This is a genomic window from Lentzea sp. NPDC020367 (assembly GCF_044387305.1).
Taxonomy (GTDB): domain Bacteria; phylum Actinomycetota; class Actinomycetes; order Mycobacteriales; family Pseudonocardiaceae; genus Lentzea.
The window spans coordinates 490367-547146 of sequence record NZ_JBIRVV010000003.1 but is presented as its reverse complement, the minus strand read 5'-3'; the positions used below and the strand labels follow the sequence as shown (position 1 = coordinate 547146).

Below are 56780 nucleotides of genomic sequence, written 5' to 3'. Positions count from 1 at the left end.
GCGTGCCGTCGGAGTTGAAGACCGTCACCTGCAACTGCAGGCCCTGCTTGGCTTCCAGGCCCATGTTCACCACGGCGAGCGACTTGTCGTCGTAGGAGTACTGGGCGTGCAACGCCTTGTTCGCCGTCTTGGCACCGAAGTACGACCCCGCGGTCGCGAGGTTGTAGTTGTAGAGGTGCCAGAACAGCTTGGGCCACGGGTCGTTCTGCATCCAGTAGATGACGCCCTGCGCCTGGTTCGCGCCGGTGTCGGAGAAGTCGCGGCCGAACGCCTCGAACTGCGCGCGGTTCGTCTCGTACTGCTGCAGCTGGGACTTCTTGACGAAGTCGTCCACGTTGGACGGCTTGCCGTAGCGGTTGTCGAGCGCCGTGCCCCAGAAGCCGATCTTGCTGAAGTTGCCGGACGGCGACAGGTGGTACTGCGAGGCGTTGTAGTCGGTCAACTTGTTGATCTCGGCCTGCGACAGGAACTTCTTGAGCTCGTCCATCTCCGGGATCGCGAGGCCCGGGCCGATCTCGGACGCGAAGCCCGCGCTGCCACCCTTCTGGTTGTTGTACCAGTAGACCGGCGGCTCCCACCAGTACGGCCCGTCCATCTTCATGCCCGAGTCACCGAGCTGCGGTGAGCTGCGGCGGGCGGCGGCCGTGACGATCGGCGTCTGCCAGTCGGCGCGCTTCAACGCGTCCAGGTAGATCGTCTCGACGGCGGCCACCGGGGCCTCGTCCGAGCCGATCAGGAACGTGAACACGCTGGGGTGGTTGCGGATCCGCTTGGCCTCGCCCTCGGCGGACGCGCCGGCGACCCGCTTGTCCTCCGCCGTGTAGCTGCCGGTGGTCTGCCACTTCGAGCAGCACTCCCAGCCGGTCATCAGCAGGATGCCCGCGCGGTCGGCCAGGTCGTAGATCTCGTCGTTCTCCGGCTTGCCCTCGAGCCGGATCGTGTTGAGGCCCATGGACTTCGTCAGCTGGATCTCGTCGGCGATCTTCTGCACGTTGGTGCGCAGGAACAGGTCCGACGCCCAGCCGCCGCCGCGGATCAGGATCGGCTTGCCGTTGATCTGGTACTGGAGGTTGCCGCTGATCATCTTCGAGGTGACCTCGCGGATGCCGAACGTCGTCTTCTGCTGGTCCGACGCCGCACCGGCCACCGTCGCGTTCGCCGTCGCCTCGTACAGCGGCTGCGCGCCCATCTGGTACGGCCACCAGATCTGCGGGTTGGTCACGGTGAGCGGGAACGTGACGGTCTTCGTCTCGTTCGCGGCCAGGCTCACGTTCTGGCTGTAGTTCTGGCCCGCCGCGCTGCCGGCGACGGTCGTGGTGACCGCGCTGCCGGTGTTGTTGCGCGCGTCGACCTTCACGGTGACCGTGGCGCTGTTCAGGTTCGGCAGCGGCAGGTCGCTCAGCACGTGCAGGCCGCGCAACGAGACCGCGCCGCTCTGCGCGATGTCGACGTCGCGGAAGAGGCCCTGGTTGCGGTCGGGCGGGAGCTGGGACCAGTCGATGAAGTGGATCACCAGGTCCTTGGCGGGGTCGGACGGCGACGCCTTGATGGCGAGCGCGTTGTCGCCCTTGCGCAGCAGGCTGGTGACGTTGAACTCGAACGTCGGGTACGCGCCGATGACGGTGTCGGTGCCGGCGACCTTCGTGCCGTTCAGCCACACCTCACCGCGGGAGATCACGCCGCCGTTGAGCTTGAGGAACGTGTTCACGCCCGGCTGCGGGTCGGCCTGGAAGACCTTGCGGTACCACCACGGGACCTTGAAGTCGTTGGCGTTGGCCTTCTTCAGGTTCTCCGAGTAGTTGACGTCCCCGTACTTGTTGTTCGCGATGAGCCCGGCCATGACGGTCGACCGCGCGGGCACGGTCAGCCAGCCGGTGTCGGTGTAGGCCGGGCCGGAGATCACGCTGCCGGACTGCGTGGCGGTGGCGCTGGACTGCATGCGCCAGTCGGGGATGGTGGAGGTCTGTCCTGGGGCGGCGGCCACCTTGAGCGCCGCTCCGGTGCCGGGCACGGGGCCCGCGTTGGCTGAGGTACCTGGCACCAGCAGGGCCAGACCCACCGCCGCCACGACCAGAGTCGGTAGTGGTCGGTTGCGCAGCATGTCGCTCCTCGACGCATCGGGGCGGCGGCGCTTCGGGGTATCGTAAAGAAGGTTTCCTTTTTGTGAGGTTACCGGCAATGCGTCGAACGGGTGACGCGGGACACGTCGTTGCGCACCCTCCGTGCCCGGTGATCCGATATTTTGGCCGTCATGCGTCGACTTGCCGTCCCGTTCCTGCTGGCAGCGGTCCTGACCGGGTGTTCATCGACCGAGCCGGGCACGCCGTCCGCGGGGGATCAGAGCAGCTCCGCTCCGACGACCGGAACTTCTGCCGGTACTCCGGTGAACAGGCCCAAGGCCGTCGACCTCAAGACCGTCGACCCGTGCTCGCTGATCGCGCAGGACCAGCGGGCCGCTCTGGGTTTGAGCAAGGTCGAACCGGGTAATCCGCTCCCCGATTACGGGGAGGGGAGCAAGCGGTGCAACCAGACGTACGCCTCCGTCAAGTTCGTGTCGAGCATCCACACGCTTCTGAACGGCGGAGTGGACAGGCTGAAGCAGACGACGGGTGAGGCGAAGCTCACCGCCCTCCAGGTCGCGGGGTATCCCGCGTACCTGACGCAGCGGGAGGCACCGGGCGGTGCCCCGGTCTGCGAGATCTACCTCGACGCCCACGACGGCCAGTTGTTGCTGGTGGACGCGGGTGGGGTGTTCGGCGAGAAGGGCAACACGCCGGAGGCCGCCTGCACGCACGCCAAGGCGCTCGCGGAGGCCGTCGGCACCGCGTTGGCGACCAAATGACAGTTGAGTAGAAGTACGCACCTTGTACCGGGAACCGGTCACTCGCGTAATGCATCAGAGCTAAAGTCGTCCCAAAAGCACACACGGCCCGATTTTCTGGGGGGCCGTATCTGAGGAGGGTGTGCCGTGTTTCTCGCGGATGGTGGTGGAGGCGCCTCGTCGCCGCCTGAGTTCGGGCAGCGCAAGCTCAAGGTGGACCCGTCCGCCATTCCCCAGGCGAGGAAGGCCTTCGAGCAGGCGCTGGCGGAGTTCGAAAGCAAGATCACGCACGCGGTGAACGACCTGCCCACCAGGCCGTGGGCGGGCGACCCGATCAGCAGCGAGACCTCGAAGGCGTTCAACGACCAGACGTCCGACAAGGCGCTCGCCGCGCTCGACTTCTACAAGAAGCAGCTCATCGGCGTGATCGACCAGCTCAAGAAGATCGAAGAGCAGTACCGCATGACCGAGGGCGACAACGCGGCCATGTGGGGCAAGCACCTGCGGGACCAGGACTGAGAGGGGGACTGACCGATGACTGACCACCGCTTCCAGGGGTATGGACACCCCGAGCTGTACAAGATGATCAACTCCGGTCCCGGCGTCTCCGCCTCCATCCCGGTGGAGCAGGGCTGGAAGACCATCGCCGCGACGCTCGCGCAGATCGACGCCGACCTGCACACCGGCCTGGCGAAGATGGGTGCGGACTGGGAGTCCGACGCCTCCGACGCCGCCCAGGGCGCGCTGTCGCCGCTGGCCGAGTGGGCCGGTTTCGCCGAGTCCGGCGCCACGACCATGGAGAGCTCCGCGCGCCTGCAGGGCGAGTACATCGCCGACGCGCGCAAGAAGATGCCCGAGGTCGTCCCGATCACGACCGAGAAGCCCGGCCTGCTCGACATCGCGGCCGGCGCGCTGACCGGTCCCGTCGGCATGGCCCACGTCGTCGGCCAGCAGGTGGACCACGAGCGGCAGGAAGCCGCGGCGGACAACGCCGCCGCCAAGGCCGTCCAGGTCATGGAGGACTACCAGTCGGACAGCCGCTGGAACTCCTCGACGCTCGGTGACTTCCCGACGCCGCCGCAGGTCGTGATCGACACGCCGCCTCCGGCAGACACGGGTACCGGCAGCACGCGCGTCGGTTACTCGTCGACGGGCCCCAGCGGGCCTTCCGGCACGAACACCGGCACGACCAACCCGTCGTGGACGCAGCCCCCGACGACGACGCAGCAGCAGGTCTCGACCGGCTGGACGCCGCCGCCCACCGACACCACGCACACGTCGTGGACGCAGCCTCCGACGACGCCGCCTCCCACGACCACCCCGCCGCCCACGAACCTGCCGCACCCGACGCCCACTCCGACCCCGACGCCGACCCCTGGCGGTCCGGTGTTCACCAGGCCCGGCACGGGCGGCCCCGGTGGCCCCGGTGTCCGTGGCGGTGGCCCTGGCGGCTCCGGCGGCGTTCGCGGTGGTCAGCTCGGTGGCGGCAAGGCGTTCGGGCCGATGTCCGGCTCGCTCGGCGCGTCCGGCCAGCAGGGCGCCATGAAGCCCGGCGGCATGCCGGGTGGCATGTCCGGCATGGGCTCCGGCCCTGAGGGCATGCGCGGCGGAGCCATGGGCTCCGGTGCGGGCGCTGGTGCCGGCAAGGCCGGTGCTGCCGGTGCCGGCGGCGGTGGCGCTCACGGCCAGAAGGGCGAGGGCGAGGACGACATCGAGCACAAGGCGGCCGACTACCTGGTCGAGACCGACGACGTGTTCGGCGACGAGCGCATGGTCGCGCCGCCGGTCATCGGCGGCCTGTCAGAGTGAGCCTGTTCGGCGCTCCGGCGGAGAGAGAGCCGATCACTCTCTCCGCCGAGGAGTTCGACGTGCTGTGGGAACGCATGAACGTCGGCCCCATGCCGCTCGTGCTCAAAGTTCCCACCCCGGGTAAGACTCGGGACGAGCGCATTCAGCTCGAGAACCGCGTCTACCAGCAGTTGGACCACCGGCGCCTGGGCAACTCGCGTGGCCTCTCGTCCCAGTTGGACGGGTTGCTGCGGATGTTCGTGAAGCCCGAGCGGGAGGCGGACGGCCGCCTCTGGCTCGGCCACAGCCTGCGCGTCCTCGCCGTGGCGAACGGCGACTGGGGCGCGCTCGCGACGCTGCGGGACGACCAGCTGACGTTCCAGCCGTGGGAGGGCTCCGGGCTCGCCTCCGCGGTGCTGTCCCTGCTGCCCGCGCACCCCGCTGGAACTGGGCTCTCGGTGACGCTGCCGAGCGCGGACATCGAGAAAGCGATCGCGCAGACCGACGGCTCGCCGAAGTCGACGGAGGTCGCGTTCCGGAACATCGGGCTGCGCGAGGACGACGCGAAGGCGCTGGTGAAGATGTTCACCGGCATCGTGCACACCGGGAACTTCGGCGCGGCGGCCCGCGACAAGTACGGCAAGCGCTGGCGGCCCGAGCGAGTGGTCGCTTTCTTCGACACCGAAGAGGGCCGCTACCTGCAGCAACGCCGTTCCTCGAACGGTCAGCCGCCGTGGAGCACGTTCACGCCGACCGACGGCCGCCGGATGCTGCACCAGGTGGACGAGCTGATCTCCGAGGCGGTTCGTTCCGCGGGGGCCTGATGTCTGGTTTGATCTGACCACCGCCGCCGTGGCCAAGACCCCTTGGAGACGGCGAAATGAGCATCGACAGACGGCAATTCCTGCTGGCTACAGGGGTTGCGGTGGTCGGGTCGTCAGCGATGACGGGGACTGCCTCCGCGCAGTCCTCCGCTTCGCTGTGGCAGGAGTTCGTTGCCAACCCGTACAACCACCCGCAGATCCCGAACATCTCGTTCGCCGGCTACCGCGCCGGTGAGAAGCCCGCCCGTCGCCCCGTCCTCGCGAACGTCCTCTTCTTCGGCGCGCGCCGCGACGGTTCGGCCGACGCGTCCGCGGCGATCAACAAGGCGATCGAGTTCGTCGGCAGGCTGGGCGGCGGCACCGTCCACGTGCCACCGGGCCGCTACCGGATCGACGACATCATCCGCATCGGCTACGACAACGTGGTGTTGCGCGGCGCGGGCAGTGCGAAGACGACGTTCTACGCGACCCGGTCGCTGGAGGAGATCGTCGGCATCAACCGCAGCCGCTACGGCTCGGAGAATTCGGCGTGGAGCTGGTCGGGTGGCCTGGTGTGGGTCTGCCACCGCGACCGCTACCAGCCGCTGGTCGACGCGATCAAGGCGAAGAAGTGGCCCTTCGAGGGCTGGACGGGCAACGAGCTGGAGCAGGGCTCGACGTTGACGGCCGTGACCGGTTCGGCGGCACGGGGTTCGTTCGTCGTGACCGTCGAGAACGGACGGAAGCTGCGTGCGGGCCAACGGGTTCTGCTGCGGCTGGACGACTCCGAGTACTCGCTGCCCAAGCACATGTGCGGCGACATCCCCGGCACCCAGTCCTACAAGTGGGACGACAAGGACAAGCTCCTGTCGTACTTCCCGTTCCTGTGGCCGGTGCGCGTGGAGTGGGTGCGCGGCAACAGGGTGAAGCTCGCGCAGCCGTTGCCGCTGGAGATCCGCCCCGAGTGGAAGGCGCGCCTGACCACGATGGCGCCGGTCGTCACGGGTGCGGGCGTCGAGGGCATCAAGATCGAGATGTTCAAGGTGCCGACGCCGAAGCACTTGCTGGACAAGGGGTACAACGGTCTCGCGTTCCAGTGCGCGTGGGACTGCTGGGCCGACGACGTGCACGTCCAGGACGTCGACAACGGCTTCCTCCTGGTGTCCTCCAAGGGAATCTCGCTGCTGAACACGCACGTGTCCGGCCGCGGCCACCACCACGCCTACGCGGTGCGCGAGCAGTCCCACGACAACTTGACCGATGGGTTCGTGATCGAGGCGCCGTCCGAACCCTCGCAGGCGGGCGCCGGCAACCACGGCCTGAACGTCGAAGGCCTGTCCTGCGGCAACGTCTGGACCCGCGGCCGCATGGACCACGACGTCTTCGACACCCACCGCGGCCTGCCGTTCGCCAACGTCCGCACCGAGATCACCATCAACAACGTCGGCGCGCACGGCGGCAGCGCCAACGCGGGTCCGTTGTACGGCGCCCGTTTCGCGCACTGGAACGTCACCGTCACCAACCAGCGCGCCGGCAACGTCCGCATCGACCAGGTGGCGCCGTGCAGCGCCACCGTCGCGATCTCCGAGGTCCGCGACTTCGGCCAGATCGACAAGCCGGACTTCACCGGCGAGCTGAACTCCCGCCTGGAGCTCTACGGCACGACCTCCGTGACACCGCGCAACCTCTATGACGCACAACGGAAGTTGCGCCGTTCATGAGCTAGCCATCGCCACGGGCAGCGACCACGCCACGTCGTGCAGGTCGGTGGGGAGCACCAGCTTCTCCACCGACCTGCCGATCCGTCGCGTCCAGCCCTCATCGGTGAGCTCCAGCCGGTACGACGCGTGCTCGCCAGGGGTCGTGTCGGACAGCAGCAGGTGCTGACCGTAGGTGCGTCCCGCCGTGGCCAGGGTCTGCAGGACCTCCCGGAACTCCGGGCGTTCCTCCAGCAGAGCGTGCACGCCGTCGACGCAGATCAGCAGCTCCGGCAGGACGAGCCCGGCGGCGCGGTAGTCCCAGATGGTGCGAAAGTTGTTGTGCGCCAACGTCCGGGCTCGTTGCTCGTGGTCCTCCAGCAGATCCACGATGCCGTGCCGGACGTGCGGTGCGCCGTCGATTCCCGCGAACACCCCGTTGCCGTGGAAGTCGATGAGGACGACCTCCAGCTCGTCCGGTGAATGCCGTGCCATCTGGCCGAGAACCACCGCGCGAACGCCTTCCGCCCGTCGCTCGTCCGGCGCCACGACCTCGCCGTGCGGGCCCATGCCGTCTTGCAGGTGCTTGGACTTCAGGTCTATCTCGACCGGTTGCCCGAACTCGTCCACCCCCACCGGAGCCCGGTACTGCAACCTGACCGGGCGTGGCCTCCATGCGTGCCTGTTCGGCATCTCGTGCAGAGCGAAGAAGTCCGGTGCCGGTTCCTCCGCGCGCATCAGCAGTGGCAACGACCTCGCCATCTCGCCGAGGTTCGCGGGCGCCGCGCAGTCGTCGACCAGCAGGTCCGTCAGCTCGCTCGGACCGTCGAACAGGAGCTGCATCCCGGACTTGCCGACGTCCGCCGAGATGGCGGCGAACGCGGGCTCTCCGATGTCCGCGAACCCGCTGACGCACACCAGGAGCTGCGGCAGCACCTGGTCGAAGCCGCGGTGGTCGAAGATCGTCCAGGCGTTGCCGACGACTTCCAGCCGGCGTTCCGACTCGGCGACGAGCAGGTCCGCGATCCCCTGCGGATCCCTTGCCGCGTGCCGATGATGAGCCGCGACGTGCGGAGCCTGGTCGAGCCCCTCGAACACACCCGAGTCGTGCGCGTCGACGAAGACCGCCCGGAACAACTTGGGCGAGTGCGTGGTCATCAGCCCGAGCACCAGACTCCGGAACGCCTCCGGTGCCGTGACGCTCAGATGCGATCCCGTGCGCCACTTCCCGTCGGCGAAGTGCGTCAGCTCCGCGACCACCGGCCTGCCGTCCGAGCCGACGCCGACCGGAACCTTCCACCACCGGCCCTTCCACGCGAGCGCCTTGGTGAAGCGCCTCAACCCGTGCAGCGAGAGGAAGTCCAGCACCTCGATCCGCAACGGCATCCGCTCCGGCAGCTCGTCCACGGACCGCGCGGTGACGATCACCCGGACGTTCCACACCCTCGCCGCGATCCACCGGACGGTGTCGGCGAGCCCGGGATCGCTTTCGCTGCAGTACTTCCAGTCGTCGACCAACAGGGTGGCGCCGGGTTCGGCCCCGCGCTCGAACCACGCCAGCAGGTTCTGCCGCCGCCGTTCGTCGCCGGGGTCGAAGCTCACCGCGACGCCCGCCACGTCACCCTTGCCGATGCGGTAGACCCCTTGTATCGCCCCGATTCGGGACGTGACGGCGTCGGGCGGGCCGATGAGCGCGAGGTGGTTCACGGCAGCGCGATCTGCGCGTGCAGGCGGTGGGGCAGGCAGAGACCGAACCCGGGCCGATCCGGTACCTGGGCCGCCTGCCGGGCGTCGACGAGGGACGTGCCGGGGTCGTCCAGGCGGAACTCGACGGCGAAGGCCAGGCTGTTCCTGATGAACGGCGGCACCTGGTCCCAGCTGCGGGCCGTCACGACGATGTGGCGTCGCGGGTCGAGCGGTTCGCCGGGACCGTCGAGGAGCTGGTAGCGGCTCGGATCGCCGAGGAGGGAGCCGAGGGTGCGCAGCGTGGTGCTCTTGCCGGTGCCCGGCTTGCCGACGATGGCGCCGTGGCGGAGCTCCTCGGTGAACACCGGGACCAGGACGTCCCGGCCCTGCTCGGACGGTGTGTCCACCAGGCCGATCGCGCCGGGCGGCAGCACGTCCAGCGTCAAGTCCACAGTGGATCTGAGCGGTGGCTTCGGCATGGCCACCGTGGCTTCCGCAGTGGACCTGCGCGGTGGCGGCAGCGCGAGTTCGTGAGCGGGCGGGCCGGATCCGGCCAGCGCCGGCGGCAGGACCTCGGCCCACTCCTCGAGGTCGTACGGCGTCACCGCGGACGGCCAGGCGGGGACCGGGAACGGCATGGTGAGCGGCACGTCACCGGAGCAGAGCAGGTGGACGCCGAGCTCGCGGCCGGCACGGGTGAAGGACTCCAGGACGCGCTTGTAGCCGGGGATCCGTTCGACGAGCACCTCGGCGCCGTCCACGCAGAGCAGCAGGGCCGGGAACGGTTCGCCTGACCTGGCGAGCCGCTCCCTGCGGTCGAGTTCGCCGGCCAGGCCGTCGTGGAACCGCTCCAGCGTCCCGTCCCCGGTCTCTCCGGTGAGCGTGAACGCCACGTGCGGCGCCGCGTCCAGGCCGTCGAACACGCCGACGTTCTTCATGTCGAAGAAGCCGAAGTTCAGGTCCTTCGACGAGTGCGTGACCATGAGGCCCAGCAACGCGCTCAGGAGCTGCTGCTCGCGTTGCGCGGCCGGGCCGACGCAGGTGCCGACGGGGCCGCTGAGGTCCAGGTGCACCGGCCAGCCGCGGGCGTCCGACCCGATGGCGGCCTTCAGGTCGCGGCGCCCGTACTTGTTGCTCAGGTCGGGTTCGATGCCGTGCAGCGCGAGGAAGTCCGCGGCTTCACCGTGCAGGTGTCGCCGCAGCCGGTCCGGTACGGCCGCCCACTTCCGTGCCGTGACGACCGTCTGGACACCGCGTGCCGGACCGAACGCGGCGATCCACTCGACGGTCCTGTCCAGCCCGGGGTCGAGGTCGGCGCACAGCTCCCAGTCGTCCACCAGCAGCACCGCACCCGCCGGCGCGCCGCGTTCGAACCAGTCCAGCAGGCTGCGGCAACCCGGCTGGTCCGCCGGGTCGAAGGTGGCCGAGACCGGCAACGGGTCCGCGCCCCGCCCGATCCGGTACACCGAGATGTCCGGCGCCGCGCCTAGAGCCGCCGTCAGCCGTTCCCTGGTCGCCTGCCCAGGACCGACGACGGCGAAGTTCCTGATCACGCCCCAGATATACCAACAGTCCCGGGAGGGCCGCTGCCCCTTCGCTAATGTGGGCGACGTGCCAGCCAAAGCCGTCGACCCCGCCGAGATGCGAGCCGCGGTCGAGGCGGTGCTCCCCTGGCTGCGCGGTGAGGCTGACCAGCCAGAACGTCCCGTGCTCGCCGCCGCCGTCCGGCTGAGCCTGCGGACCCTCGAACGGATCGCGCCCGGCCGCAGCGTCGAGGTGCGCGTTCCGCCGTTCGCCGCCGTGCAGTGCGTCGAGGGGCCGCGCCACACCCGCGGCACGCCCCCGAACGTCGTGGAGACCGACCCGCGGACGTGGCTCGAACTGGCCACCGGCGGCCTGGAGTGGGCCGACGCGCTGGACGGCGCCCGGGTCACCGCGTCGGGGACCCGAGCCGACCTCTCACACCTGCTGCCGGTCGTGAGGTTCTAGAACCACGACCCGATCGTCTTGATCGCGCCGCCGACACCGTCGACGACGTCCTTGCCGAGCTCCACCGCGTTGCCCACGGTGTCGACCACGACGTCACCGGCATCGCTCGCGAGCTCGCCGACCGTGTCCACCGCGTGCCCGGCCGCGTCGCCCCAGCGGCCGTTCGAGACGTCGTCCACGACCTGACTGCCACCGCGCCAGACGTCCTCGCCCATGTCGACGACCTCCTTGCCGGTGTTGACGCCCCAGTCGATGACCGGCCCGACACCGGGCAGGTCCGAACCGGGCACCTCACGCGGCGTGGGCGCGTCCTGCCAGCGCTGCTCGGTGACGCCGTCGCCGTCGCCGTTGGCGATCTTGGCGAGGTTGCCGAGCGACTCGGAGTCCTTGTCGTAGTACGACGAGTGGGCGTGCCCGATCCAGGACTCGCCGGACGTGCCGAACGTCTTCGCGCCGAACGAGGAGTCGTACGGCCCGGTCGACGACCCGTCCTTGGTGAACCAGTCCCCACTCGTCGCCTGGATGACCGGGTCGTGCTCCGTGCCACCGACGTAGACGTGCCCGCCGCCGGCCGACAGCTGGTCGACGTTGGACGCGCCGACACCCGGCGAGCCGACGAACACGATGTCGTCCGCCTTCAGACCGTTGTCCATCGCGGAGTAGCCGACGACCGTGCTGCCGTAGCTGTGGCCGATCACCGTGACGTGCGCGTTGGGGTTGGCGGTGCGGTAGCCCTCGACGTCCTTCGCCAGGATCTGCCCACCCTCGATCGCCTGCTGGGGGTCGTTCACCTGACCGGGCAGGAACTCCGGTGCGTCGTAGCCGAGCCACTGGATCGCGGCGCCGTCCGGGCCCATCTTCGCGCTGAGGTTCGAGGCCTGGTCCAGGCCGAAGCTGCTGAGCGTGGACGTGGTGCCGGGCACGCACACCGCGACGTTCTTGGCGGTGTCCGGGTTGCCGAACGCGACGGCGATGGCGCCCTCCTTGGCACCGGCGCCGTCGGGGCTCCATGCGAGGACGAACGCCGGCTTGCCGGTCTCGTCGCCCAGTTCGTCGGCCTGCTTCACAGCGCCGACTGCATCGTCCGCGTTCTTCGCACGACGAGCTGCCTCGTCGTACTGCGACATGAGCTGCGAACCCTGGGCGTCGTTGCGCAGAGCGCGCTGGCCCTCTGACGAGTTCGGATCGACGCCGAGCTCGCGTGCACGGTCGGCGAGCTGCTGCTTGAGCTGGTCCTTCTCCGCGTTGAACCGGGCCGCGTCCTCCGGGATCCGCTTGCGGTTCGCGTAGTCCAGCACGTCGGCGGGCAGGCCGCGGAGCTGGCCGAGTTCCTGGTACTTGGTGTTCTTGAGCGCTTCCTGCTGTTCCTTGCTGAGCGACTTCCACCAGTCCGCGACGGCCTTCGGGTCGGAACCCGGCGGCGGCACCGGCGGCAGCGCGCCGCCCGCACCACCGCGCTGGGCGGCGCGGTCCCAGCCGCAGTCGGTGCGCGCGGACTCCTCGAAGCCCGGCGGGATCTTGGTCAGCGCACTCGCGTAGGAGCGCAGAACGTTGTTGTAGCCCGACTTCACCTTGTCCAGGTGCTCGTTGACCTGGTTGGCGAGCTGGCGGGTCTGCTGTTCGTCCATGCCGGGCGGACGGCCGCGCCACACGCCGATCGCCTGGTCGGCCGCGCCACGCATCTGGCCGTAGGCACGCGAGGCGGCCTGCACGATGTCGACACCCGCGCCGAGTCGTTCGGCAGCGGCCTTGGCGGCGGTCGCGGAGAGCTGGGCACGCGCGGTGAACTTCGTGGCGGCCTCGCCGGTCCAGTTGCTGACGGCGGTCTTGCCACCGTTGGCGACGGATTCTCCAGCGCGACCAACCGCGCTGATCGCACCCGTGATCGGGTCAGCGGCGGCGGCGATCCGGCCGACATCACCGGACGCGAGCCTGCCGTACAGGCTCTCGGGATCCGTGTAGCTCACTGACCGCCCCCAAGTCCCGCCATGAGCTTCTTCAGCGCGGACGTGTGGTCCTCGTCAGTGCGCCGGTAGGCCTCGGCGTTCGACACGAGACCCTCCGCCGCGTCGGTGAACCAGGAGGAACCGCGCTGCAGGTCCTGGGAGTGCGTGCCGACGAACTTCGACAGCGCGTCCGCGAACTCCGCGGCGGCGTCGACCTCCCCGAACGCGCCCGCGTCGAGCTGGAGCATCGAGATCATCTCCGCTGCCTCGCGCACCGCGTCGGAGCCGTTGCCGAACTCCTTGGACGCGTTGCGCAGCAGCTCTGGCTCAACGCCGAACATCGCCACCCCCTGTTGGTCACCGATCAATGCGACGCAGATACATGATGGCCGGTTCCCCACTCATCGATGGGCGGTTTCGGGCACGATGTCGTTCATGGTGCAGACAGGGTGGACGGCCCAGCGGTGGACCGCTGTGTTCATCGAGCAGGCCGAGTTGTTCCGCAAGGCAGTGGCAGACGCGGACCCGGCCGCCCAGGTGCCGACGCGTCCCGGCTGGACCGTCCAGGACCTGGTCATCCACCTCGGACGCTTCCTGGAGACCTCCACCGAGTACCTGCGCACCGGCAGCCGCACCGCGTTGCGGCCGCCGCCCCCGCAGGCGGGACTGACGCCGCTGCAGTACCTCGACCTGCAGATCTCCGCGGCCGCCGAGATCCTGACGGCCGTGCCGGGAAACCGCCCCGTCTGGACGTTCTCGCCCGCAGCGCCCGATCTGGCCTGGGTGTGGCACCGCCGGATCGCGCACGAGACGGTGCTGCGCCGGTTCGACGCGCAGACGGTCGTCCGCCAGGTCGTGGCCACGGACGCCGACCTCTGCGCCGACGGCATCGACGAGGTGCTGAGCACGATCGTCGCGGCCAATCTCGACGGCGACGTGCCGAGCACCGTGACCGGCACCGCGGTGGTTCGCCCTACCGATGTTCCGGAGTCGTGGCTGATCTCCTTGGTGGCGGGCGAAGTGCCGGAGGTCCGTGCCGCGGCCCCCGGTGAAGAGGGCGACGCGCAGGTGACCGGCGAGGCTGAGGTCGTCTACTTCTGGCTCTGGAACAGGATGAACTTCAAGGAGATGACCGGCGACCGACGCGTGCTGGACGTCCTCCAGGTCGGACGGGGGCACTGATGCGCAAGCTCGCGGTGGCAGTGCTGGGATGCCTGTTGCTCACCGGATGTGCGGCGAACTGGCAGCAGGAGGTTCGGTACAAGATCGTTTCGGTGGACAACGACACCCCGACCGAGTACTTCAGGCTCGAACTGGTGGGTGACGCGCCCAAGGGCGCGCTGGAACCCGAACAGTTGAAGTGGCACTTCGAGTCGACCGCGGCGATCAAAGACGCCCAGATCGGCGACGAGGTGCTCTGCGCCGTCGACCAGGAGAAGGGCAACGCGTTCGGGAACTCGAACGTCGTGACGCACCTGAAGAACTGCAAAAAGGCTTGATGCGCAAGATCATCGCGGCGCTCGCGGCCTGCCTGGTGCTGGCCGGCTGCGGGCTCGGCCGCTGGGAAGGCGAGATCCGCTTCAAGGTCACCAGCATCAACAGCTGCTACGACGGCTACAGCGACGTCATCTGCGCGACCCGGATCTACCTCGACCTCGTCGGCGACCTGCCCGCCGGCGCACCCGGCAAGAGCTCGTTCAAGGGTGCCTTCGCGGAGCCGGACGACTTCGAGGACGAGTCGAAGGTGCGCGACGAGGTGGCGGTGGGCGACGAGATCATCTGCGTGGGCCAGGAACAGTCCGAGGGCTTCGAGTACCTCAACGGGATCCCGCTGCAGCTCTCGAAGTGCCGGATGGCATGAGTTTCATCACCTCACCAGGGGTCTGGAGGGGGTAGTTGGCCCCCTGCTCCACTTACACTCGGGTTGCAGCCAGCCCCATCGTGAGGGAGCCAATTCGGTGGTCGACGACCATTCCCAGTCCGAACAGGAACCCCGTGAGGAGTGTGGCGTCTTCGGCGTCTGGGCTCCCGGTGAAGACGTCTCGAAGATGACCTACTACGGGCTCTACGCCCTGCAGCACCGCGGCCAGGAGGCGGCGGGCATCTCGGTCGGAGACGGGGCGCAGGTCGTCGTCTTCAAGGACCTCGGACTCGTCAGCCAGGTGTTCGACGAACAGGTCCTGCAGAGCCTCAAGGGCCACGTGGCCGTCGGGCACTGCCGCTACTCCACCACCGGGTCCACGACCTGGGAGAACGCGCAGCCCACGTTCCGCACCACCGCGGCCGGCTCCGGTCTGAGCCTCGGCCACAACGGCAACCTGGTGAACACCGCCGAGCTGCTGGAGAAGGCCAAGTCCCTCGGCATCGTCGAGCGCAACGGCGCCACCACCGACTCGGACATCCTCTGCGGCCTGCTCGCCCACGCGGCGGCCGACAAGGGCATCGAGCAGGCGGCGCTGGAGCTGCTGCCGACGGTCAAGGGCGCGTACTGCCTGACGTTCTCCGACGAGTCCACGCTGTACGCGGCGCGCGACCCGCACGGCGTCCGCCCGCTGGTGCTCGGCCGGTTGGAGCGCGGCTGGGTCGTGGCGAGCGAGACCGCGGCACTCGACATCGTCGGCGCGAGCTTCGTGCGCGAGGTCGAGCCGGGTGAGCTGATCGCGATCGACGGTGACGGCCTGCGGTCGACCCGGTTCGCGACGCCCGAGCCCAAGGGCTGCATCTTCGAGTACGTCTACCTGGCGCGCCCGGACACGACGATCTCCGGCCGCGGCGTCCACGCGACGCGCGTCGAGATCGGCCGCCGTCTCGCCAAGGAGCACCCGGTCGAGGCCGACCTGGTGATCCCGGTGCCGGAGTCCGGCACGCCCGCCGCCATCGGCTACGCGCAGGCCAGCGGCATCCCGTACGGATCGGGCCTGGTCAAGAACGCCTACGTCGGCCGGACGTTCATCCAGCCGTCGCAGACCATCCGCCAGCTGGGCATCCGGCTGAAGCTGAACCCGTTGCGCGACGTCATCCGCGGCAAGCGACTCGTCGTCGTGGACGACTCGATCGTGCGAGGCAACACCCAGCGCGCGCTCGTCCGCATGTTGCGTGAGGCCGGTGCGCTCGAAGTGCACGTGCGGATCGCGTCGCCGCCCGTCAAGTGGCCTTGCTTCTACGGCATCGACTTCGCCTCGCGCGCTGAGCTCATCGCGAACGGCCTGGACGACGACGGCATCCGTCGCTCGGTCGGCGCCGACTCGCTCGGGTACGTGTCGCTGGAGCAGCTCGTCGCGGCGACCGAGCAGCCCAAGTCGCGGCTGTGCTCGGCCTGTTTCGACGGCGAGTACCCGATCGAACTGCCGCAGGACGCGCTCATCGGCAAGCACCTGCTCGAGGGCCTCAAGGGCGTGTCGGGCTCGGCGGCTCCCGTTCTGGCGAGCGGCTATGGTGCCGAAGACGCCCTGCGTCGCCCTTAGGCATCCCAGATCCAAGTGGAAGAAGTTGACGTGACCGACAGCGCCAAGGCCACCTACGCCGCCGCCGGAGTCAGTATCGCCGCAGGTGACGAGGCGGTGGAGAAGCTCAAGCCGTGGGCGGCCAAGGCGAATCGGCCCGAGGTGCTCGGTGGCATCGGTGGCTTCGCCGGCCTGTTCCAGCTCAAGCTCGACCGCTGGAAGGAGCCGGTCCTCGCGTCCTCCACGGACGGTGTCGGCACCAAGATCGCGATCGCGCAGGCGCTCGACAAGCACGACACCATCGGCGTCGACCTCGTCGCCATGATCGTGGACGACCTGGTCGTGTGCGGCGCCGAGCCGTTGTTCGTGCAGGACTACATCGCGGTCGGCAAGGTCGTTCCTGACCGGATCGCGTCGCTGGTGAAGGGCATCGCCGAAGGCTGTGTCCAGGCCGGTTGCGCGCTGCTCGGCGGCGAGACCGCTGAGCACCCCGGCCTTATGGGCGACGACGACTACGACATCTCCGGCACCGGCGTCGGCGTGGTCGAGCACTCCAAGCTGCTCGGTCCCGACCGGGTCCGCGACGGCGACGTCGTGATCGCGATGGGCTCGTCCGGCCTGCACTCCAACGGCTACTCGCTCGCCAGGCACGTGCTGCTGGAGATCGCGCGCATGCCGCTCGAGGGCCACGTCGAGGAGTTCGGCCGCACCCTCGGCGAGGAGATGCTGGAGCCGACCAAGATCTACGCCAAGGACTGCCTCGCGCTGATCGCCGAGACGGAGGTCCGCGGGTTCTCCCACGTCACCGGTGGTGGCCTGGCCGCGAACCTGGCCCGCGTGCTGCCCGAGGGCCTGCACGCGACGCTGGACCGCGGCACCTGGACGCCCGCGCCCGTCTTCCAGCTCATCGCCCAGCGCGGGCGCGTCGAGCGCGAGGAGATGGAGAAGGCGTTCAACATGGGCGTCGGCATGGTCGCCGTCGTCGCGCCGGAGGACGTCGACCGCGCGCTGGCAGTGCTCACCGCCCGCCACGTCCCGGCGTGGGTGCTCGGCGAGATCACCAAGGCCGCCGAGGGCGGCGCCGCGCTCGTCGGCGACCACCCGCGATTCTGAGGCAACCTCCTGAGGCGGTCGCCGCGTACTAAGCGGCGACCGAGGAGGGGCACTTGGACCGCGACCGCGAGTTCGGGGAGTTCGTCGACGCACGTGCGCTCGTCATGCGCCGCACGGCATACCTGCTGTGCGGCGACTGGCACCGCGCCGAGGACATCGTCCAGAGCGCTTTGATCAAGATGTACGTGGCCTGGGCGCGCGTGCGCAAGGACAGCGTCGACGCCTACGCCCGCAAAGTGCTCGTGCGCACCGCCATCGACGAGACCCGGCGCGGGTTCTTCCAGCGCGAACGCCCCGTCGACACCGTGCCCGAGCTCGCCGTCCCGGACTCGACGTCCGACCTGGACCTGCGCGAAGCCCTCGACACGTTGCCTCCTGGGCAACGCGCTGTCGTCGTGCTGCGGTACTGGGAGGACCTGAGCATCACCGAGACCGCCCGCATCCTCGGCAGGACGGAGGGCACGGTGAAGAGTCAGGCCGCCAAGGGGCTCGCCGCGTTGCGCGACCTGCTGGAGAACGAGCCGGAGCTGCGGATCTACCGCTCCGAGGTCATCCGCAAGGGCAAGACCAAGCTGGTCCGCAGGCGGACCGCGATCGCGACGGCCCTGTCGTTCGTGCTGCTGGCCGGCGCGGGCACGACCGGGTACTTCGCCGCGATGCCGCACAAGGCGTCGGCCCCGGCGATGTCCCAGGACTCCGGTGGTGTGGTCGACCGCAACGCCGAGCTGACCAAGATGCTGCGGAGGCAGTACGCACTCCCGGCCGGTGTCACCGCCGAGGACGTCCCCGAGATCAGGGCGCAGGCGTTCGTGTTCTTCACCCGCGACACCAACACGCCCGACAACAAGCGACGAGCCGTGGCCAGGCTGCGAGACGCACAGGGCGTCGGCGGCGTCACGATCGCGATCGGCCGTGCCACGAGCTCCGACCCGGGCAACTGCGACGATCCGTCGTGCCGCATCGAGGAACGTGACGGCATCAGGATCCGCAGCATCCAGCTGCCGAGCACGACCCCGGGGGCGCAGATGTTGTACGTCGACGCCATCCGCCCCGACGGCACGAGCATCATGCTCAGCAGCGACAACATCGGCCGCTTCAGCAACGCGGTGTGGGGCGACCCGGACATCGGCGGAGCTCCGCAGCGGTCCGCACCGGTGCTCGACCGCGAGGAACTGATAAAGATCGCGACACTTCCGGGGTTGACCTTCTAACCTTGCAGACATGAACGACGTGACCGTGACGAGGACGCTGGTGGTGCCGGCGTCCGAGCTGCGCGAACGTTTTTCCAGGTCAGGTGGGCCGGGCGGGCAGGGAGTGAACACGGCGGACAGTCGTGTGGAGCTCTCGTTCGACCTGGCTGCCTCGCCGTCGATCCCCGCTCACCTCAAGCAGCGGATGCTCGATCGGCTGGCCGGCAGGCTCGTCGACGGCGTGCTCACGATCGCCGCCTCCGAGCACCGCGCGCAGCTGCAGAACCGCGCCGCCGCACGCGAACGCCTCGCCGAGATCCTGCGCGCGGCCGCCGCGCCGCCGCCTCCGGTGCGCAGAGCGACCAAGCCCACCAGGGGTTCGCAGGAACGCCGCATCGCCTCGAAGAAGCGCCGGGCGGACACCAAGCGCGGCCGCGGCCGTTCAGGCTCCTGGGACTAACGCGTAGATCCGTTCCGGCCGGCCGGTTCCGCCGTAACGCAGCCGGACCTCGGCCCGTCCCATCGACACGAAGTGCTCCAGGTACCGGCGCGCGCTGACCCTCGCGACGCCCGTCGACGAAGCACATTCCGACGCGGACAGCCCTTCCGGGTGCGACCGCAGCGCGGTGTCCACGAGTCGTGCGGTCTCCGGCGTCAAACCCTTGGGCAGCAACGGTTTCGAGGTGGGCCGCGCGCCGAACACCTGGTCCACGTCCGCCTGCCCGGCCGAGTCGAGCCGGTGCAGCTTGTCCCGCAACGACGCGAAGTGCGCGAGCTGGTCGCGCAGGGCCGAGTAGTCGAACGGCTTGATCAGGTAGTGCAGCACGCCACCGCGCATCGCACTGCGCACGGTCTCGACGTCGGTCGCCGCCGTGATCACGATGACGTCCACGTCCTCGTTGGCGCGCAACGACTTCAGCACGTCCAGCCCGCTCTGGTCCGGCAGGTAGATGTCGAGGAGAACGAGGTCGGGCTTCAGCGATGCCGCGAGCCGCAACGCGTCCCCGCCGGTGTGCGCGACGCCGACGACCTCGAACCCGTCGGTGCGCGCGACGTAGCCGCTGTGCACCTTGGCCACCATGAAGTCGTCGTCGACGACCAGCACCCGGATCACCAGGGCAGCCTTGCCGTGAACACCGAACCGGACACGCTCACCGAACCGCCGCGCCGCAGGCACGCCCGCCTGATCAGCGCGAGCCCGATGCCGCGTTCGCCGTGCGATGCCGCCTTGGTCGTGAACCCGTGCCGGAACACCTCTTCCGCGAGTTCCGGCGCCACACCGGGACCGGAGTCGCGCACCACGACCTGGACCTCGTCGTCCAACTGCATCACACCCACCTCGATCCACTTCCCCGCGCCGTTCGTGTTCAGCGAACTCAGCGCGTCCAACGCGTTGTCGACGAGATTTCCCAGCACCATCACCAGATCCGCCGACAGCGCCTCGTCGACCCTGCCCAGCACGCTGTCCGGGCCCATCCGCAGCGCCGTGCCGCGTTCGGCCGCGAGCGACGCCTTGGCGATCAGCAGCGCGGCCACGGCGGGGTCGCCGATCGACGAGCCGACCTCGGTCCGCCACTGGTCCTGCGCCGAGCTGATCTGGTGAATGTAGTTGGTGACCTCGTCGTACTCCTTCAACGAGATCAGTCCGGCGATGGTGTGCAGCCGGTTCGCGAACTCGTGCGCCTGCGCCCGCAGCGTGTCCGTCGCGTGCTGGGAGGCGTCGAGTTCGTGTTGCAGTGCAAGGAGTTCCGTGCGATCTCGCAACGTCACGACCGCGCCGGCGCCGTCGATCGGCATGCGGTTCAGCGTCAGCACCACGCCCTGCCGCAGCACCAGCTGGTCGACACCGGTCGCGCGGCCGGTCAGCACGTCGCGCAGCCGGTCGTTGAGCTCGAGCTCCTCGACCGAGCGGCCGACCGCGTCCTCCGGCAACGCCAGCAGGTCGCTCGCGTGGTCGTTGACCAGCGTGATCCGGTTCTGCCCGTCGAGACCGACGACGCCCTCGCGGATGCCGTGCAGCAACGCCTCGCGGTTCTCGACCAGCGCGGTGATCTCGTGCGGCTCCAGCCCGAGCGTCTGGTTCTTCACCCTGCGGGCCAGCAACAACGACCCGGTGACACCGATGAGCAGCGCGATCGCCAGGTAGCGCAGGACGTCGACGGGCTGCGCCAGCACGCCCGCGAAGGTCCCGGGGTCCTCGGCGCCGGCGATCACCATGCCGTTGACCTGGCGGCTGGTCGGGTCGAACACCGGCACGTGCGCCTCGATCGAGTCGCCGATCGTGCCCGTCCAGGACCTGCCCTCCAGGGCGGTGTCGCGGGTGTCCAGAGTGGACCCGATCTGGGCCGGGTCCGGTGAGGCGATCACGAGCCGGTTCTCGTTGAGGATCAGCACGTAGGAGGCGCCGGACAGGCTGCGGGCCGTCTCGGCGGGCGCGGACAGCAGGCGCCAGTTGCCCATCTCCTCCTGGACCAGCGAGTTCGCGGCGACGGTCTCGGCGACCGACAGCATCCGGCGTTCCTCGTTGGAGCGAAAGTTGTTGCCCGTCTGGACGACAGTCAGCGCGCCCACCGCGCACAGTAGCAACGTGACGACTACGAGTTGCCATGCGAGAAGTTGACTGGCCAGGGAACGGCGTCGGCGCATGAAACCTCCCGTGACCAGAAAGACCGAAAGAAACCTTAGAAGCGCAAGAGCGACATCAAGGTTTACACCAGAGCAACATGTCCAACCACGCGGATGAGAGGCGGGGATCACAGTGTCGGTGAAGGTGTGGGTGGCGGTGGCGACGGCGTTGCTCGCCGTCCTGCTCGTGCCGCCGCTGCTGACGCCGGGTGCGGACAGCGGCGAGACGAGCCAGGTGCGGGCGTTGCGAGTGCTGGTGCCGAACGCCCCAGGCGGCGGTTACGACATCACGGCTCGCACGGCGGCGAAGGCCATGGAGGACGCTGACCTGCTGCGCAACGCCGAGGTGTTCAACCTCCCCGGCGCGGGCGGCACGGTCGGACTCGGGCGCACGGTCGGTGAGCGCGGCAACGGCAAGCTGATCATGTCGATGGGCCTGGGCGTCGTGGGCGCGGTGTACACGAACAAGTCGCCGAACTCGCTGCTCGACACCACCCCGATCGCGAAGCTGATCGAGGAACCGGACATCGTCGTGGTCGCGAAGGACTCGCCGTACACGTCGATGCAACAACTCGTCGACGCGTGGAAGGCCAACCCCGGCACGGTGACGGTCGGCGGCGGCTCTGCTCCCGGCGGCCCCGACCACCTGGCGCCGATGCTGATCGCGAAGGCCGTGGGCCTGCCGCCCAAGACCGTCAACTACATCCCGTTCGACGGCGGTGGCGAGCTGCTGGCCTCGGTGCTCGGCGGCAAGGTCGCGTTCGGCGTCTCGGGCGTCGGTGAGTACCGCGACCAGATCCAGGCAGGCACGTTGCGGGTGCTCGCGGTGACGAGCAAGGACCGCATCCAGGGCATCGACGCGCCGACGTTGCGACAGTCCGGTGTGGACGTCGAGTTCACCAACTGGCGCGGCATCGTCGCTCCTCCCGGCATCTCGGCGACCGACAAGGCGAAGCTCGTGGAGGTGTTCCAGAACCTCCACACGACGCCGCAGTGGACGGAAGCGTTGCAGCGCAACGGCTGGACGGACGCCTTCGCGCCGGGAGACGAGTTCAGGACCTTCCTGGAGAACGAGAACAAGCGGGTGGCAACGGTGCTCAAGGACTTGGGGCTGGCATGACGACCGTGACGAAGCCGGGGCCCAAACAGTGGCTCCGCGACCACTCCGAGCTGGGCATCTGCGCCCTGCTGGTCGTGCTCGGTGTGCTGGTGCTCACCGACGCGCTGAGCATCCCCACGGACTTCGCCCAGCGCGGCCCCGTCGGCCCGAAGGCGGTGCCGATCCTGGTCGGTTCGCTGCTGCTGATCGTCGCCGCGCTGCTGGCCCGTGACGTGCTGCGCGGCGGCAAGGGAGAAGCGGAGGCCGGCGAGGACGTCGACCTGTCCGCACCCGCCGACTGGCGCACGGTTCTGCTGCTGTGCGGTGCTTTCCTCGCGAACGCGGCACTGATCGGCGTGGTCGGGTTCCCGATCTCCGGCGCGATCCTGTTCTGGGGCGCGGCCTACGCGCTCGGCAGCCGCAACCTGGTGCGCGACCCGTTGATCGCGGCCGGCCTGTCGATCTTCACGTTCGTCGTGTTCAACAACCTGCTCGGTGTCCCGCTCCCCGGTGGCCCGTTGATGGAGGTGTTCTAGGTGGAACAACTGCTCGACGGCTTCGCGACCGCGCTGACGCCGACACACCTGCTGCTCGCCGCCATCGGCGTGCTCCTGGGCACCGCGATCGGCGTCCTGCCGGGCATCGGCCCGGCCATGGCGGTGGCCCTGCTGCTGCCCGTCACCTACGGCATGGAGCCGACCGGCGCGTTCATCATGTTCGCGGGCATCTACTACGGCGGCATGTTCGGCGGTTCGACCACGTCGATCCTGCTCAACACACCGGGTGAGAGCGCCGCGGTCGTGGCCGCGTTCGAAGGCAATCCCATGGCCCGCAAGGGACGTGGTGCGCAAGCGCTTGCCGCCGCTGCCATCGGCCACTTCACCGGCGGCATCATCGGAACGATCCTGATCGTCCTGCTGGCGCCGTTCGTGGCCAAGCACGCCGTCGACATCGGCGCGCCCGACCTGTTCGCGATCATGGTGCTGGCGTTCATCGCCGTGACCTCGGTGCTCGGCGCCTCCCGGATCCGCGGCGTCGCGTCGCTGCTCATCGGTTTGACCCTGGGGTTGGTCGGTCTCGACGAGATGACCGGCCAGCAGCGCCTGACGTTCGGCTCGCTGCACCTCGCCGACGGCATCGACATCGTCATCGTCGCGGTCGCCCTGTTCGCGGTCGGCGAGGCCCTGTGGGTAGCGGCCCACCTGCGCCGCAAGCCGTTCGAACCGATCCCGGTCGGCCGTCCGTGGTTGTCGAAGGCCGACCTGAAGCGCACCTGGAAGCCGTGGCTGCGCGGCCCGGTGATCGGGTTCCCGTTCGGCGCGATCCCGGCCGGCGGCGCGGAGATCCCGACGTTCCTGTCGTACGTGACGGAGAAGCGGCTCTCCAAGCACAAGGACGAGTTCGGCAAGGGCGCCATCGAAGGAGTGGCGGGCCCGGAGTCCACGGCCTCCGCCTCCGCCGCGGGCACCCTCGTCACGATGCTGACCCTCGGCCTCCCGACCACGGCGGTCGCGGCAGTCATGCTCGCCGCGTTCCAGCAGTACGGCATCCAGCCGGGACCGCTGCTGTTCCAGCGCGAGTCCGGCCTGGTGTGGGCGCTGATCGCGTCGCTGTTCATCGGCCTGACCCTGCTGCTGGTGCTGAACCTGCCGCTCGCGCCGCTGTGGGCGAAGCTGCTGCGCATCCCGAGGCCGTACCTCTACGCGGGCATCCTGTTCTTCGCCTCGGTAGGCGCCTACGCGGTCAACGCGGACATCTTCGACCTGCTGCTGATGTTCGTGATCGGCCTGCTGGGCTTCGGCATGCGCCGCTACGGCCTGCCGGTGCTGCCCGCGATCATCGGCGTGATCCTCGGCCCGGCCGCGGAACAGCAGATGCGCCGCTCGCTGCAGCTCTCCGACGGCTCGCTGACGGGCCTGGTGAACAGCCCGATGGCGATCGTCGTCTACGTGGTCATCGTGGTGATCCTGTTCTTCCCGCTGATCAAGCGGTTCCTGCCGAAGCCTCCTGCGGCAGCGGAGCCGGAACGCGAGAAGGTCGACGCCTGATCGCAGGAGAAAGCCCCCGCTCTCCCGGCGGGGGCTTTCTTCATGCGCTGCGCACGATCAGGATCGCGAACGGCTTCTCGTCCTCCGGCCCGCGCACCGCGAGCTCGGTCTGCTCGCGCAACGTCGCCCACAGCTCCATCACGCGGGCCACCTGCGGCTCCGGCATTCCGCAGATCGTCACGAACGCCCGCACCTGCTCGGGTTTCGTCGGCAACTTGCCGCGCTTGAGCAGCGAGTAGACCTGGCTGCGCGGCAGCTGTCTGCCTGCCCGGCGGTGGATCTCCGGCAGGGTCAGGCCCGACCGGACCTGGATCGTCCGCAGCAACTCGATGAACTCGGCCTCGGTCGCTGCCCGCAGTTCGGCGGTCGAGGTCGCGATCAGCGGCTGCACCGGATGCGGGTCGATGCCGAGTTCCGCTCCGAGGATCGCGCTCATCTCGCGGTAGGCCGCGATCGCCTCCGCGCGCCTGCTCGATCTCGACAGGCCGAGCAGGAGCTGCGGCCAGAGCCGGTGCAGGCGTTCGAGCGGATCGCCCTCCGGGTAGGTCATCTCTGCTCTTCCGGCCAGACCACCATCGGGCTCGCGGGCGGCAGCGGGCCGAACCGCGCGGTGAACGGACGGCTGCGGCCCAGCGTGATCGTCACGGCCAGCACGGCTGCCGTCGTGGACACGGCGACGACCGGCGAGTGGTCGTGCGCGAGCATCCACGCGGTGAAGATGAACGCGGCCGTCGCCAGCATGACCGTGCTGGCGCCGGAGGTGGAGCACCGCCGGCGCGGGTGAAGAGCCCCGTTGTAAGGGGTGGTGGTCATCAGAAACTCCTGGATGGGGTCGGCGCAGGCGTCACCGCGCGCCGGGTGGACCAACTGATTTGCAGAACAGCGAAAAGCCGTATGTGTGGAAAGCGTCCGTGCGGGCAATTGGCGTTGCCGCCGGACCCGGCGACATAACGGCTTGACCACGAGCATGTCACTCACACGGGTGATTGCCAACTGAATCGCCGTCCAGGTTTTTCATGTCCTGTGCAACGCTGTCCAGCTCCGTCCAACCAGGTCCAACTGGCCAGTTTCTGGCCAATTTTGCGCAGCCGCTGACCACCTGGTGGTCGATTGGTCGTATTGTCAACGTCCAATACCGTCCAATTCTCTGGCCGGAGCTGTGGCGGGCCGTTAGGCTCGCGAAGGCGCTGGAATGCTATTCCGGTGGTGAGAAACCCCTGGCCGAGCTTTGGACCAGCTGAGCAGCGGGGTGCGGCCTCCTGTTGGCGCGGGAGGCCGTCACGCGCCGCCACTGCTCCACCCAGCCGTCGAGCGCCTTCTTCGGCTCTCCGCAGCCGGTCAGGAAGGCTCTCAGTGGTTCTTCCTGCTTCGGGAGCCGGTAGGTGCACATCGCGTGCGCGCTGCTCTTCGCCAACGCCAGATCGCCGGCGTTGGTCGAGACCTGCCGATAGGACAACTTCCTCGACGTGCGCAGCAGGTTGAGTGCGTGGACGAATTCGGTACGGGTGGTGGCGCGGCATGCCGTCGCGAACGGACTGTCGTCCTCGCTGGGCGACATCGTGTTCGGTCCTCCTGCTGAGGCGTTCTTCTCCCTTTGTGCGGGTGTAACGAACGGGGCGGCGCCCGCGAGAAAGGGAGCGGTGTTCGACTGGGTGAACGCGGATCTTACCTCCGCGTCCGGCCCCTTTGTCGAACCGTTCCGTCGTGTCCGGATATTCCAAGATCAGCGAAACTGAAGTCGATTTCAGCAGGACAATCGTTCGCTTAGTTCGTTTGTCCAGATCAGCGAGTTGTTCGGGCTGCTATTGGTGTGTACCAAATGGAAACGGCCGCCCTGTTCGCCTCAGGCGGACAGGACGGCCGTTGCTCCGAACGGATCAGCCGTGCGTCGGGAACCCCAGGTTCACGCCGTGCTGCTGCGGCCACCGAGACGTGACGGCCTTGGCGCGCGTGTAGAACTTCACGCCCTCAGCGCCGTGCACGTGAGTGTCGCCGAACAACGAATCCTTCCAACCACCGAACGAGTAGTAGGCCATCGGCACGGGGATCGGCACGTTGATGCCGACCATTCCGACGTGCACACGCCGCTGGTACTCGCGGGCGGCCAACCCGTCACCGGTGTAGATCGCGGTGCCGTTGCCGTACTGGTTGGCGTTCACCAGTTCCAACGCGTCCTCGAACGTGTCCGCGCGGACGACAGTCAGCACCGGGCCGAAGATCTCGTCGGTGTAGATCGTCATGTCGCGCGTGACGTGGTCGAACAACGTGGGCGCGAGCCAGAAGCCGTTCTCGGCACCCGAAGGCGCGTAGCCGCGGCCGTCCACGACCAGCGACGCGCCGGCGGCCTCGCCCGCGTCCACATAGGACCGGACGCGATCCCGGTGGACACCGGTGACAAGCGGTCCCATCTGGGCGGCGGGATCGGTGCCCGGCAGCACGGACGGGTGCAGGTCGCGGGTGCGCGAGGCGATCTTCGACACCAGTTCGTCGCCCGTCTCGCCCACGGCCACGACGACCGAGATCGCCATGCAACGCTCGCCGGCTGAGCCGTAGCCCGCGGAAACGGCGGCGTCGGCGGCCACGTCGAGGTCGGCGTCGGGCAGCACGACCATGTGGTTCTTGGCGCCGCCCAGGGCCTGCACGCGCTTGCCGGCCGCGGTGCCGCGCGAGTAGACGTGCCGCGCGATCGGGGTCGAGCCTACGAACGACGCGGCGGCGACGTCCGGGTGGTCCAGCAGCGCGTTGACCGCGAAGGCGTCGCCCTGGAGGACGTTCAGCACGCCGTCGGGCAGCCCGGCCTCCTTGAACAGCTCAGCCAGCCTCAAAGAAGCCGACGGGTCGCGCTCGGAAGGCTTCAGCACGAAGGTGTTTCCGCAGGCGATGGCGATGGGGAACATCCACATCGGCACCATCACGGGGAAGTTGAACGGCGTGATGCCCGCGACGACGCCCAGCGGCTGCCGGAACGAGTACGCGTCGACGCCGCGCGAGACCTGCTCGGAGTGCTCGCCCTTCAGCAGTTGCGGGATGCCGCACGCGAACTCGACGACCTCGAGGCCGCGCTGCACCTCGCCGGCCGCGTCGGACAGCACCTTGCCGTGCTCGGACGTGATCATCGCGGCGAGTTCGTCGCGATGAGTGTGCAGCAGGTGGCGGTACTCGAAGAGGATGCGCGACCGCGTCGACAGCGACGACTCGGACCAGGACTGCGCCGCCTTCAGCGAGGAAGAGACGGCGAGGTCGACGTCGGCCTGCTCGGCCAGCACGACCTGCGCGGCGACGGAGCCCGTCGCCGGGTTGAAGACGTCGGACCTGCGGGACGACACCCCCGTGGTGCGGGCGCCGTCGATCCAGTGGGGGATGGTGCTCAACGCGATCCTCCTGGGGGAGCTGTCGTGCTGCGGACTACGAGAGAGGGATTGAGGAGATGGCGCACGGGTTCGGTGCGCTCTTCACGGACGCGCTGCAGAAGCGCGTCAGCGGCCAACCGGCCGAACTCGGCACGGGGCTGGTCGATCGTGGTCAGCGAGACGTGGCGCAACGCTGCCAGCGAAGTGTTGTCGTACCCCACAACGGAAACGTCGTCAGGAACGCGCAACCCGGCGTCTTCCAAAGCCGAAATCGCGCCGACGGCGTTGAAGTCGTTGCAGGACAAGATGGCCGTGGGCAAGGCGTCGTCGTCGATCAACGAACGGATCGCGCGCGCTCCAGCCGCATCGGTGTACTCGGACGACACGACCTGCGGCACGAGCCCGTGGGCTTCCATCGCGGCGACGTATCCGCGCCGACGAGGTCCGGCCTGGGTTCCCTCACCGCCGTCCAAATGCGCAATGCGCTTGTGCCCCAACGAAACCAGGTGGTCAACGGCCAGCCGCGCACCCTGCTCGCCGTCGTCGTTGACCGTGTCCACAGTGGACACTCGAGACGATCGGGCGACCAGGACCACGGGAAGTTGTTCGGCTGCTTTGCCGATGGCGGTCGCCGGCACGACAGGCGACAGCAGGATCAACCCGGCGGGGCGGAAGGACAGCAGCGACTCCAACGCGCGGCGTTCACGAGCAGGCGAGCGGCCGCCGGTGTTGATGATGATGTCGAACCCCTGCTCGCGCGCCACCTCGTCGATGCCGTCGACGACCTCCGCGAAGAACGCGTTGTGCAGGTCGGACACCATCACGCCGAGAACGGTCGACGTGCGCGAGGCCAGCGATCGCGCCATGGCGTGCGGGGAGTACCCCAGCTCCTCCGCGGCCTTCAAGACAGCGCTGCGTCGCAACTCGCTCACCTTGGGTGAACCGCGCATCACCAGTGACACCAGTGCACGGGACACGCCCGCTCGCAGAGCGACGTCCTCCATTGTCGGCCTGACCACCTGGAACCACCTCCCCTCACGTCACGGGCTGGAAACCCACCCTTGACACCCGTGTGACGGAAGCTACAGCATTAGAGCGCTCCAACCAATAGAGCGCTCTAACACATCACGTCGATGAACAGGGGAAACCTGCGATGCGGATCGGAGTAGCAGGTGTCGGCAGGATCGGCACCATGCATGCGACCAACCTCGCCGCACTGGATCGAGTCGACGAGGTGCTTCTCTTCGACCCGGTGCCCGGCAGGGCAGCGCAGGCGTCGGCCGGGATCGAGGGGACGACCGCCGTCGACGACCTGATCGGGCTCCTCGACAACGTCGACGGGGTCCTGCTCGCCACCCCGACGAACACCCACCCGGACATGCTGCGCTCCGCCATCGCCCGCGGCGTTCCCACGCTGTGCGAGAAGCCGATCGCGAGTGACGTCGAGGAGATGTCCGCGCTGATCGAGGACGTCGAGAAGTCCGGCGTCGAGGTGCTCGTCGGCTTCCAGCGCCGGTTCGACCCGGCCATCTACGAGCTGCACCGCCGCATCCGCGCGGGAGAGGTCGGCGACATCTACCTGGTCAGGGCCGTCGGCAACGACGCGAACCCGCCGGACTTCTCCTACCTGCCCGCCTCCGGTGGCATCTTCCGCGACCTGCTGATCCACGACCTGGACTGCGTGCCGTGGCTGGTCGGCGAGCCGGTCGTCGAGGTCTACGCGAGCGGTTCCGTCCTGGTGCACCAGGCGTTCGCGGACGCCGACGACGTCGACAACGCCGTGGTGATGCTGAAGTTCGCGAACGGCGCGCACGCCACGCTGGCCGGCGGACGGCACGACCCGGTCGGCTACGACCACCGCATCGAGGTGCTGGGCAGCAAGGACTCCCTGGTCGCGGGCGTCGACGCGCGCACGCCGCTGAACTCGCTGGAACCCGGCGGGCACGTGGCCGGACCGGACGCCTACCCCGGTTTCCCGGAGCGCTTCCACCGCGCCTACGTCAACGAGATGAACCTGTTCACGCAGGTCATCAAGGGCGAGGTCGCGAACCCGTCGCCGGCGCGAGAGAGTTTGATCAGCCTGCGCCTGGCCGAAGCCTGTGAGCAGTCGCGCCGCAGCGGCGCACCGGTGAGGATCGAGGGGAACTAGGCATGGCGAAGATCGCTGGGGCTCCGATCTCCTGGGGCGTGTGCGAGGTTCCCGGCTGGGGCACCGTGCTCCCGTCCGAGACGGTCCTCGCCGAGATGCACTCCCTGGGCCTCACCGCGACCGAACTCGGCCCGCCCGACTACTTGCCGGCCGACCCAGGGCAGCTCAAGACCCTTCTCCACAGCCACGAACTGAGCCTCGTCGGCGGCTTCCTCGCGGTCACCCTGCACACCGACGTCCAGTCCACTCTGGACGAAGCCGACCGGGTCGCCGCGATCCTGAAGGCCGGTGGCGCCGAGGTCCTGGTGCTCGCCGCCGCCACCGGGCTGGACGGCTACGACGAGACGCCGAAGCTCAGCGACGACGAGTGGGACACCCTCGTCGCCACCTGCGCGAAGATCCGTGAGATCGCCGCCGCGCACGGCCTGAAAACCGTGCTGCACCCGCACGTGGGCACCCACGTCGAGCGGGAGGCGGAGGTCGACAGGTTCCTCGCGGACTCCGATCTCCAGCTCTGCCTGGACACCGGCCACCTCCTCATCGGTGGCACGGACCCGGTCGAGCTGGCGCGCCGCTACCCGGACCGGATCGGTCACGTGCACCTCAAGGACGTGCGTGACGAGATCGCGGCGAAGGTGCGCAGCGGCGAACTCAGTTACACCGATGCCGTGGAACAGGGCATCTACGTGCCGCTCGGGGACGGCGACGTGGACGTGGAAGCGCTGGTGAAGCTCGTTCAAGAAGCGGGCTACACCGGTTGGTTCGTGCTTGAGCAGGACACTCAGCTCAAGGACGGAAGTCCAGTGGACAAGCCACTGAAGGACACCGGGCGCAGCCTCGCGCACCTCAGCAAGATCCTCTGAAGGGACTGGAGACGATGAAGTCTCGTCTGGTCATCCGTGCGGGCGTCGCCCTCGCCGGTGTTGCTCTACTGGCCGCGTGCAGCGGTCCCACGGGAACGAACTCCCAGACCACGCAGAACAACAGCGCGCCGGCGACGGGAGACCTCAAGGTCGCCGTCATCACGCACGGCACCGCGGGTGACGCGTTCTGGAGCGTCGTGAAGGTCGGCGCCGAGGACGCGGGCAAGCAGCTCGGCGTCGGCGTCACCTACAACTCCGACGGCGACCCCGGCGCCCAGGCCAAGCTGATCGACAACGCCGTGTCGCAGAAGGTCGGCGGCATCGTGGTGTCGATGGCGAACCCGGACGCGCTCAAGACCTCCATCGAGAACGCGGTGAAGGCCGGCATCCCGGTCATCACGATCAACTCCGGCAGCGCGAAGAGCGCGGAGTTCGGTGCCATGGCGCACGTCGGCCAGGAGGAGTCGATCGCCGGTGAGGAAGCCGGCAAGAAGCTCAAGACCGCCGGCAAGACCAAGCTGCTCTGCGTGATCCACGAGGCCGGCAACACGGGCCTCAACCAGCGCTGCGACGGTGCCCGCACCGGCTTCGGCGGCGCGGTGGAGAACCTCCAGGTCGACATCTCCAACCCGACCGACGTCGAGGCCCGCATCAAGGCCAAGCTGCAGTCCGACACCGCTGTCGACGGCGTGCTGGCGCTCAACCCGCAGGTCGCCGTGAACGCGGCCGCGGCGATCAAGGGCGCGGGCTCGAAGGCGCAGGTCGCGACGTTCGACCTGAACGCCGACGTGGTCAGCTCGATCAAGGCGGGTGACGTGCTCTTCGCCGTCGACCAGCAGCAGTACGAGCAGGGCTACCTGCCGATCGTGATGCTGAAGCTGTTCAAGGACAACGCCAACACCCTCGGTGGCGGCAAGCCCGTCCTCACCGGTCCCGGCTTCGTCGACAAGTCCAACGTGGACAAGGTCGCGGAGTACGCCAAGAACGGCAAGAGGTAAGGAGGAGGCGGGGAGATGACCGTGACGGCCACAGCTCCACCGGCTGCAGACGAACGGCTGAGCAAACCCAGGGCGATCGATCAGCTGATCAAACGCCCGGAGATCGGCGCCATGCTCGGCGCACTGCTCGTGTTCCTGTTCTTCTCCGTGGTCACCGAGCAGTTCCTGAGCGTGGGTGGTGCGGCCACCTGGCTGGACGACGCCTCCATGCTCGGCATCATGGCGGTCGCGGTGGCGATGCTCATGATCGGCGGCGAGTTCGACCTGTCCGCCGGTGTCATGACGGCGTCCACCGCGCTCGTCACGGCTCTCCTCGCCACCCAGCTGGGACTCAACGTCTGGCTGGCGTTGCTGGTGTCGCTCGCCTTCGCACTGGCGGTGGGCGCGCTGAACGGCTGGCTCGTGATGCGCACGGGCCTGCCGAGCTTCATCGTGACGCTGGGCAGCTTCCTGGCGTTGCAGGGCCTCAACCTCGGCATCACGCGCCTGGTGACGGGCAGCGTGCAGGTGTCGGGCATGCGGGACGCCGTGGGCTACGAGTCGGCGGGATTCCTGTTCGCCTCGACGTTCCAGATCGGCGGCCAGGGCTTCTACGTGTCGATCATCTGGTGGGTCCTGTTCACCGTCATCGCCTCGACCGTGCTGATGCGGACCAAGTTCGGCAACTGGATCTTCGCGATCGGTGGTGCCGCGCAGAGCTCGCGTGCGGTCGGTGTGCCGGTCGTGCGGTCGAAGATCCTGCTGTTCATGACGACGGCGTTCGCCGCGTGGCTCGTGGGCTCGATCAACATCCTGCGGTACGCGAGCGTGCAGGCGAACCAGGGCATCGGCCTCGAGTTCCAGTACATCATCGCGGCGGTGATCGGCGGGTGCCTGCTCACCGGTGGCTTCGGTTCCGCGGTGGGTGCGGCGATCGGCGCGCTGATCTTCGGCATGGCCCGGCAGGGCATCGTCTACGCCGGCTGGAACAGCGACTGGTTCCAGCTGTTCCTCGGCGTGATGCTGCTGGCCGCCGTGCTGGTGAACAACATGCTGCGCCGCCGAGCGGAAAGGGTCCGGCGATGACCGCACTCATCGAGACCGAGAACATCGGCAAGACCTACGGCAGCGTCATCGCGCTCAGCGATGTGTCCACTGTGGTCAACGCGGGTGAGGTCACCTGCGTGCTCGGCGACAACGGTGCCGGCAAGTCGACCCTGATCAAGATCCTGGCCGGTGTCCATCAGCACGACCAGGGTTCGTTCAGGGTCGAGGGCGAGGAGATCCGCTTCTCGTCGCCCCGCGAGGCCCTGGACCACGGCATCGCGACCGTGTACCAGGACCTCGCGGTGGTGCCGCTGATGTCGGTGTGGCGCAACTTCTTCCTGGGTTCGGAGCCGACGACTCGCTTCGGTTTCCTGGACCGCAGGAAGGGCAAGGAGATCACCAAGAAGGCGTTGTCCGACATGGGCATCGACCTTCGCGACGTCGAGCAGCCGGTCGGCACGCTGTCGGGTGGTGAACGGCAGTGCGTCGCCATCGCCCGCGCCGTGCACTTCGGCGCCAAGGTGCTGATCCTCGACGAACCGACGGCCGCGCTGGGCGTGAAGCAGGCTGGAGTGGTGCTGAAGTACGTGGCCCAGGCACGTGATCGTGGCCTCGGCGTCGTGCTGATCACCCACAACCCGCACCACGCCTACCCGGTCGCCAACCGGTTCCTGCTGCTCAAGCGCGGCCGTGCGCTGGGCAGCTACGAGAAGGACGAGATCGACATCAACGAGCTGACGCGCCAGATGGCCGGCGGTGCCGAGCTGGAGGCGCTGGAGCACGAGCTGCGGGGTGCCGAGGCGTGACGTCTCTCGAAGTGCTGACCGTGGGCCGGGTCGGGGTGGATCTGTACCCGGAGCAGTCCGGTGTACCGCTGGCCCAGGTCAGCACGTTCGCCAAGTCGCTCGGCGGGACCGCGACCAACGTCGCGGTCGCCGCCGCGCGGCTCGGCCGTCGTGCCGGGGTGCTCACCAAGGTCGGTCCGGACGGCTTCGGCACCTACGTCCGTGAGGCGCTGGAAGGCTTCGGGGTGTCGTCGAAGTACGTCGGCACCTCGCCTGACCTGCTGACACCGGTGGTGTTCTGCGAGCTCAACCCGCCCGCGGACCCGCCGCTGCTGTTCTACCGCCTGCCGACCGCGCCGGACATGACGATCGGCGAGGACGACGTGCCGTGGTCGCTCACGCGCGAAGTCCCGCTGTTGTGGGTCACCGGCACCGGGGTCTCCGCAGAGCCTTCCCGGACCTCGCAGCGGATGATGCTGGCGAACCGCGCGCGCAGCGGGCACACGGTGCTGGACTTGGACTACCGGCCGATGTTCTGGCCGGACGTCGAGACCGCGCGCGCCGAGATCGGCTGGATGCTCGACCACGTCACGGTCGCCGTGGGCAACCGGACCGAGTGCGAGATCGCGGTCGGCACGTCCGACCCCGATGAGGCCGCTGACCGGCTGCTGGCGCGCGGAATCTCGTTGGCACTGGTCAAGAAGGGCGCCGAGGGTGTCCTCGTGGCCACGCCGGAAGGCCGCTGGACGGTCGAGCCGAACCCGGTCGAGGTCGTCTGCGGGCTCGGCGCCGGTGACGCGTTCGGCGGCTCGGTGGTGCACGGCCTGCTGTCGGGCTGGGACCCGGTGAAGATCGCCCGCTACGCCAACGCGGCCGGCGCGATCGTCGCCTCCCGGCTGGCCTGCGCCGACGCGATGCCCGACCAGGAAGAGATCGAGGAACTGCTGTGATCACCGATGGCCAGTGGCGCGAACTGCTGTGGCGGCGGGCCGAGGACCCCGGCTCGATCAGGCGGGCCTACCAGGCGCGCAAGCGGCGCAACTCGTTGCTGAACGGCAAGTCCACGCTGTTCCTGGTCGCGGCGGACCACCCGGCCCGTGGCGCTCTCGGCGTCGGCGGCGACCCGATGGCGATGGCCGACCGGCGCTCGTTGCTGGCCCGGTTGCTGACGGCGCTGGCGAATCCCGACGTCGACGGCGTGCTCGGCACGCCGGACGTGATCGAGGACCTCCTTCTGCTGGACGGTTTGAACGACCGAGTGGTCATCGGCTCGATGAACCGCGGCGGCCTCGCCGGTGCGGACTGGGAGATCGACGACAGGTTCACCGCGTACGACGCGTCGTCCATCGCCACGTTCGGGCTCGACGGCGGCAAGATGCTGCTGCGCCTGGTCGACTCGGACCCCGGCACGATCCCGACGCTGGAAGGCTGCGCGCGGGCCGTCACCGAACTCGCCGAGCACGGCCTGATGGCGATGGTCGAACCACTGCCGTACAAGCGTGATCACAACGACAAGCTGGTGCTGCAGAAGGATTCCGCTGCTCTGTCCCGCGCTTCGGCCGTTGCTGCCGGGCTGGGCTCGACCTCCGCCTACACCTGGCTGAAGCTGCCCGCGCCGGAAGAGCCGGAGATCGTGCTGGACACCACCGCGCTGCCCGCGCTGGTGCTCGGCGGCGTGCCGTCCGCGAACCCGCAGGACGACCTCGCGTCGTGGGGTCGATCGCTGGGCCACCCGACCGTGCGCGGCCTGGTCGTCGGCCGGGCGCTGCTCTACCCGCCGGACGGCGATGTCGCTTCCGCCGTTGCCGCCGCCGCCGAAATCCTCCGTACCGCGAAGGGAGTCACGGAATGACCTTGCACCGTCCACACGGGACGCTCTCGACCTCGACGGACGTCATCCACCTGACGCCGGAGGACGCGGACTGGACGTACACCGGTCTGCGCGTGCTGCGGATCGAGGCCGGCTGGGTGCGCACGATCGAGACCGGCGAGTTCGAGGCGTTCGTGCTGCCGCTCGCCGGGTCGCTGACGGTCGAGGTCGACGACGAGCGCTACGAGCTGCAGGGCCGTGAGTCGGTCTTCACCCGCGTCACGGACTTCGCCTACGTGCCGCGCGACGCCTCGGTCAAGCTGTCCTCTGTGGACGGCTGCGAGGTCGCGCTCCCCATGGCGCGCTGCGAGAACCGCCTGACGCCCAAGTACGGCCCCGCCGACGGCGTTCCGGTGGAGGTGCGCGGTTCAGGCAACGCGACCCGCCAGGTCACGAACTTCGGCACGCCGGGCGTGTGGGACCACGCGGACAAGCTCAACGCGTGCGAGCTGATCACCCCGGACGGCAACTGGTCCTCGTACCCGCCGCACAAGCACGACGAGTCCGAGCCGTGCGAGGTGAACAACGAGGAGATCTACTACTTCCGCATCGCCGACCGCGACCAGGTCACCCCGTCCCGCACCGGCTTCGGTTTTCACCGCACGTACACCGACGACGGCACGATCGACGAGGACGTGACCGTGCGGGACGGCGACGTCTTCCTGATCCCACGCGGCTATCACGGCCCGTGCGTCGCGGCGCCGGGATATCCCATGTACTACCTGAACGTCCTGGCCGGTCCCGGCGACGAGCGTTCGATGGCGTTCTGCGACGACCCGGCGCACACCTGGATCCGGGACAGCTGGGCGACGCAGGAGCTCGATCCCCGTTGCCCGGTAACGACTGCCGAGGGGCGGGTCAAGTGAAGCTCACGACCGCGCAGGCGCTGGTCCGCTGGATGCTGGCCCAGCGCACCGAACTCTTCGACGGCACGCAGGCGCCGCTGTTCCCCGGCGTGTTCGCGATCTTCGGCCACGGCAACGTCCTGGGCCTGGGCAACGCCCTGGAGGAGGTCCGCGACCGCATCCCGGTGTGGCGCGGCCACAACGAGCAGGGCATGGCCCTCGCCGCCGTCGGCATCGGCAAGGCCACCCATCGCCGCCAGGTGGGCGTCGCCACGTCGTCGATCGGCCCCGGCGCCCTGAACATGATCACGGCCGCCGGCGTGGCCCACGCCAACCGCCTGCCTCTTCTGCTGCTGCCCGGCGACACCTTCACCGGCCGCGCGCCGGACCCCGTCCTCCAGCAGGTCGAGCACTTCCACGACCCGACCGCCACGGTCAACGACGCGTTCCGCGCGGTCAGCCGCTACTTCGACCGGATCACCCGCCCCGAACAGCTGCTCTCCACGTTGCCGCAGGTGGCGCGCGTCCTGACCGACCCGGCCGACTGCGGCCCTGTCACCCTGGCGCTGCCGCAGGACGTCCAGGCCGAGTCCTACGACTTCCCCGACGCGCTGTTCGTCCCCGTCGTCCACCGCCCGCTGCGCCAACGCCCCGACCTGCTCGCGCTGGCCGAGGCCGCGTCGGCGATCCGCCACGCCTCCCGCCCGCTGCTGGTCCTGGGCGGCGGCGTCCGCTACTCGGGCGCGGCAGGCCGAGCCCTGCGCTTCGCCGAACAGCACAACATCCCCGTCGTCGAGACCACGGCCGGCCGGACGCTGATCCCGCACGAGCACCCGCTGCACGCCGGTCCGCTCGGCATCACCGGCTCGACGTCGGCCAACGTCCTGGCGGGCGAGGCGGATCTGGTCATCGCCGTGGGCACCCGCCTGCAGGACTTCACCACCGCGTCCTGGACGGTCTTCTCCCCGGACGCCCACCTGCTCTCCCTGAACGCGGCCCGCTTCGACGCCGTGAAGCACGGCTCGTTCGCCCTGGTCGCCGACGCCGACGAGGGCCTGCGCGAACTCACCGACGTCCTCGGCGCGTGGCAGGCCCCGGCGGACTGGGCAGGCCGTGCCCAGGCCGAACGCACGAAGTGGGACGCTCACATCACCTCGCTGCGCACACCGTCCACCGCTCTCCCGACGTACGCCCAGGTGGTCGGCGTCGTGAACGACGTCAGCGAGCCCACCGACTACGTCATGACGGCGTCCGGCGGCCTCCCCGGCGAACTGATCGGCGGCTGGCGCGCCACGGGTGAGTCCACAATGGACGTCGAGTACGGCTTCTCCTGCATGGGCTATGAACTTGCCGGTGCCTGGGGAGCCGCGATCGCGCACACCCAGGGCGTCGTCACGACCCTGCTGGGCGACGGCTCGTACCTGATGCTGAACTCCGAGCTCTTCTCGGCGGCCTTCGCGGGCCACGGCTTCGTGGCCGTTGTCTGCGACAACGACGGCTACGCCGTGATCCACCGCCTGCAGACGGGCCAGGGTGGCGCGGGCTTCAACAACCTCTACGCCGACTGCACGACCGGCCACTCCGAACCTCCGCGCACCGACTTCGCCGCCCACGCCTCGGCGATGGGTTGCGCGGTCTTCCCGGTCGACTCGCTGGCCGACCTGGAAGGCGCTTACCGCAAGGCGCGCGAAGTGGCCGTCGCCGAGAAGCGGCCGGCCGTCGTCGTGATCCGCACGCACCCGTCGTCGTGGACAGAGGCGGGAGCCTGGTGGGAGGTCGGCGTGCCGGAGGTCTCACACCGGTCGGAGATCGCCCAGGCCCGCGAAGAAGTGCTGGAGGGCAAGTCCAAACAGGTCCGTTATCTGAGCTGAACTCCAACAGCGGATACCGCTGGGCGCTTGCCGTCACGAGGATGACTCTCCGTGAGCAAGCGGATGTTCAGGCTCGGCGCGTTCGCCCTGGTAGCACTCGGTGTCGTCCTGGTGGTGCCGCAGACCGCTCCACGATCGGCGTCACTGCTGCTCCTCGGCGGGGTGCTGATCGTCGCGGGCGGTGCGCTGGGCTGGTACCAGGTCAGGGACGGCCAGGTCGTCGACCGGTACCGCCGCGCCGTCGAGCACCTCGGCAGTGACCAGGCCGAGGTCAGGCTCGGCGGGCTGCACGCGCTGGAACAGATCGCGCAGGACTCGGCGAAGAGCCGGCAGCTCGTGGACGACACGCTCGGGGACTTCCTGCGCGAGCGATCTCCCTGGACGGCCGCGGACCCGTCGGGCCTCGCCGTCAGGAGCCCGGACGTCGAGACGGCTCTGGTCATCCTCACCCGTCGGCCCGGCGCGCAGGTCGACCTGTCCCACGTCGATCTGCGCGGCGCCGACCTGGGCAAGCAGGTGCTCGCGGGAGCGGTGATCCGTCGGTCGAACCTCGCCGGCGCCCGGTTGGTCGGAACGTGCCTGGACAGCTCCGCCCTCGACGCCACGGACCTTCGTGACGCGGACCTGCGAGGGGCCTCCCTGCGCGAGGCGTCGCTGCGGGTCGCCTGCCTTGAAGGCGCCGACCTCCGCGCCGCCGACCTCACGGACGCGGACCTGCGCGGAGCCGACATGCGCGCCGTCAACCTGGACAAGGCCGTCCTGACCGGGGCCAGGGTCAACCGCGGGACGCTGTGGCCGCCTGACTTCACGCCGGCCCGTGTCTCTGCGTCGCTGTTCAGTGACTGAGATGGCTCACATCCGGGAACAACACGCCGACCCCCGTCCCTTGAACGGTTCGTAGCCCTACGAACCGTTCTGAGGGAGCTTCCCGTGAGCTTGCTGTTCTCCCCGCTGACCCTGCGCTCGGTCACCCTGCCCAACCGGATCGCGGTCAGCCCGATGTGCCAGTACTCGGTGACGAAGGAGGACGGCGTGCCGACCGAATGGCACCTCGTCCACCTGGGCTCCCGCGCCGTCGGCGGCGCCGGGCTGGTCATCGCCGAGGCCACCGCCGTCGAGCCGCGCGGCCGGATCTCGCCGCAGGACGTCGGCATCTGGAACGACGAGCAGGTCGCGGCCTGGAAGCGGATCACCGCGTTCATCAAGGAGCACGGCTCGGTGCCCGGCATCCAGCTCGCGCACGCCGGCCGCAAGGCGATCGGCGACTGGGTGCCGGTGGCGCCCACGACAGAGCCGTTCCCCGGTGGTAACACGCCGGAGAAGCTCGACAACCACACTGGGATCGTGAAGGCCTTCGTCGACGGCGCGCTCAGGGCGATCGAGGCCGGCTTCGAGGTCCTGGAGATCCACGCCGCCCACGGCTACCTGCTGCACGAGTTCTACTCGCCGCTGACGAACGAGGGCAGCATCGAGGAACGCATCGCCCCGGCCGTCGAGGTCACGGCTGCGGTGCGTGCGGCGGTCGGCCCGGAGGTGCCGGTGATCGTGAGGATCAGCGGCTCCGACTGGGTCGACAACGGCTGGACCGCCGACGACAGCGTTGTGCTGGCACAGGCGCTCAAGGCCGCGGGTGCGGACCTGATCGACGTGTCCAGCGGTGGCAACACCGCGCAGGCGGACATCCCGATCGGGCCCGGCTACCAGGTGCCGCTCGCCGAAGCGGTGCGACGCAAGGCAGACGTGCCCACGGGTGCGGTCGGCCTGATCACCGAGGCGAAGCAGGCCGAACAGATTCTGACGGACGGTTCCGCCGACCTGGTCCTGCTCGCGCGCGAACTGCTCCGCGACCCGTACTGGCCGCTGCACGCGGCACAGCAGCTGGGTGTGGAGGTCAGGGCGCCGAAGCAGTACGCCAGGGCGTTCTGAAAGAGCCCTCAGAGTTCAAGGGCTGGGTGCCGGCGAACCGGACACCCAACCCTTGAACTCCGAAGGCTGAATTCAGCGACGGTAATCGTCGTAGTCGTCGTACGGGTCGTCATGTGGTGGCTCATCGCCACCACCGCTCCCGTTCGGCGACCTTTCATCAGTCGACAGCTCGCGCTGCAACGCAGCGAAGTCGGTCTCATGAGAGCTGTATTTGAGCTCCCTGGCGACCTTCGTCTGCTTGGCCTTAGCTCGGCCGCGCCCCATGGCTCGACCCCCTCGCACAGGGACGGGGGCGGCCGGGGGAACGGCGGCCCCACTCGTCTCGACAACTGATTCCTGGTAACTACCGTACCGTGCCGATGGGGTTCCTCGCGACGCGGTAGGCGTGACACGTACCGCCAAATCTCGTGGCCCCCCTCGCGTGGAAGGATGCACACGTGCCCAGACCGTTCGTCGCCTACCTACGGGTGTACGAACCGTTATCGGTATTGGACGCACCGCTAGCTTCCAAGGTCGAAAAAGCCCTGGAAGCGGGCCCTGTCCCCCGGTCGGAGGTAGGTGGCCGGGAACGGGAGCTGTGGTTGCGATCACAGTTGGGACAAAAGCTCCTCCCGGGCGAGTCCTTCGACGTGATGACGATCAGTCCGGCCGAGGTTCCGACCTCCGAAGCGGCCCGGGTCGGCCCCGGACCGCTCGTCTGCCCCCTTGATCTCCGGGCAAGGTCCGCCGCCGCTCTGGTGGGCTTCCTGGCCACCGCGCCGCCGATCCTGCAGGACGCGGCCCTCAACCTCTCGCCGGAGACGGTCCGGGCCCGCGCGTCCTCCGTGATGGCCGAACTCTCCGCCGGCGCGGTCCACGTGATCTCCACGACCTGGACGGTCCCGCTGCCCTGGTTCGCCCTCGTCGACCCCGCCCAGCGCCGCGTCGTGCTGGCCAGCGCCCAGGACGACCCGGAACGGCAGGTGTCGTGGCGGGTGGCCATGGCCGACGCCAGGCGACGGGTCGCGCGGGCGCTCAAGGTCGTGAAGGGCTCACTGGGCGAGGACGGGCCCGCCAAGATCCTCTCCGACACCGGCCGCTGGCTGGAGCACTTCCACCCGCACTCGGCCGTCGAGCTCGACTACGGCGGCCTCGTCCAGCTGCTCGAGGACAAGGACCTGCTGGAGGACACCTCCGCGGCCGACGTGAACGCCATCGTGGACGCCCTCGAAGCGGACGACGCCGAGGAAGTCGCGTTGCGCTACGAGACGCTGCGCGAGTTCTGGGGCGAGCTGGCCCGCAGAGAACGCCACGGCTGAATCAGCACCCGCGCGACCACGGCTGCCACCGCTGCCAGCAGCATCGCCGCAGGCCACGCCACGTGCACCGCGACGAAGCTCGCGACGAACGGGGTCACCGCCGCGCTCAGGTAGTTCGCCGAGTTCTGCATGGCGATCGCGGTGGCACTGCGGCCTTCCGGGGCGAGCTCACCTGCCTCGGTGACCGCCAGCCCGTTCCAGCACAGCGCGAACAGGCTGGTCGGGACGAGGACCGCGATCAGCAGCGGCAACGGCGCCTGGTCGAGTGCCGCGACCAGCACGAACCCGCCCGCGGTGACCACCGAGATGATCTTCAGCGGCCCGATCCGGCTGCGCGCCCGGTCCGACCAGACGCCGACGGCCAGCCGTCCCGCCCCGCCGAGCAGCTGGGCGACGGCGAAGACGGCGGCGGCCGCCGTCACGCTCATACCGCGGTGGCCGTGCAGCAGGGGCACGAGCAGGGCCGTGGCGGTGAACTGGGGCACGACCAGCAGTCCGCTGGCGAGCGACAGCCGCAGCAGTTTCGGATCCTTGAGCACCAGCCCGTGTTCGGTGCTCGCCCGGATCGCCCCGGGCGGTTCCCTGACCAGCAGGAACACGGCCAGTGCCACGAAGGCGGTAGCGCCGGCGAGCACGACGAACGCCGTGGGAATCCCGGCCGAGATCGCGATCCCCGGCAGGACGGCCGCGGTGAGGGCCGCGCCGAGCGGGGTCGCCGTCTGCCGGACACCCATGGCGAGGCCGCGTGACTCCCGGCTGAACCAGGACATCACCGCCCGGCCGCTGGCCGCGTTGACGCTGGCCCCGAACAGCCCGGCGCCGAGCAGCGCGAGACCGGCGATCCAGGCGTTGCCCAGCGCGACGGAGAGCAGACACACGGCGGCGCCCACTCCACCGATGGTCATCACGAGGCGTTCGCCGCGTCGGTCCGCGACGACGCCCCACGGCACGAGAGCGATCATCGTGCCGAGGTTGACCGCGCCGAGAAGCAGCCCGACCTGGGGCAACGTCAGTGAGAAGTGCTGCTGGAGCTGAGGACTGATCGCGGGCAGGCCGAGGAACACGGCCGCGTTCGTGCCCTGCGCCAACGCCCCGACAGACAGCACGACCCAGCGGTACCCCATGAGGGCACGCTAGGTCGGCTGCTCAGAAAGTGGAACGCTCGTCTTACCTCTTGGGACGGTGGTGTCCGCGCTCGGCAGCCAGCAGCTCGTCCACCGAGGCACTCCCGCGCTGGTAGCGCGCGGCGATCTCGGCGTTGAGCTTGTCCACGACCACCTGCACCTCGCGCCGGCGCACCGACACGGACGCCTCTTCCGAGATGAGCGTCTCCAGCACGTCGCCGAGGCGATCGTCGGCCAGCGAGCTCACGTCGGACAGGTCCACGTCGGAGATGAGTGCCTCGACGTGCCGTTGATGCGCATCAGCACGTGACGGCTCATGGGTCTGATAACGACCAAGACCGGTCGCGGGCCCCACGGCGTTCGTGGAGAGGATCGTGGCCAGTTGCTCGACCACGGCCGAGCCGCCGGAGCTGCGGCGTTCTTGCTCCGCACGCACGATGTCGATGCGCGCGTGCAACAGCCGTCGCAGGTAGGACAGATCTGTCTCTTCCTGCGCGGCCTCGTCGCGGAGTTCGCGCACCTCGACGAGCGGGCGCTGCTCGACGCCCTCCGTGTAGTCGGGGGCGAGCACCCGGTCGATTCGGCGGCGCCCGCCAGGACGCACCTCGATCACGTGTCCATCCTGCGGTAGATCCTCCTCACCCGCCAACACATCCCATGCACCAAACTTGTCTCAAATGTGCACGCCCAGCAGCTTTCGCGCCTCATCAGGTGTCAAAGCGGGTCGCTGGGCGATCTTGGAGAGACCTGCGGCACGTGCCACGAGCTGTGCGTTGTCCCGCACCGGCACCCCCCGCGAGTAGCTGATGGTGTCCTCCATACCCACTCGGAGGTGGCCACCCGCACCCAAAGCGGTGAACATCACGGGCAGGGTCGTCCGGCCGATCCCGGTGGCGGAGAACGTCGCCCCGTCCGGCAGCGCGTTGACGGCCGCGACCAGCGTGGCCGCGTCACCGGGCATACCGCCGGGCACGCCCATCACGAAGTCGACGTGCACGTGGCCGCCCGCCGGCAGACCGTGCTGGTCCAGCAGGCGCTTCAACGACGCGAGCTGCCCGATGTCGAAGATCTCGTACTCCGGGACGATCGAGCGCTCCTGCATGCCCTTGTGCAGGGAGACGATGAACTCCCAGCGGTTCATGAACACGTCGTCACCGAAGTTGACGGTGCCCATCGTGCAGGACGCCGAGTCCGGCATCGCCTCCAGCACGCGCAGCCGGTCCGACTCGGGGTCGTGCACCGACCCGCCGGTGGAGAGCTGCACGACGAGGTTCGTCTCGGACCGCAACGCCTCGACGGTGGCCTTCAGACGACCGAGGTCCAGCGACGGCTTCGCGTCCTCGCCACGGATGTGGACGTGGATCATCGCCGCGCCGACCTGTTCGCACGTCTGCGCCGTCGAGACCAGCTCTTCCAGGGTCACCGGAAGCTGCGGGACGTCGGCTTTCGCGTGCTCCGCTCCGGTGGGAGCGACAGTGATCAGCGTGCCCAGGGACATGTACCGGGACTGTAGCGGTCCGGCCACCAACTTCCACCGTCGCTTCCGGCGCTCAGCAGGGCACCTCGCAACACCGCCCCCGCGCCCCCACATGCCCGATGTGGAGGCGCGGGGGCGGTGTCACGACGCACCCGTCCGAACGGTGAAAGCGCAGGTGGAAGCTGGTGGCCGGACCGCTGGTCTCACGCCCTCAGGTTGCGAACAGCTTCCCGGCCCAGTCCGGGCGTGTCCGCGGGCACCGAGTCGGGGTCGATTCGTGCCGGAACCTCCCGTTCGGGGGCCCCGGTGACGAGCTCGGCGTCGATCGGTACAGACCGCTTGACCAGCGCCAACGCGATCGCGCCGAGTTCGTGGTGCAGGGTCACGGTGCCCACCCGGCCGACCACGCGCCCGTCCAGCGTCACCGGGTCACCGGTCTCCGGCTGGGCGTCGGCAGAACCATCCAGGTGGAGTAGGAGCATTCGCCTGGGCGGGCGTCCCACGTTGTGGACCTTCGCGACCGTCTCCTGGCCGCGGTAGCACCCCTTGCTCAGGTGCACGGCCGGGTCGATCAAGCCGACCTCGTGCGGGATCGTGCGTTCGTCGGTGTCGACGCCCTGGCGGGCCCGCAGCGACTCGACCCGCAGCGCCTCGAACGCGTAGCTGCCGGCCGGGCGCGCGCCCGCGTCCGTGATGCGCTGCCACCAGTCCGCGCGCTCGGCACGCGGGACCAGCAGGTCGACCGCGTTCTGGCCGGGCCACGAAGTCCTGCGCACGAAGCCCTCGCCGAGCGCGTCCACGTCCGCCGGCACCGGGATGCCGAGCTTCTCCAGGAGCGCGGGCGTGTCCGGGCCGACGAGCGTCAGCAGCGCGAACTCCCCGGTGGCGTCACGGGGCTCCACCTTGGACCAGAAGACCATCTTCTTCAGGTACGCCAGCAGGTCGTCGACCTTCTCGACGTCGAGGAACACCGTGCCGCCGACGTTCGCGACGACCATGTGGTGCTCGAGGCGGCCCTGGGCGTCGAGGATCAGCGCCTCGGTGCCCGCGCCCTCGCCCAGCTGCTCGAAGTGCTGGCTCGTCAGCTGGTGCAGCCACGTGAGCCGGTCCTCGCCGGGGATCGCGATCACACCGCGGTTCGAGCGGTCCACGACCACCACGGAACGGGCGGCCGATCGTTGCTCGGCGAACGGGTCTCCGTAGTGCCAGGCCACGCCGGCATCCGTGGAATCGTCGGGCGGCGGGACGGCTCCTGGGAGGGTCACTCGGTCTCCTGCTCCTGCGTCAAACAGTCGCGGCAAGTGCCGGACAGCGCGAGATGGCTTGCATCAAGTTCGAACCCGTCGCGCTCCCGCAATGTTCCGACCAGGGGGTCGAGAAGCTCGCACGGGATTTCCTGGATCGAGCCGCAGACGTGGCACACCAGGTGAACGTGCTGGTGGTCGTCGACCGAGTAGCTCGGCGCGCCGTGACCCAGGTGCGTGTGCCGCACCAGCCCGAGCCGGTCGAGCAGGTCGAGCGTGCGGTAGATCGTCGTGATGTTGACCGTCGGCGCCGTCTCCTGGACGCGCTGACAGATCTGCTCCGGCGTCGCGTGTTCGAGCGACCTGACCGCGTCCAGCACGAGCTGACGCTGCGGCGTCATCCTCATGCCGCGGTCGTGCAGGGTTTTGCGCAGCCCTCTTGCGGTCTCCACATCACTGATGTTAGTAGGCTCGTTCCATGCGCGTGCTGGCACTGCTCGACGGAACCCTCGCTGACCCCGACTCGCCGCAGATCCGCGTCGAGGACCTCGGTCTCATGCGCGGTGACGGTGTGTTCGAAACGATCCTCGTGGTCGACGGGAAACCCCGCGAACTCACGCCCCACCTCGACCGGCTCGACCGGTCCGCGGCCATGCTCGACATGGCGCCGCCTCCCCGTGCGGAGTTCGAGCGCGCGGTCGAACTCGTCATCGGCAACTGGGCCGGTGGCAAGGAGTTCGCCCTCAAGCTCGTCTACACCCGCGGGGTCGAGGGCGGCGACGGCACGCCCACCGGTTTCGCACTCGGCATGGAGATCGGCGCGAAGGTGCTCAAGCAGCGCGCCGAGGGCCTGTCCGCGGTGACTTTGGACCGCGGCATCGACGCGGACCTCGCCGACCGCGCGCCGTGGCTGCTGCTGGGCGCCAAGTCGCTGTCGTACGCGATCAACATGGCCGCACTGCGCGAGGCAGAGCGCCGCGGTGCCGCCGAGGTCATCTTCACCACGTCGGACGGTTCGGTGCTCGAGGGCCCGACCTCGACGCTGATCCTGGTGCGCGGCAAGACGCTGGTCACGCCGCCGTCGAAGCTCGGCATCCTGCCGGGCACCACGCAGTACGCGTTGTTCCGCGCCGCCGAGCGCGCCGGCTGGACCGTGCTCGTGGAGCCGATCCAGACCGGCGAGCTCTACGACGCCGAGGGCGTGTTCCTCGCGTCCAGCGTCCGCAAGATCACGCGGGTCAACGTGCTGGACGGCAAGCAGCTGCCCGACTCGGCGGCCCTGCTGACCGAGCTGCAGGGCCTGTACGAGTCCGAGTACTGAGTTAGCGGAGTCCGGCGTCGACCGCGGCCATCAACGGGCCGCGGTCGCCCGACATCTCCCAGAACATCGCGCCCAGCAGGTTCTTCGACTTGAGCCACGCGGTCTTCTTCTGGATCGACCAGGCGTCGTCGAAGGTCCACCACTGGTTGCCGGTGTAGCAGGACGTCGCCACGGCCACCTCGTCGTGGAAGACGGTGCAGTTCGGCACGGACGCGACGAGGTTGGCGTACCCGCGGGTGCCCGACTCCTCCGGGAACTGGCCCGGTGCCGCGCCTCCTGCCGTCTGCCACTCACCGTTCTTGCCGCCGTTGACCACGTTCTGCCAGCCGCGGCCGTAGAACGCGAGCCCGAGCGTGATCTTGCGCGACGGCACCCCGGCGTCGAGGTAGGCCTGCACGGTGCTCTCCACGCTGAACTTGGTCGTGTAGGGGTCGTCCGGGTCCGGGTAGAGGTTGCCCTGGTGGCCGGTCCGGTTCGGCTCCCACGAGTTGTCGCTGCCGGAGCCGTGGAAGTCGTAGCCCTGGACGTTGAAGATGTCCATCGACTGCGCCACCCGCCCGAGTTCCCAGCCCGCCGCGATCTTGCCGGGGTCGGCCGGGGTGAACGCCGTGAGCTGGTAGCGCTTGCCCGTGGTGGTGCTGTACGCGTCCATCTGCCGGCGGAACTCCTCGATCAACAGGGTGTTGTTGACCTTGTCCTGCGGGCCGAAGTGGTTGCCCGCGTGGCCTTCCGCGCCCGGCCACTCCCAGTCGAGGTCGAAGCCGTCGAAGATGTTCGCTGCGGTGCCTGGTCCGCCGGCGCCGTTGTAGACGGGCAGGTTTCCCTTGAGGTAGACGTCGATGCACGACGACACGAACTTCTTGCGCGCCGCGTCCGTCGCCGCCACGTCGGAGAAGTACTTGGAGTACGTCCAACCGCCGAGCGAGATCAGCACCTTGAGGTTCGGGTACTTCACCTTGAGCTTCTTGAGCTGGTTGTAGTTGCCGCGCAACGGTTCCCAGCCGCTGTCCGCGACACCGTCCACGGACTGCGACGCGCTCATCGGCCTGCTGTAGTCGGCTTCCGCGTCGCCCGCGCCGTCACCCTGGTTCGGGTCCTGCGGGTTCGGGCTCGTGCCCTTCGTGACGCCGTGCAGACACGTCAGGTTGACCGGGTCGATGTTGCCGAACGCGTAGTTGACGTGCGTCATCTTCGCGGCGTCCATGTCCTTCACGAAGTACTGGCGCCCGTAGATGCCCCACTGCACGAAGTACCCGACACGGGCGTAGCCGCCGACGATGTCACCAGTGCGCTCGTTCAGCGCGTTGCTCGCCGCGGACACGTTGTCGTAGAGGTCCCGTGCCTTGACGGTGAAGGTGTAGTTCGTGGACGGCGAGAGGCCGCTGACCGTGGCCGACGTGCCGGAGACCGTCGTCTTCACGGTCGAGCCCACGTAGACGTCGTAGTTCGCGATCCCGCTGTTGTCCGTGGAGGCGTTCCACGCCAGCGTGACGCTGCCCGCGTCCTTCGCCGTCGAACGCAGGTTGCCTGGCGCGGTCGGGGGCGTGGTGTCGCTGGCGGGGTTGTTGGTGGTGACGCTCAGCGCGGCGCTGGGGGCGCTTTGCGTTCCCTTGGTGTCCTTGGCCCGCACCGTGAAGGAGTACGCGGTGTTCGGGGTCAGGCCGGTGATGATCGTGGACGTCGTGGTGGAGCTGCCGGCCAGTGTGGAGCCGTTGTAGACGTCGTAACCGGCGATCGGCAGTGAACCCGGCGTGGAGGCGTTCCACTGCAACGTCACCGTGCGCGTGGTCTTCGTCGGTGCGGCGAGACCCGTTGGCGTGCTTGGCGGGGTGTCCGCGCTGCCGTCGCAGTTGGCGTTGTTGATCCGGCACGTCACCGGGTCGACGTTCTGGCTGATCGAGAACGCCGGGCTGTACGGCTCGGTGCTCGCGCCGGCGTTGATGGTCTTGTTGTAGTGCGCAGGGGTGATCGTGACCGCGTTGCCGTTCTGGGCGACCGTGCCGTTCTGACCGTTGCTCACGGTTACGCCGTTGGGCAGCGTGAAGGAGATCGACCAGTCGGTGACCGCGGCGGCGGAGTGGTTGCGGACGACGAACTTCGCCGCGCCACCGGCCACCGAGTACTCGGCGGTCAGCCCGGTCGGCGCCGGCGGTGCGGTGCCGCTGCCGTCGCACGCCATGTTGTTGATCGTGCAGGTGGTCGGGTCGGCCGCGGCGCTCAGTGTGAACGTCGGGCTGTAGGGCTCGGTGTTGCGTCCGGCGGGAAGGTTGTTGATGTAGAAGGCCGGAGTGAGCGTCACTCTCGTGCCGTTCTGGGTGATCGTCGCGTTCTGGGGACTGCTTGCCGTGACACCGGCGGGCAGGTCGAACTTGACCGACCATCCGTTGAGCGCGGTCGTGCTCGCGTTGGCGACCACGAACTTGCCGGTCGTACCGGTGCGCGAGAAGGTCGCGGTGATGCCCGTGGCGGCGTTTGCAGGGACCGCCAGAGCTAAGAGCGCTATCAGAACTGCTAGGAGGGCAGGGATCCGGCGCATGCGGAACTCCAGTTTGGTAGAGATTCCGCGGCGGCTGGGAGTTACGGTATTTGGTCTGGACCACTTCCGTCAACGGCGTGATCCTCAGTCGATCGGCCGGAACCTGACCTTCGTGCCCGGCCGCGCCTGCCCGAGAAAACGCAGGTGATCGTTGTCCACCACGCCGATGACGGGGTAGCCGCCGGTCGTCGGATGGTCGTTGAGGAAGACCACGGGCTGCCCGTCCGGCGGCACCTGAACCGCGCCGGTGATCATTCCCTCGCTGGGAATCTCCCCGTCACGACGATTCAGTGCTGTGCCTTGGAGTCGCGCGCCGACGCGGTTGCTGCGGTCCGACACCGTCCAGGATCCTTGCTGCAGCTGGGTTTCCGCCTGGTCGAACCAGTCGTCGCGCGGTCCGAGCCGGATCGGGATGACCAACGTTTGCAGTGCCTGGACGGGCGGCACGACATCTGCGCCGTTTGGTGTGCTCGGCGTCCCAAGATGCAGGACGTCGTTGTCCCGCAACGGGTCTGGACCGATTCCGGAGAGCAGGTCGGTGGAGCGGCTGCCGAGTTCTTCCGGTACTTCGATGCCGCCGGAGATCGCCAGGTAGCTGCGCAGGCCGGTCTGAGGGGTGCCGATCTCCAGCGTTTGGTCGGGGTTGAGGTGGATCGGCTGGTGGGAGTCGGCGAGTCGGCCGTCGACCCTGAGTTCGGTGGACGGGCCGGTGACGGCGATCGTGCAGCTCGAGTTCGCTCGGAGTGCGAGGCCGCCGAGGAGGAGTTCCAGTCCGGCTGCTCTTTCGGAGTTGCCGACGAGGCGGTTGGCGAGCCTGAGGGAGTCCTGGTCCAGGGCGCCGGACGGAGGGACGCCCAGGTGCGCGTTGCCCGGCCTGCCCAGGTCCTGGATCAGGGCCTGCGGGCCGGTTCGGATGATCGTGACGCTGCGGTTCGTGGTGCTGTTCATGCCACCACGAACCTGACCTGGTCGCCCGGCTGCAGCAGTGCGGGGGTCTCGGCCTTGGCGTCGAACAGGGTGATCTCGGTGCGGCCGATCAGTCGCCAGCCGCCCGGTGTCGGCCGTGGATAGGCGGCGGTGAACTCGCCCGCGATGCCGACCGAGCCCTGCGGGACCTTCGTGCGCGGGGAGTCGAGCCTGGGCTGCTGGAGGTTCTGCGGGAGGCCGGTGAGGTAGGCGAAGCCCGGTGCGAAGCCGCAGAACGCGACCTCGAAGGTGGCCTCGGTGTGGAGCTTGACCACCTCGTCCGGGGTGATGCCGGCCGTCTCGGCGACGAGGTCTAGGTCCGGGCCGTCGTAGCTGACCGGGATGGTGATCTCGCGCGGGTGCGTCGCGGGGGCCTTGGTCAGGTCGATGGTCTTCAGTGCGTCCCTGACCTGGTTCAGCGCGCCCTTGACCAGCACCGTTCGCGCGGCCGGGACGAGCTCCTCGATGCCGTCGAGTCGTGCGAGGGCGGCGCGGACGGCCGCGACCTCGCTCAGTGAGTCGACCTCGACCAGGAGCGCGTCGGTTCCGCAGCGCCGCAGAAGCATGCACCCATGCTACGGGGAATCGTGGGATTGTTGAACAATCCGACACGCGAATCGTTCAACAATCCGGCGATCCGGCAGCGCGGCGGTGTGGCGAGCGGATCGTTCAGCGAGCCGGTCAGCCGACGATGCGCTTGAGGTGCGCCGACGCGTGCGGCTGCATCTCCTGGCCCATCATGGCGCGCTCCTCGACGTACGCGAGGTCGCCGTTCACCACGCCGTACAGCCGCTGCGCGCCCTTGACCTCCTTGGCCGTGGCGGAGCGGATGATCGCGTCCGTCTCGAACTCCCAGGACGTCTGCGTGCGCACCTTGCCGTAGTACAGCTCGACGATGCCCGTGTTGTGCGTCAGCAGGAGCTCGATCGTGTCGTCTTCCTGCGGACGCCAGAAACCCTGTTCGCGGGCTGCCGGGCGGATGACCTCGCCTGCCTCGTTGAGCAGCCACGACCTGGCCTCGTAGACGAGGAACGGACGGCCGTCGTGGGCGAAGGTGATCTGCTGGCCGAAGCGGAACGGGCCGTCGATCGTCGGGTAGACGATCTCGCCCTCGCCTCGCCAGACGCCCACGAGCGGGAGGACGCCCAGGAGGGCGTCGTTGAGGTCAGCGCCCTCTCTCAGGTTCGCCGTGTCCGCCGGGATCGGCATGTCGGTGAACTGGGGGAGGTTGCGCTGCTTCGTGGCCGCCGCACGTTCCTCGGCCAGGCGGATGGCCTCGTCGCCGCTGGTCATCGCTGGTCGGAGTAGAGGCGGTAGACGACGTAGCCGGCGAACCACATTACGGCGATCGTCACTAGCACCAGGAGTCCGGTGAAGATGTGTTCCACGGTGGAGAGGATATCTCCCTGGTTGGGACGTGCAGGGTTGTGGTGGTGGAGGACACCGGGGTCCCGCCTTCGGCGTGCGCGTCGGGTTGGGGTGGGTCGTCCCCCTGTTGCGTTGGCGGGTGCCGGTTTGTTGTCCGTAGGTGGTTGGGTTGCGTGCTGGTGTGGCGGCTGATTCCTGGGGCTCCGCCCCAGACCCCGCCAATCTGATCAAAAGCCGGGGTCTACGCCATGCGCGGGTTGATGGCACGCCTGTTGCTTTGGGCGGAGGCGCGTTGCGTAGAGGGTTGCGTTGGTGGGGTGGCTTCGTCACGAGCCGAGCCAAGAGCGGCCCACAGCTAGGAAGGGATGTCAAACGGACGAAAAGCGTGTCCGTTTGACATCCCTTCCTAGCTGCAGCAAGAGCTATGGCACGACTCGTGACGAAGCCACCCCACCCAGACCGCACGGTAAGAACGGCTCGCCTTCGGCATCGCGGGTGGGCGGGCGCTTGCCGTGACCGCGCGCTCAGACTGCTCGCCTTCGGCTTCGCGGACGCCGTCACGCTCGCTTCGCAGAAGTGTCAGACCAGATGGCTAGGTTGGGTCGTGGGGGATCCAACTTCGAAGGGGACCCCTGCGCGAGCATGCCGTCTGCTCCCGCGAGCTCACCAGACAGCTGCCTTCGGTGTCCTCGCACCCTCGTCCTCGCTCTTGCTTCGCGGGACCGTCAGACCCCGTCGCTAGGTTGGGTCGCGGGGGATCCTCAACCCAAGGGGACCCCTGCGCGAGCGTGCGCGCTAGGCCGTGCGGGACGTGATCGGCTTGGTCACGTCGTCCTGGCGCGGTGCGGGCATCAGGCGCGGCGGGATGTCCAGGCCCGCCACTCGGACCTGGTTGCGGCCGTTCTCCTTGGCCTTGTAGAGCGCCGCGTCCGCTGAGTGTTGTGCGGTGGCCATGTCCGGGCCGTTGTCCGGGATCACGGCCACGCCGATGGACGCCGAGATCGCCTGCAGTGACGCGCCTTCTGGTTCTGGGGGCTGGATCTCGCGGCCGTACAGGGTGACCACGTTGCGGTGCTTGTCCGTCGTTGGGACGGCCAGGGAGCCGATGGCCTCGCGGATGCGTTCGGCGATCGTCACGCCCTGGGCCACCGGGGTGTCCTTCAGCGCTACTACGAACTCCTCGCCGCCGTCCCTGCCCGCCACGTCGCCTGGGCGGAGCTTCTCGCGGAGGATTCTGCCCACCTCGGCCAGGACGGCGTTGCCCGCCGGGTGGCCCCAGGTGTCGTTGATGCGCTTGAAGTGGTCGAGGTCGATGACCAGGACGGTCATCGGTTCGCCGTCCAGGCGGCAGCGCTCGGCCAGGCGGCCCGCGTACTCGGTGAGGCCGTTGGTGTTGAGCAGGCCCGTCCGGTAGTCGGTGTGAGCGTCTGCTGCGAGGCGTTGGTGGAGCTGTTCCTGTTCGCGCAGCAGGCGTTCCAGGTGGGTTCGGCGTTCGCCCGCGCGTGACAGCAGTGCGTTGACCAGGATGACTGGAACTGCCAGCAGCAGGGGGCCCACCCAGTGGCTTGTCATGAGCATGCCCAGCATTGCGCCGGCGCCGAGGGTGCTCATCTCGAGCATGTTGTCGACTTTGGAGCCGAGGAAGTCGAGGACCTTCGAGTTCGGCGTCACGATCTTGAACGCGGCCGCGACGGTCATCACCTGCACGAACCAGTAGACGACGGCGGCTATCGCGAGGATCAGGACCAGGCTCAGGTCCGTCGGGATGTTCCCGGTGGCGGCCAGCGAGACGCCCGACAGGTGCACCAGTGCCCAGGACAGGAGGGTCGAGGCGAGCATGGAGGCGGTGCCGAAGACGAAGCGGTAGGGCTGGCGGCGGGCGATGGGCTGGATCAGGATGCGCATCCAGATCGTGGCGATCACGGCCAGGCCGCCTGGCAGCGCGACGGCCGCGGCGAAGGTCCAGACCGAGGTCAGGTCGATGTGGGGGCCTGAGGCCTCGTTGCGGCGGGCTTCTTCCGCTCTGCGGACGACGGTCAGGTGGATGGTGATCGCGGCGATGAGCGCGGCGAAGCGGAGCCAGTCGGTGGTCGCGACGTCGGTGAGTCTCGTCAGCAGCCAGATGGCGGCAACGGCTACGGCTGCTTCGAGCACGAAAAAGTATGCGATCGCACTAGGCGCAACGGTCCAAAGGTCCCAGTTGCGAATCGGAGTCAAGCCGAGTGCCCGCGATCGCCTGCGATCAGTCAAACTGTTCTTCACCACGACCCCCTACGCTCATGGCAAGTCATGAGCTAAGCCGCCGCTGACCAGGTCGTAGACCACCACGCTGCCGCTTGTCGCAACGAGGAGGTGTCCTTCCATGTGCAACCGAGACTTCTGAACGCCACCCTTCCTCTACCCGGCTTCAATCTCGCACCCAGATCATCATGGTGCCTCTACGACGGATATCGCTATTGGTGACCGTTCTGTTTCAGATTGCCACCGCCTTCGTGTCGTTGCGACCTCGAGCACGCCGCCAGGCGAAGGTTGCCTGCGTCGCGAGCAGCAGTCCGATGCCGCCCGCGCCGGCGATCGTGGCCGTCACCGATCCGATCGAATGAGCGACGACACCGGCCAGCGCCATTCCACCGCCCTGGCTCGAACGCAACGCCGCGCGCCCAATGCCATAAGCCCTTCCACGGTACTGGTCGGGTAGCAGGCGCATCCAAGCCGAACGAGCGGGTGTGTGATAAGCCCCGCCTATACCGGCAATCACGAGCAAAACGATCGTCCAGGTCAGGTTCGGGTTGAAAGCGAACATGATCAACGGGGCCAGCGACAGGATCGCCAGCGGGCCGATCAGCCGTTCTCGCTTCGCCGGATCCCTCACCAGACGGAAGAGCAGCGCCACACCCAGCACGTTCGCGGCGGGTTCGATGGCGAGGATCAGGCCGACCGCCCACACCGCGTTCAGGCTCGCCGCCAGCGGCACCGCGAGTCCTTCCGGGACCATCGCGAGGCCCGCAAGCAGACGAACGCCCAGCAGGGTCCTCAATCGCGGCTCGGACACCATCAGCGTGAGCACACCGCGCGGTTCCTCGTCGTCCTTCTTCTTGCGGCCCAGCGGATCGGCGGCCGGCCGGTGCTTCACGGACGTCTGCACGAGGATCGCCAGGGCGGCGAACGTCGCCGCGTTGATCCCGAGCGCGAGGCCGGGGCCGCTGTGGGCGACCAGGAATCCGGCGGCGGCGAGGCCCGCCATCTGAGCGATGTCGACGGACGTGCCGAAGAGCGCCACACCGTCGTCATAGCGTTTCGGCGGAAGTACGTGAGGGAGGCTCGCCTCCTGGGCCGCGAGGTACGGCGAGGAGATCGCCAGAACCACCACGAGCAGCACGATCATGGCCCACAGGGGCATGCCGGGAATGGCCATCGCGCCCATGAGCACGGCCTGCATCCAGGCCGTCGTCACCATTACCGTGCGTCGTGGGAACCGGTCGGCGACCCAGCCGAGCAACGGGCCCGAAATCAGCGGCGGGAACAGCGTCAGCGACCACGTGAGGGCGGTCCAGGCAGCGGATTGTGTTCGCTCGAATACGAGCAGTGACAATGCGACCGCCGCGAGCTGGTCGCCGGCGGTCGAAGCGGTCGAGCCGATCCACATGGCGCGGAACTCACGCAAACCCACGAGCTCGCGGAGCGCTCCGCGGGTCGTCATGCGGTGCCCCGGGCAGCCGCTCCCCGCGCGTGGTGAATCGGCACGTCCCGATTCGCTCTACGCCGAGTCACGTCGCCCCCGCCGGTGGTAATCAATTCCTATCGACAATCACGGTAGAAGCTGTCTGACCGTTCAACGTCTGTCCTACCACAGTGTGTACCTAAACGGAGCAGGCCAGTTACCTAAAGTAGTTACAATAGCGAAACGTGGAGCTGATCTTCTTCACAGTTGACCTCGGCCTCGCCTGATTGGACCCCAAATGGTCACGCTGTGTGTCAGCCGGTGCCAAACGGGTGTCTCGCGCTCCGCCGACCGGAGCAACCTGCACCGGCTCCGACCTGGCGAAACAGGCGAATTGCGATCGAGACGAAGGTACCCGCGCCCGGGAGTGGCGCGGAATAGGCCACGCCGTTTGTCATCCTGATCGGTCTTGAAGTTCTGGCAAGTGTGGAGATCCCGTTTCCTCGCCCGCGTAACGAAACCGGTTTCGCAGGCGAGGAAAACGATCACTAACGTCGGCGAATGAAGGCGCTTAGCGTCGCGAACTAGTCGATAACGTCAGGCAACCGTCAGACAAGCCGGGTAACGCGTCAGCCCTTGGCGTCGATGCGGCGGCGCCGCGCGATCTCGGCCAGCACGACACCGGACGCGACCGAGGCGTTGAGCGACTCGACGCCCTTGGCCATCGGGATCGACACGGTCTGGTCGCACGTCTCCTTGACCAGACGGCCGAGGCCGCGGCCTTCCGAGCCCACCACGACGACGAGCGGGCCCGTCGCGAGGTCCAGACCGTCCACGTCCACGTCACCGTCGGCGTCGAGGCCGACGATCATCAGTCCCGCCTCCGCCCAGTCGCGCAGCGTGCGGGTGAGGTTCGTGGCCATCGCGATCGGGATCTTGGCGGCCGTGCCCGCGCTGGTGCGCCAGGCCACCGCCGTCATCGACGCGCTGCGCCGCTGCGGCACCACGACGCCCTGAGCGCCGAACGCCGCCGCCGAACGCACGACAGCGCCCAGGTTGCGCGGGTCCGTCACGCCGTCCAGCGCCACCAGCAACGGCGGCGTGGTGGCGCGCTGAGCGAGCTCGAGCAGCTCGTCCGGGGTCGCGTACTCGAACGGCGGCACCTGCAGGCCGAGGCCCTGGTGCATCGCACCGCCGGTGATCCGGTCGAGTTCGCCGCGGGCCACCTCCAGCACGGTGATACCGCGGTCGGCGGCCAGGCGCACGGCCTCGGCCACGCGGTCGTCCGCGTCGATGCCCAGAGCCACGTACAGCGCCGTCGCGGGCGTGCCCGCGCGCAGACACTCCACGACGGGGTTGCGGCCCGCCACGGTCTCGGCGGAGGCCTTCTCCTTGGTGTGCCGGCGCTGCGTCTTGGCCGCGTCGGTCTTCGCCGCCACCTTGGCCCGCTTGTAGGCGGGGTGGTTCGGGCGCTCGGTCGCCTTCGGCGTCGGGCCCTTGCCGGTCAGGCCCTTGGACTTCTGCCCGCCGGAGCCGACGACCGCGCCCTTCTTCGAGCCCGGATTGCGCATCGCGCCCTTGCGCTTGGAATTGCCAGCCACGGAAGTCAGTCGTCCTTCAAAGTCCACTGCGGACCGTCGGGGGTGTCCTCGACGGCGATGCCCGCGTCGTGCAGCTGGTCGCGCAATGCGTCAGAGCGCGCGAAATCCCTGCTCTTGCGGGCTTCCTGGCGTTCGACGAGAAGTCGATCCACCAGGGTGGTCAACGCCTGTCGCATGCCGAGATCGGCAGACGACGCGTCGTTCCACTTCGGCGACAACGGGTCGACGCCGAGGATGTCAGCCATCCGGCGCA

At 68.7% G+C, this 56780-nt stretch carries 55 protein-coding genes (2 of these 55 running past the window's edge); 29 read left to right on the top strand and 26 right to left on the bottom strand.

Annotation, left to right across the window (positions count from 1 at the left end):
• Positions 1-2101, bottom strand: partial view of a glycosyl hydrolase 2 galactose-binding domain-containing protein gene (locus ACH413_RS14935; protein WP_360040922.1) — the 5' portion only. 539 nt of this gene lie to the left of the window's left edge; the window shows 2101 of its 2640 coding nt (coding positions 1-2101); the start codon lies at positions 2099-2101; its stop codon lies off the left edge, out of view.
• Between the two features lie 150 nt (positions 2102-2251).
• Between ACH413_RS14935 and ACH413_RS14930 the strand changes: the two genes are divergently transcribed.
• The 5 genes from ACH413_RS14930 to ACH413_RS14910 all read left to right on the top strand — a co-directional run bounded on the left by ACH413_RS14930 (position 2252) and on the right by ACH413_RS14910 (position 7133).
• Positions 2252-2842, top strand: coding sequence for a DUF3558 domain-containing protein (locus ACH413_RS14930; protein ID WP_360040925.1), 591 nt, complete (start codon positions 2252-2254; stop codon positions 2840-2842).
• Between the two features lie 126 nt (positions 2843-2968).
• On the top strand, positions 2969-3340 hold the full coding sequence (locus ACH413_RS14925; RefSeq protein WP_360040928.1) for a transcriptional regulator: 372 nt from the start codon (positions 2969-2971) through the stop codon (positions 3338-3340).
• Between the two features lie 15 nt (positions 3341-3355).
• Positions 3356-4630 carry a PPE domain-containing protein gene (locus ACH413_RS14920; RefSeq protein ID WP_360040931.1) on the top strand — a complete coding sequence of 425 codons (1275 nt, stop codon included), beginning with the start codon at positions 3356-3358 and terminating at the stop codon, positions 4628-4630.
• Positions 4627-5433, top strand: a complete 807-nt coding sequence (locus ACH413_RS14915; protein ID WP_360040934.1) for an ESX secretion-associated protein EspG — start codon at positions 4627-4629, stop codon at positions 5431-5433. The genes ACH413_RS14920 and ACH413_RS14915 overlap by 4 nt, the downstream gene beginning before the upstream one ends.
• Before the next feature lie 119 nt (positions 5434-5552).
• On the top strand, positions 5553-7133 hold the full coding sequence (locus ACH413_RS14910) for a glycosyl hydrolase family 28-related protein (RefSeq protein WP_360040937.1): 1581 nt from the start codon (positions 5553-5555) through the stop codon (positions 7131-7133).
• Here ACH413_RS14910 and ACH413_RS14905 read toward each other — a convergent pair.
• Positions 7128-8816 carry a hypothetical protein gene (locus tag ACH413_RS14905; RefSeq protein ID WP_360040940.1) on the bottom strand — a complete coding sequence of 563 codons (1689 nt, stop codon included), beginning with the start codon at positions 8814-8816 and terminating at the stop codon, positions 7128-7130. The two genes, ACH413_RS14910 and ACH413_RS14905, sit on opposite strands and share 6 nt — an antisense overlap.
• The gene (locus tag ACH413_RS14900; protein WP_360040943.1) at positions 8813-10348 is read right to left on the bottom strand and encodes a hypothetical protein; all 1536 of its coding nucleotides are present in this window, start codon (positions 10346-10348) and stop codon (positions 8813-8815) included. The genes ACH413_RS14905 and ACH413_RS14900 overlap by 4 nt, the downstream gene beginning before the upstream one ends.
• A gap of 88 nt (positions 10349-10436) precedes the next feature.
• Here ACH413_RS14900 and ACH413_RS14895 point away from each other — a divergent pair, with 88 nt between their 5' ends.
• On the top strand, positions 10437-10784 hold the full coding sequence (locus ACH413_RS14895; protein WP_396425009.1) for a sterol carrier family protein: 348 nt from the start codon (positions 10437-10439) through the stop codon (positions 10782-10784).
• Here ACH413_RS14895 and ACH413_RS14890 read toward each other — a convergent pair.
• On the bottom strand, positions 10781-12751 hold the full coding sequence (locus ACH413_RS14890) for an alpha/beta hydrolase (RefSeq protein ID WP_360040949.1): 1971 nt from the start codon (positions 12749-12751) through the stop codon (positions 10781-10783). The two genes, ACH413_RS14895 and ACH413_RS14890, sit on opposite strands and share 4 nt — an antisense overlap.
• Entirely contained in the window at positions 12748-13071 is a 324-nt protein-coding gene (locus ACH413_RS14885) for a type VII secretion target (RefSeq protein WP_360040952.1), read from the bottom strand. Before ACH413_RS14885 ends, ACH413_RS14890 begins: the two co-directional genes overlap by 4 nt.
• A 94-nt stretch (positions 13072-13165) precedes the next feature.
• Here ACH413_RS14885 and ACH413_RS14880 point away from each other — a divergent pair, with 94 nt between their 5' ends.
• From ACH413_RS14880 to arfB, 7 genes are all read left to right on the top strand, one after another.
• Positions 13166-13912, top strand: a complete 747-nt coding sequence (locus ACH413_RS14880) for a maleylpyruvate isomerase N-terminal domain-containing protein (RefSeq protein WP_360040955.1) — start codon at positions 13166-13168, stop codon at positions 13910-13912.
• A complete protein-coding gene (locus ACH413_RS14875) occupies positions 13912-14229 on the top strand; it encodes a hypothetical protein (RefSeq protein ID WP_360040958.1) in 318 nt (105 codons plus the stop codon). The genes ACH413_RS14880 and ACH413_RS14875 overlap by 1 nt, the downstream gene beginning before the upstream one ends.
• Positions 14229-14591, top strand: coding sequence for a hypothetical protein (locus ACH413_RS14870; protein ID WP_360040961.1), 363 nt, complete (start codon positions 14229-14231; stop codon positions 14589-14591). The genes ACH413_RS14875 and ACH413_RS14870 overlap by 1 nt, the downstream gene beginning before the upstream one ends.
• Before the next feature lie 97 nt (positions 14592-14688).
• Positions 14689-16194 carry an amidophosphoribosyltransferase gene (gene purF / locus ACH413_RS14865; RefSeq protein ID WP_090066113.1) on the top strand — a complete coding sequence of 502 codons (1506 nt, stop codon included), beginning with the start codon at positions 14689-14691 and terminating at the stop codon, positions 16192-16194.
• A 30-nt stretch (positions 16195-16224) separates the two neighbouring features.
• On the top strand, positions 16225-17286 hold the full coding sequence (purM, locus tag ACH413_RS14860) for a phosphoribosylformylglycinamidine cyclo-ligase (protein WP_360040965.1): 1062 nt from the start codon (positions 16225-16227) through the stop codon (positions 17284-17286).
• 53 nt (positions 17287-17339) lie between these two features.
• Complete coding sequence (locus tag ACH413_RS14855; RefSeq protein ID WP_360040968.1) at positions 17340-18497, top strand: SigE family RNA polymerase sigma factor; 1158 nt, start codon at positions 17340-17342, stop codon at positions 18495-18497.
• Positions 18498-18507: 10 nt separating this feature from the next.
• On the top strand, positions 18508-18936 hold the full coding sequence (gene arfB / locus ACH413_RS14850; protein WP_360040971.1) for an alternative ribosome rescue aminoacyl-tRNA hydrolase ArfB: 429 nt from the start codon (positions 18508-18510) through the stop codon (positions 18934-18936).
• Here the strand turns inward: arfB and ACH413_RS14845 are convergent.
• Positions 18919-19590, bottom strand: a complete 672-nt coding sequence (locus tag ACH413_RS14845; RefSeq protein WP_360040974.1) for a response regulator — start codon at positions 19588-19590, stop codon at positions 18919-18921. The two genes, arfB and ACH413_RS14845, sit on opposite strands and share 18 nt — an antisense overlap.
• Positions 19587-21122, bottom strand: a complete 1536-nt coding sequence (locus ACH413_RS14840) for a sensor histidine kinase (RefSeq protein WP_360040977.1) — start codon at positions 21120-21122, stop codon at positions 19587-19589. The genes ACH413_RS14845 and ACH413_RS14840 overlap by 4 nt, the downstream gene beginning before the upstream one ends.
• Before the next feature lie 130 nt (positions 21123-21252).
• Here ACH413_RS14840 and ACH413_RS14835 point away from each other — a divergent pair, with 130 nt between their 5' ends.
• Genes ACH413_RS14835 through ACH413_RS14825 form a run of 3 tightly spaced genes read left to right on the top strand, consistent with a single transcriptional unit; the run spans position 21253 to position 24248 of the window.
• Positions 21253-22221 (top strand): tripartite tricarboxylate transporter substrate-binding protein, encoded by a 969-nt coding sequence (locus tag ACH413_RS14835; RefSeq protein ID WP_360041085.1) that lies wholly within the window; start codon positions 21253-21255, stop codon positions 22219-22221.
• The gene (locus tag ACH413_RS14830) at positions 22218-22736 is read left to right on the top strand and encodes a tripartite tricarboxylate transporter TctB family protein (protein ID WP_360040980.1); all 519 of its coding nucleotides are present in this window, start codon (positions 22218-22220) and stop codon (positions 22734-22736) included. Before ACH413_RS14835 ends, ACH413_RS14830 begins: the two co-directional genes overlap by 4 nt.
• Positions 22737-24248, top strand: coding sequence for a tripartite tricarboxylate transporter permease (locus tag ACH413_RS14825; protein ID WP_360040983.1), 1512 nt, complete (start codon positions 22737-22739; stop codon positions 24246-24248).
• Between the two features lie 40 nt (positions 24249-24288).
• On the opposite strand, the gene ACH413_RS14820 is transcribed toward ACH413_RS14825, so the two are convergent.
• The 5 genes from ACH413_RS14820 to ACH413_RS14800 form a co-directional block, all read right to left on the bottom strand.
• Positions 24289-24798, bottom strand: coding sequence for a BTAD domain-containing putative transcriptional regulator (locus ACH413_RS14820; protein ID WP_360040986.1), 510 nt, complete (start codon positions 24796-24798; stop codon positions 24289-24291).
• Positions 24795-25061, bottom strand: a complete 267-nt coding sequence (locus tag ACH413_RS14815) for a hypothetical protein (protein ID WP_360040989.1) — start codon at positions 25059-25061, stop codon at positions 24795-24797. The genes ACH413_RS14820 and ACH413_RS14815 overlap by 4 nt, the downstream gene beginning before the upstream one ends.
• Positions 25062-25443: 382 nt before the next feature.
• Positions 25444-25806, bottom strand: a complete 363-nt coding sequence (locus ACH413_RS14810; protein ID WP_360040992.1) for a hypothetical protein — start codon at positions 25804-25806, stop codon at positions 25444-25446.
• 319 nt (positions 25807-26125) lie between these two features.
• The gene (locus ACH413_RS14805) at positions 26126-27619 is read right to left on the bottom strand and encodes a CoA-acylating methylmalonate-semialdehyde dehydrogenase (RefSeq protein ID WP_360040995.1); all 1494 of its coding nucleotides are present in this window, start codon (positions 27617-27619) and stop codon (positions 26126-26128) included.
• Positions 27616-28617 (bottom strand): LacI family DNA-binding transcriptional regulator, encoded by a 1002-nt coding sequence (locus ACH413_RS14800; RefSeq protein WP_360040998.1) that lies wholly within the window; start codon positions 28615-28617, stop codon positions 27616-27618. Before ACH413_RS14800 ends, ACH413_RS14805 begins: the two co-directional genes overlap by 4 nt.
• Positions 28618-28751: 134 nt before the next feature.
• Here ACH413_RS14800 and ACH413_RS14795 point away from each other — a divergent pair, with 134 nt between their 5' ends.
• The 11 genes from ACH413_RS14795 to ACH413_RS14745 all read left to right on the top strand — a co-directional run bounded on the left by ACH413_RS14795 (position 28752) and on the right by ACH413_RS14745 (position 39931).
• On the top strand, positions 28752-29747 hold the full coding sequence (locus ACH413_RS14795; RefSeq protein ID WP_360041001.1) for a Gfo/Idh/MocA family oxidoreductase: 996 nt from the start codon (positions 28752-28754) through the stop codon (positions 29745-29747).
• A gap of 2 nt (positions 29748-29749) precedes the next feature.
• Entirely contained in the window at positions 29750-30610 is an 861-nt protein-coding gene (locus ACH413_RS14790) for a TIM barrel protein (RefSeq protein ID WP_360041004.1), read from the top strand.
• A gap of 14 nt (positions 30611-30624) precedes the next feature.
• Positions 30625-31608, top strand: coding sequence for a sugar ABC transporter substrate-binding protein (locus ACH413_RS14785; protein WP_360041007.1), 984 nt, complete (start codon positions 30625-30627; stop codon positions 31606-31608).
• Positions 31609-31623: 15 nt separating this feature from the next.
• Positions 31624-32673, top strand: coding sequence for an ABC transporter permease (locus ACH413_RS14780; RefSeq protein ID WP_360041010.1), 1050 nt, complete (start codon positions 31624-31626; stop codon positions 32671-32673).
• Entirely contained in the window at positions 32670-33440 is a 771-nt protein-coding gene (locus ACH413_RS14775) for an ATP-binding cassette domain-containing protein (RefSeq protein WP_360041012.1), read from the top strand. The genes ACH413_RS14780 and ACH413_RS14775 overlap by 4 nt, the downstream gene beginning before the upstream one ends.
• A complete protein-coding gene (gene iolC, locus ACH413_RS14770; protein ID WP_360041014.1) occupies positions 33437-34369 on the top strand; it encodes a 5-dehydro-2-deoxygluconokinase in 933 nt (310 codons plus the stop codon). Before ACH413_RS14775 ends, iolC begins: the two co-directional genes overlap by 4 nt.
• On the top strand, positions 34366-35271 hold the full coding sequence (locus tag ACH413_RS14765) for an aldolase (RefSeq protein WP_319976660.1): 906 nt from the start codon (positions 34366-34368) through the stop codon (positions 35269-35271). The genes iolC and ACH413_RS14765 overlap by 4 nt, the downstream gene beginning before the upstream one ends.
• Entirely contained in the window at positions 35268-36155 is an 888-nt protein-coding gene (gene iolB, locus ACH413_RS14760) for a 5-deoxy-glucuronate isomerase (RefSeq protein WP_360041018.1), read from the top strand. The genes ACH413_RS14765 and iolB overlap by 4 nt, the downstream gene beginning before the upstream one ends.
• A complete protein-coding gene (iolD, locus tag ACH413_RS14755; RefSeq protein WP_360041021.1) occupies positions 36152-38005 on the top strand; it encodes a 3D-(3,5/4)-trihydroxycyclohexane-1,2-dione acylhydrolase (decyclizing) in 1854 nt (617 codons plus the stop codon). The genes iolB and iolD overlap by 4 nt, the downstream gene beginning before the upstream one ends.
• Positions 38006-38056: 51 nt before the next feature.
• Positions 38057-38851: a pentapeptide repeat-containing protein gene (locus tag ACH413_RS14750; RefSeq protein WP_360041024.1), complete on the top strand. Its 795-nt coding sequence runs from the start codon at positions 38057-38059 to the stop codon at positions 38849-38851.
• A gap of 84 nt (positions 38852-38935) precedes the next feature.
• Positions 38936-39931, top strand: a complete 996-nt coding sequence (locus ACH413_RS14745; RefSeq protein WP_360041027.1) for an NADH:flavin oxidoreductase/NADH oxidase — start codon at positions 38936-38938, stop codon at positions 39929-39931.
• A 72-nt stretch (positions 39932-40003) separates the two neighbouring features.
• Here the strand turns inward: ACH413_RS14745 and ACH413_RS14740 are convergent, their stop codons facing one another.
• Positions 40004-40195 carry a DUF3073 domain-containing protein gene (locus tag ACH413_RS14740; RefSeq protein ID WP_360041030.1) on the bottom strand — a complete coding sequence of 64 codons (192 nt, stop codon included), beginning with the start codon at positions 40193-40195 and terminating at the stop codon, positions 40004-40006.
• A gap of 173 nt (positions 40196-40368) precedes the next feature.
• Here ACH413_RS14740 and ACH413_RS14735 point away from each other — a divergent pair, with 173 nt between their 5' ends.
• The gene (locus ACH413_RS14735; RefSeq protein ID WP_360041033.1) at positions 40369-41229 is read left to right on the top strand and encodes a hypothetical protein; all 861 of its coding nucleotides are present in this window, start codon (positions 40369-40371) and stop codon (positions 41227-41229) included.
• Here the strand turns inward: ACH413_RS14735 and ACH413_RS14730 are convergent.
• The 5 genes from ACH413_RS14730 to ACH413_RS14710 form a co-directional block, all read right to left on the bottom strand.
• A complete protein-coding gene (locus ACH413_RS14730; RefSeq protein WP_360041036.1) occupies positions 41172-42353 on the bottom strand; it encodes an MFS transporter in 1182 nt (393 codons plus the stop codon). The genes ACH413_RS14735 and ACH413_RS14730 overlap by 58 nt on opposite strands.
• 43 nt (positions 42354-42396) lie before the next feature.
• The gene (locus tag ACH413_RS14725) at positions 42397-42966 is read right to left on the bottom strand and encodes an aerial mycelium formation protein (RefSeq protein WP_360041039.1); all 570 of its coding nucleotides are present in this window, start codon (positions 42964-42966) and stop codon (positions 42397-42399) included.
• 60 nt (positions 42967-43026) lie between these two features.
• Positions 43027-43851: a 3-keto-5-aminohexanoate cleavage protein gene (locus tag ACH413_RS14720; RefSeq protein ID WP_360041042.1), complete on the bottom strand. Its 825-nt coding sequence runs from the start codon at positions 43849-43851 to the stop codon at positions 43027-43029.
• Between the two features lie 182 nt (positions 43852-44033).
• The gene (locus tag ACH413_RS14715; protein WP_360041045.1) at positions 44034-45095 is read right to left on the bottom strand and encodes a folate-binding protein; all 1062 of its coding nucleotides are present in this window, start codon (positions 45093-45095) and stop codon (positions 44034-44036) included.
• A complete protein-coding gene (locus ACH413_RS14710; RefSeq protein WP_177320500.1) occupies positions 45092-45481 on the bottom strand; it encodes a transcriptional repressor in 390 nt (129 codons plus the stop codon). The genes ACH413_RS14715 and ACH413_RS14710 overlap by 4 nt, the downstream gene beginning before the upstream one ends.
• Positions 45482-45552: 71 nt before the next feature.
• On the opposite strand from ACH413_RS14710, the gene ACH413_RS14705 reads away from it, so the two are divergent.
• Positions 45553-46395: an aminodeoxychorismate lyase gene (locus tag ACH413_RS14705; protein WP_360041048.1), complete on the top strand. Its 843-nt coding sequence runs from the start codon at positions 45553-45555 to the stop codon at positions 46393-46395.
• 1 nt (position 46396) lies between these two features.
• On the opposite strand, the gene ACH413_RS14700 is transcribed toward ACH413_RS14705, so the two are convergent.
• From ACH413_RS14700 to cysS, 8 genes are all read right to left on the bottom strand, one after another.
• The gene (locus ACH413_RS14700; RefSeq protein ID WP_360041051.1) at positions 46397-48931 is read right to left on the bottom strand and encodes a glycosyl hydrolase family 18 protein; all 2535 of its coding nucleotides are present in this window, start codon (positions 48929-48931) and stop codon (positions 46397-46399) included.
• A gap of 84 nt (positions 48932-49015) precedes the next feature.
• Positions 49016-49879 carry a biotin-dependent carboxyltransferase family protein gene (locus ACH413_RS14695; protein WP_360041054.1) on the bottom strand — a complete coding sequence of 288 codons (864 nt, stop codon included), beginning with the start codon at positions 49877-49879 and terminating at the stop codon, positions 49016-49018.
• Positions 49876-50463: a 5-oxoprolinase subunit PxpB gene (pxpB, locus tag ACH413_RS14690; protein WP_360041057.1), complete on the bottom strand. Its 588-nt coding sequence runs from the start codon at positions 50461-50463 to the stop codon at positions 49876-49878. The genes ACH413_RS14695 and pxpB overlap by 4 nt, the downstream gene beginning before the upstream one ends.
• Positions 50464-50578: 115 nt before the next feature.
• A complete protein-coding gene (locus tag ACH413_RS14685; RefSeq protein ID WP_330272083.1) occupies positions 50579-51190 on the bottom strand; it encodes an FABP family protein in 612 nt (203 codons plus the stop codon).
• Between the two features lie 870 nt (positions 51191-52060).
• Entirely contained in the window at positions 52061-53419 is a 1359-nt protein-coding gene (locus ACH413_RS14680; RefSeq protein ID WP_360049217.1) for a GGDEF domain-containing protein, read from the bottom strand.
• A 319-nt stretch (positions 53420-53738) separates the two neighbouring features.
• Positions 53739-54965: an MFS transporter gene (locus ACH413_RS14675; protein WP_360049219.1), complete on the bottom strand. Its 1227-nt coding sequence runs from the start codon at positions 54963-54965 to the stop codon at positions 53739-53741.
• A gap of 590 nt (positions 54966-55555) precedes the next feature.
• Entirely contained in the window at positions 55556-56527 is a 972-nt protein-coding gene (gene rlmB, locus ACH413_RS14670; protein ID WP_360049220.1) for a 23S rRNA (guanosine(2251)-2'-O)-methyltransferase RlmB, read from the bottom strand.
• A 5-nt stretch (positions 56528-56532) separates the two neighbouring features.
• Positions 56533-56780, bottom strand: the 3' end of a protein-coding gene (cysS, locus tag ACH413_RS14665; protein WP_360049221.1) for a cysteine--tRNA ligase. The gene runs 1147 nt beyond the window's last position; the window shows 248 of its 1395 coding nt (coding positions 1148-1395); its start codon lies off the right edge, out of view — the gene reads right to left on this strand; its stop codon occupies positions 56533-56535.

What these genes read in the sequence shown, in the direction of transcription:
- ACH413_RS14830 (WP_360040980.1), top strand. Translation starts at nt 22,218, where the DNA reads ATGACGACCGTGACGAAGCCGGGGCCCAAACAGTGGCTCCGCGACCAC.
- ACH413_RS14775 (WP_360041012.1), top strand. Translation starts at nt 32,670, where the DNA reads ATGACCGCACTCATCGAGACCGAGAACATCGGCAAGACCTACGGCAGC.
- ACH413_RS14675 (WP_360049219.1), bottom strand. Translation starts at nt 54,965, where the DNA reads ATGACGACCCGCGGAGCGCTCCGCGAGCTCGTGGGTTTGCGTGAGTTC.
- ACH413_RS14740 (WP_360041030.1), bottom strand. Translation starts at nt 40,195, where the DNA reads ATGGGGCGCGGCCGAGCTAAGGCCAAGCAGACGAAGGTCGCCAGGGAG.
- ACH413_RS14840 (WP_360040977.1), bottom strand. Translation starts at nt 21,122, where the DNA reads ATGCGCCGACGCCGTTCCCTGGCCAGTCAACTTCTCGCATGGCAACTC.
- iolB (WP_360041018.1), top strand. Translation starts at nt 35,268, where the DNA reads ATGACCTTGCACCGTCCACACGGGACGCTCTCGACCTCGACGGACGTC.
- ACH413_RS14710 (WP_177320500.1), bottom strand. Translation starts at nt 45,481, where the DNA reads ATGAGGATGACGCCGCAGCGTCAGCTCGTGCTGGACGCGGTCAGGTCG.
- ACH413_RS14720 (WP_360041042.1), bottom strand. Translation starts at nt 43,851, where the DNA reads ATGTCCCTGGGCACGCTGATCACTGTCGCTCCCACCGGAGCGGAGCAC.
- ACH413_RS14870 (WP_360040961.1), top strand. Translation starts at nt 14,229, where the DNA reads ATGCGCAAGATCATCGCGGCGCTCGCGGCCTGCCTGGTGCTGGCCGGC.
- ACH413_RS14790 (WP_360041004.1), top strand. Translation starts at nt 29,750, where the DNA reads ATGGCGAAGATCGCTGGGGCTCCGATCTCCTGGGGCGTGTGCGAGGTT.
- pxpB (WP_360041057.1), bottom strand. Translation starts at nt 50,463, where the DNA reads ATGCTTCTGCGGCGCTGCGGAACCGACGCGCTCCTGGTCGAGGTCGAC.
- ACH413_RS14820 (WP_360040986.1), bottom strand. Translation starts at nt 24,798, where the DNA reads ATGACCTACCCGGAGGGCGATCCGCTCGAACGCCTGCACCGGCTCTGG.
- ACH413_RS14700 (WP_360041051.1), bottom strand. Translation starts at nt 48,931, where the DNA reads ATGCGCCGGATCCCTGCCCTCCTAGCAGTTCTGATAGCGCTCTTAGCT.
- ACH413_RS14920 (WP_360040931.1), top strand. Translation starts at nt 3,356, where the DNA reads ATGACTGACCACCGCTTCCAGGGGTATGGACACCCCGAGCTGTACAAG.
- ACH413_RS14930 (WP_360040925.1), top strand. Translation starts at nt 2,252, where the DNA reads ATGCGTCGACTTGCCGTCCCGTTCCTGCTGGCAGCGGTCCTGACCGGG.
- ACH413_RS14880 (WP_360040955.1), top strand. Translation starts at nt 13,166, where the DNA reads ATGGTGCAGACAGGGTGGACGGCCCAGCGGTGGACCGCTGTGTTCATC.
- ACH413_RS14910 (WP_360040937.1), top strand. Translation starts at nt 5,553, where the DNA reads ATGACGGGGACTGCCTCCGCGCAGTCCTCCGCTTCGCTGTGGCAGGAG.
- ACH413_RS14695 (WP_360041054.1), bottom strand. Translation starts at nt 49,879, where the DNA reads ATGAACAGCACCACGAACCGCAGCGTCACGATCATCCGAACCGGCCCG.
- arfB (WP_360040971.1), top strand. Translation starts at nt 18,508, where the DNA reads ATGAACGACGTGACCGTGACGAGGACGCTGGTGGTGCCGGCGTCCGAG.
- ACH413_RS14785 (WP_360041007.1), top strand. Translation starts at nt 30,625, where the DNA reads ATGAAGTCTCGTCTGGTCATCCGTGCGGGCGTCGCCCTCGCCGGTGTT.
- ACH413_RS14810 (WP_360040992.1), bottom strand. Translation starts at nt 25,806, where the DNA reads ATGTCGCCCAGCGAGGACGACAGTCCGTTCGCGACGGCATGCCGCGCC.
- ACH413_RS14815 (WP_360040989.1), bottom strand. Translation starts at nt 25,061, where the DNA reads ATGACCACCACCCCTTACAACGGGGCTCTTCACCCGCGCCGGCGGTGC.
- ACH413_RS14705 (WP_360041048.1), top strand. Translation starts at nt 45,553, where the DNA reads ATGCGCGTGCTGGCACTGCTCGACGGAACCCTCGCTGACCCCGACTCG.
- ACH413_RS14780 (WP_360041010.1), top strand. Translation starts at nt 31,624, where the DNA reads ATGACCGTGACGGCCACAGCTCCACCGGCTGCAGACGAACGGCTGAGC.
- ACH413_RS14895 (WP_396425009.1), top strand. Translation starts at nt 10,437, where the DNA reads ATGCGAGCCGCGGTCGAGGCGGTGCTCCCCTGGCTGCGCGGTGAGGCT.
- ACH413_RS14885 (WP_360040952.1), bottom strand. Translation starts at nt 13,071, where the DNA reads ATGTTCGGCGTTGAGCCAGAGCTGCTGCGCAACGCGTCCAAGGAGTTC.
- ACH413_RS14730 (WP_360041036.1), bottom strand. Translation starts at nt 42,353, where the DNA reads ATGGGGTACCGCTGGGTCGTGCTGTCTGTCGGGGCGTTGGCGCAGGGC.
- ACH413_RS14795 (WP_360041001.1), top strand. Translation starts at nt 28,752, where the DNA reads ATGCGGATCGGAGTAGCAGGTGTCGGCAGGATCGGCACCATGCATGCG.
- ACH413_RS14875 (WP_360040958.1), top strand. Translation starts at nt 13,912, where the DNA reads ATGCGCAAGCTCGCGGTGGCAGTGCTGGGATGCCTGTTGCTCACCGGA.
- ACH413_RS14685 (WP_330272083.1), bottom strand. Translation starts at nt 51,190, where the DNA reads ATGACCAGCGGCGACGAGGCCATCCGCCTGGCCGAGGAACGTGCGGCG.